Annotated in this window: 42 protein-coding genes and 1 riboswitch; of the genes, 22 read left to right on the top strand and 20 right to left on the bottom strand. The window is 68.4% G+C overall.

Features of this window, described 5'->3' with window-relative positions:
- Positions 1–59 precede the first annotated feature (59 nt).
- The 10 genes from H7U20_RS07805 to H7U20_RS07850 all read right to left on the bottom strand — a co-directional run bounded on the left by H7U20_RS07805 (position 60) and on the right by H7U20_RS07850 (position 10,299).
- Positions 60–260, bottom strand: a complete 201-nt coding sequence (locus H7U20_RS07805; protein WP_199519031.1) for a hypothetical protein — start codon at positions 258–260, stop codon at positions 60–62.
- 13 nt (positions 261–273) lie between these two features.
- Entirely contained in the window at positions 274–1,614 is a 1,341-nt protein-coding gene (gene hslU / locus H7U20_RS07810) for an ATP-dependent protease ATPase subunit HslU (RefSeq protein WP_199519032.1), read from the bottom strand.
- Between the two features lie 44 nt (positions 1,615–1,658).
- Entirely contained in the window at positions 1,659–2,195 is a 537-nt protein-coding gene (gene hslV, locus H7U20_RS07815) for an ATP-dependent protease subunit HslV (protein ID WP_199519033.1), read from the bottom strand.
- A 98-nt stretch (positions 2,196–2,293) separates the two neighbouring features.
- Complete coding sequence (locus tag H7U20_RS07820) at positions 2,294–3,616, bottom strand: STAS domain-containing protein (protein ID WP_199519034.1); 1,323 nt, start codon at positions 3,614–3,616, stop codon at positions 2,294–2,296.
- A gap of 143 nt (positions 3,617–3,759) precedes the next feature.
- Positions 3,760–4,209, bottom strand: a complete 450-nt coding sequence (gene dksA, locus H7U20_RS07825) for an RNA polymerase-binding protein DksA (RefSeq protein ID WP_199519035.1) — start codon at positions 4,207–4,209, stop codon at positions 3,760–3,762.
- Between the two features lie 425 nt (positions 4,210–4,634).
- The gene (locus tag H7U20_RS07830; protein ID WP_199519036.1) at positions 4,635–5,723 is read right to left on the bottom strand and encodes a CobW family GTP-binding protein; all 1,089 of its coding nucleotides are present in this window, start codon (positions 5,721–5,723) and stop codon (positions 4,635–4,637) included.
- A gap of 132 nt (positions 5,724–5,855) precedes the next feature.
- A complete protein-coding gene (locus tag H7U20_RS07835) occupies positions 5,856–6,809 on the bottom strand; it encodes a tyrosine recombinase XerC (RefSeq protein WP_199519037.1) in 954 nt (317 codons plus the stop codon).
- A gap of 15 nt (positions 6,810–6,824) precedes the next feature.
- Entirely contained in the window at positions 6,825–7,496 is a 672-nt protein-coding gene (locus H7U20_RS07840; protein WP_199519038.1) for a DUF484 family protein, read from the bottom strand.
- Between the two features lie 167 nt (positions 7,497–7,663).
- Positions 7,664–8,959, bottom strand: coding sequence for a porin (locus H7U20_RS07845; protein ID WP_199519039.1), 1,296 nt, complete (start codon positions 8,957–8,959; stop codon positions 7,664–7,666).
- 269 nt (positions 8,960–9,228) lie between these two features.
- On the bottom strand, positions 9,229–10,299 hold the full coding sequence (locus tag H7U20_RS07850; RefSeq protein WP_199519040.1) for a porin: 1,071 nt from the start codon (positions 10,297–10,299) through the stop codon (positions 9,229–9,231).
- A gap of 470 nt (positions 10,300–10,769) precedes the next feature.
- Between H7U20_RS07850 and H7U20_RS07855 the strand changes: the two genes are divergently transcribed.
- On the top strand, positions 10,770–12,341 hold the full coding sequence (locus H7U20_RS07855) for an SEL1-like repeat protein (protein ID WP_199519041.1): 1,572 nt from the start codon (positions 10,770–10,772) through the stop codon (positions 12,339–12,341).
- A 69-nt stretch (positions 12,342–12,410) separates the two neighbouring features.
- On the opposite strand, the gene dapF is transcribed toward H7U20_RS07855, so the two are convergent.
- From dapF to H7U20_RS07870, 3 genes are read right to left on the bottom strand one after another with little or no spacing between them, the layout of a single operon-like run.
- Complete coding sequence (gene dapF, locus H7U20_RS07860; protein WP_199519042.1) at positions 12,411–13,274, bottom strand: diaminopimelate epimerase; 864 nt, start codon at positions 13,272–13,274, stop codon at positions 12,411–12,413.
- A 38-nt stretch (positions 13,275–13,312) separates the two neighbouring features.
- Positions 13,313–14,194, bottom strand: a complete 882-nt coding sequence (locus H7U20_RS07865) for an LpxL/LpxP family acyltransferase (RefSeq protein WP_199519043.1) — start codon at positions 14,192–14,194, stop codon at positions 13,313–13,315.
- A complete protein-coding gene (locus tag H7U20_RS07870) occupies positions 14,191–15,099 on the bottom strand; it encodes a lysophospholipid acyltransferase family protein (protein WP_199519044.1) in 909 nt (302 codons plus the stop codon). Before H7U20_RS07870 ends, H7U20_RS07865 begins: the two co-directional genes overlap by 4 nt.
- 199 nt (positions 15,100–15,298) lie before the next feature.
- Between H7U20_RS07870 and metK the strand changes: the two genes are divergently transcribed.
- The 4 genes from metK to metF all read left to right on the top strand — a co-directional run bounded on the left by metK (position 15,299) and on the right by metF (position 19,431).
- Entirely contained in the window at positions 15,299–16,465 is a 1,167-nt protein-coding gene (gene metK, locus H7U20_RS07875; protein WP_199519045.1) for a methionine adenosyltransferase, read from the top strand.
- Between the two features lie 186 nt (positions 16,466–16,651).
- Positions 16,652–16,722, top strand: a riboswitch (S-adenosyl-L-homocysteine riboswitch).
- Positions 16,723–16,748: 26 nt separating this feature from the next.
- Positions 16,749–18,176, top strand: coding sequence for an adenosylhomocysteinase (ahcY, locus tag H7U20_RS07880; protein WP_199519046.1), 1,428 nt, complete (start codon positions 16,749–16,751; stop codon positions 18,174–18,176).
- Positions 18,177–18,260: 84 nt separating this feature from the next.
- Entirely contained in the window at positions 18,261–18,617 is a 357-nt protein-coding gene (locus H7U20_RS07885; protein WP_199519047.1) for a phage holin family protein, read from the top strand.
- The gene (metF, locus tag H7U20_RS07890) at positions 18,604–19,431 is read left to right on the top strand and encodes a methylenetetrahydrofolate reductase [NAD(P)H] (protein ID WP_199519048.1); all 828 of its coding nucleotides are present in this window, start codon (positions 18,604–18,606) and stop codon (positions 19,429–19,431) included. Before H7U20_RS07885 ends, metF begins: the two co-directional genes overlap by 14 nt.
- Before the next feature lie 345 nt (positions 19,432–19,776).
- Here metF and H7U20_RS07895 read toward each other — a convergent pair whose 3' ends face one another.
- A complete protein-coding gene (locus H7U20_RS07895) occupies positions 19,777–20,475 on the bottom strand; it encodes a 5-formyltetrahydrofolate cyclo-ligase (protein ID WP_199519049.1) in 699 nt (232 codons plus the stop codon).
- A gap of 34 nt (positions 20,476–20,509) precedes the next feature.
- Here H7U20_RS07895 and H7U20_RS07900 point away from each other — a divergent pair, with 34 nt between their 5' ends.
- The 5 genes from H7U20_RS07900 (at position 20,510) to H7U20_RS07920 (ending at position 26,439) form a co-directional block, all read left to right on the top strand.
- The gene (locus H7U20_RS07900; RefSeq protein ID WP_233410574.1) at positions 20,510–22,489 is read left to right on the top strand and encodes a lytic transglycosylase domain-containing protein; all 1,980 of its coding nucleotides are present in this window, start codon (positions 20,510–20,512) and stop codon (positions 22,487–22,489) included.
- A gap of 37 nt (positions 22,490–22,526) precedes the next feature.
- Entirely contained in the window at positions 22,527–23,492 is a 966-nt protein-coding gene (locus tag H7U20_RS07905) for a complex I NDUFA9 subunit family protein (protein WP_199519051.1), read from the top strand.
- A 91-nt stretch (positions 23,493–23,583) separates the two neighbouring features.
- On the top strand, positions 23,584–24,300 hold the full coding sequence (locus H7U20_RS07910; protein WP_199519052.1) for a glutathione S-transferase family protein: 717 nt from the start codon (positions 23,584–23,586) through the stop codon (positions 24,298–24,300).
- 8 nt (positions 24,301–24,308) lie between these two features.
- On the top strand, positions 24,309–25,637 hold the full coding sequence (locus tag H7U20_RS07915; protein ID WP_199758872.1) for a multifunctional CCA addition/repair protein: 1,329 nt from the start codon (positions 24,309–24,311) through the stop codon (positions 25,635–25,637).
- Positions 25,638–25,764: 127 nt separating this feature from the next.
- Complete coding sequence (locus H7U20_RS07920) at positions 25,765–26,439, top strand: GNAT family N-acetyltransferase (RefSeq protein ID WP_199519053.1); 675 nt, start codon at positions 25,765–25,767, stop codon at positions 26,437–26,439.
- A gap of 18 nt (positions 26,440–26,457) precedes the next feature.
- On the opposite strand, the gene H7U20_RS07925 is transcribed toward H7U20_RS07920, so the two are convergent.
- The gene (locus H7U20_RS07925) at positions 26,458–26,979 is read right to left on the bottom strand and encodes an Lrp/AsnC family transcriptional regulator (RefSeq protein WP_199519054.1); all 522 of its coding nucleotides are present in this window, start codon (positions 26,977–26,979) and stop codon (positions 26,458–26,460) included.
- A 138-nt stretch (positions 26,980–27,117) separates the two neighbouring features.
- Here H7U20_RS07925 and hppD point away from each other — a divergent pair, with 138 nt between their 5' ends.
- The 9 genes from hppD to H7U20_RS07970 all read left to right on the top strand — a co-directional run bounded on the left by hppD (position 27,118) and on the right by H7U20_RS07970 (position 41,666).
- A complete protein-coding gene (gene hppD / locus H7U20_RS07930) occupies positions 27,118–28,257 on the top strand; it encodes a 4-hydroxyphenylpyruvate dioxygenase (RefSeq protein WP_199519055.1) in 1,140 nt (379 codons plus the stop codon).
- A gap of 296 nt (positions 28,258–28,553) precedes the next feature.
- Complete coding sequence (locus H7U20_RS07935; protein ID WP_199519056.1) at positions 28,554–32,132, top strand: indolepyruvate ferredoxin oxidoreductase family protein; 3,579 nt, start codon at positions 28,554–28,556, stop codon at positions 32,130–32,132.
- A 296-nt stretch (positions 32,133–32,428) separates the two neighbouring features.
- Positions 32,429–35,143, top strand: a complete 2,715-nt coding sequence (locus H7U20_RS07940) for a TonB-dependent receptor domain-containing protein (RefSeq protein WP_233410575.1) — start codon at positions 32,429–32,431, stop codon at positions 35,141–35,143.
- A gap of 103 nt (positions 35,144–35,246) precedes the next feature.
- A complete protein-coding gene (locus tag H7U20_RS07945) occupies positions 35,247–36,776 on the top strand; it encodes a S41 family peptidase (RefSeq protein WP_199519058.1) in 1,530 nt (509 codons plus the stop codon).
- 74 nt (positions 36,777–36,850) lie between these two features.
- Positions 36,851–38,611 (top strand): M14 family metallopeptidase, encoded by a 1,761-nt coding sequence (locus H7U20_RS07950; protein WP_199519059.1) that lies wholly within the window; start codon positions 36,851–36,853, stop codon positions 38,609–38,611.
- Between the two features lie 109 nt (positions 38,612–38,720).
- Positions 38,721–39,926 carry an MGDG synthase family glycosyltransferase gene (locus tag H7U20_RS07955; protein ID WP_199519060.1) on the top strand — a complete coding sequence of 402 codons (1,206 nt, stop codon included), beginning with the start codon at positions 38,721–38,723 and terminating at the stop codon, positions 39,924–39,926.
- A complete protein-coding gene (locus H7U20_RS07960) occupies positions 39,926–40,405 on the top strand; it encodes a hypothetical protein (protein WP_199519061.1) in 480 nt (159 codons plus the stop codon). Before H7U20_RS07955 ends, H7U20_RS07960 begins: the two co-directional genes overlap by 1 nt.
- On the top strand, positions 40,402–41,019 hold the full coding sequence (locus H7U20_RS07965; RefSeq protein WP_233410576.1) for a tyrosine-protein phosphatase: 618 nt from the start codon (positions 40,402–40,404) through the stop codon (positions 41,017–41,019). The genes H7U20_RS07960 and H7U20_RS07965 overlap by 4 nt, the downstream gene beginning before the upstream one ends.
- Positions 41,020–41,030: 11 nt before the next feature.
- Positions 41,031–41,666: an SRPBCC family protein gene (locus tag H7U20_RS07970; protein WP_233410577.1), complete on the top strand. Its 636-nt coding sequence runs from the start codon at positions 41,031–41,033 to the stop codon at positions 41,664–41,666.
- Between the two features lie 206 nt (positions 41,667–41,872).
- Here H7U20_RS07970 and ttcA read toward each other — a convergent pair whose 3' ends face one another.
- The 3 genes from ttcA to H7U20_RS07985 all read right to left on the bottom strand — a co-directional run bounded on the left by ttcA (position 41,873) and on the right by H7U20_RS07985 (position 44,080).
- The gene (gene ttcA, locus H7U20_RS07975; RefSeq protein WP_199519062.1) at positions 41,873–42,817 is read right to left on the bottom strand and encodes a tRNA 2-thiocytidine(32) synthetase TtcA; all 945 of its coding nucleotides are present in this window, start codon (positions 42,815–42,817) and stop codon (positions 41,873–41,875) included.
- A complete protein-coding gene (locus H7U20_RS07980) occupies positions 42,814–43,212 on the bottom strand; it encodes a dihydroneopterin aldolase (RefSeq protein WP_199519063.1) in 399 nt (132 codons plus the stop codon). The genes ttcA and H7U20_RS07980 overlap by 4 nt, the downstream gene beginning before the upstream one ends.
- Positions 43,213–43,273: 61 nt before the next feature.
- On the bottom strand, positions 43,274–44,080 hold the full coding sequence (locus tag H7U20_RS07985; RefSeq protein ID WP_199519064.1) for an SDR family oxidoreductase: 807 nt from the start codon (positions 44,078–44,080) through the stop codon (positions 43,274–43,276).
- A 73-nt stretch (positions 44,081–44,153) separates the two neighbouring features.
- On the opposite strand from H7U20_RS07985, the gene H7U20_RS07990 reads away from it, so the two are divergent.
- The gene (locus H7U20_RS07990) at positions 44,154–45,305 is read left to right on the top strand and encodes a class I SAM-dependent methyltransferase (RefSeq protein ID WP_199519065.1); all 1,152 of its coding nucleotides are present in this window, start codon (positions 44,154–44,156) and stop codon (positions 45,303–45,305) included.
- A gap of 117 nt (positions 45,306–45,422) precedes the next feature.
- Positions 45,423–46,421: a J domain-containing protein gene (locus tag H7U20_RS07995; protein WP_199519066.1), complete on the top strand. Its 999-nt coding sequence runs from the start codon at positions 45,423–45,425 to the stop codon at positions 46,419–46,421.
- Positions 46,422–46,593: 172 nt separating this feature from the next.
- Here H7U20_RS07995 and H7U20_RS08000 read toward each other — a convergent pair whose 3' ends face one another.
- The gene (locus H7U20_RS08000) at positions 46,594–48,360 is read right to left on the bottom strand and encodes a methyl-accepting chemotaxis protein (protein ID WP_199519067.1); all 1,767 of its coding nucleotides are present in this window, start codon (positions 48,358–48,360) and stop codon (positions 46,594–46,596) included.
- 40 nt (positions 48,361–48,400) lie between these two features.
- Entirely contained in the window at positions 48,401–48,904 is a 504-nt protein-coding gene (locus H7U20_RS08005; RefSeq protein ID WP_199519068.1) for a chemotaxis protein CheW, read from the bottom strand.
- Positions 48,905–49,222: 318 nt separating this feature from the next.
- Between H7U20_RS08005 and H7U20_RS08010 the strand changes: the two genes are divergently transcribed.
- Entirely contained in the window at positions 49,223–50,803 is a 1,581-nt protein-coding gene (locus tag H7U20_RS08010) for a DUF3369 domain-containing protein (RefSeq protein ID WP_199519069.1), read from the top strand.
- The last annotated feature ends 156 nt before the right edge of the window (positions 50,804–50,959 follow it).

Genomic DNA, 50,959 nt, shown 5'->3' on the forward strand with positions numbered 1-50,959 from the left:
TCCGACCCCAGGTTCACGCCCCTGGGTTTTCCGGGCCGAACGGCGCTGCGGCGCCGGCGCTAGGCCTCGTCCTCCGTTTTCAGGCTGGCCTTGGCCAGCGCCCGCTTGGCGGCCTGGCGCTGGCCGGTCGGCGGCTTAGCGTGCGGCCCGGCGCCGCCGGCGCGCGCCTTGGCGGCGACGGCCACCGGATTGCGCGGTTTTTGCGAGGGTTCTATGCGGAACTGCATCTTCTGCCGCGTCGCCAGTGCCTTGTTGGCCATGCCGTGCCCTCCCTTACAGCACGTAGCGCGACAGGTCTTCGTTGACCGCCAGCGCGTCGAGCCGCTCGTTGACATAGGCGGCGTCGATGCTGACCACCTTGCCGCCGGTCTCGCTGGCGGCGAAGGAGACTTCCTCGAGCAGCTTCTCCATCACCGTATAGAGCCGGCGCGCGCCGATGTTCTCGGTGCGCTCGTTGACCGAAAAGGCGATCTCGGCGAGCCGGGTGATGCCCTCCGGGGTGAACGCCACCTTGACGTCCTCGGTGGCCAGCAGGGCTTCGTACTGCTTGGTCAGGCAGGCGTCGGTGCTGGTCAAAATGCGCTCGAAGTCGGCGATCGACAGCGATTCGAGTTCGACGCGGATGGGGAAGCGGCCCTGCAGCTCGGGGATCAGGTCGGACGGCTTGGCCAGGTGGAAGGCGCCGGAGGCGATGAACAGGATGTGGTCGGTGCGGATCATGCCGTACTTGGTGTTGACGGTGGTGCCCTCGACCAGCGGCAGCAGGTCGCGCTGCACGCCGGCGCGCGAGACGTCGGCGCCGCCCACCTCGGAGCGCGAGGCGATCTTGTCGATCTCGTCGAGGAAGACGATGCCGTTCTGCTCGACGTTCTGGATCGCCTTCTGCTTCATCTCGTCCTCGTTGATCAGCTTGGCCGCCTCCTCCTCGACGAGGAACTTCATGGCCTCCTTGATCTTGAGCTTGCGCGACTTCTTGCGGCCGCCGCCGATGCCGGAGAACATGCTCTTGATCTGTTCGGTCATCTCCTCCATGCCGGGCGGCGCCATGATCTCCATCTGCGGGCCGGCGTCGGCCAGTTCGAGCTCGATCTCCTTGTCGTCCAGCTCGCCCTGGCGCAGCCGCTTGCGGAAGGTTTGCCGGGTCGCCTCGCCGGGCGCCGGCTCGCCGGCCGGGCCGGCGGTGTTGAAGCCGAAGTCGCGCGCCGGCGGCAGCAGGATGTCGATGACGCGGTCCTCGGCGGCGTCCTCGGCGCGGGCGCGCACCTTGGCCAGCTCGGCCGAGCGGGTCTGCTTGACGCCGATGTCGATCAGGTCGCGGATGATGGTGTCGACGTCGCGGCCGACATAGCCGACCTCGGTGAACTTGGTCGCCTCGATCTTGATGAAGGGGGCGTCGGCCAGCTTGGCCAGGCGGCGCGCGATCTCGGTCTTGCCGACCCCGGTCGGGCCGATCATCAGGATGTTCTTCGGCGTGATCTCGTGGCGCAGCGGCTCGGCCACCTGCTGGCGGCGCCAGCGGTTGCGCAGGGCGATGGCGACGGCGCGTTTGGCCTTGGCCTGGCCGACCACGTGTTTGTCGAGTTCGGCGACGATTTCCAGCGGTGTCATGTTCATGGGGCTGCCTGCAAAATGGGTGGTGGTCGGGGCCGCGCGGGCGCTCAGTCCAGGGTTTCGATGATGTGCGACAGATTCGTGTAGATGCACAGCTGGCCGGCGATGGTCAGCGCTTTTTTGACGATCTCGGCCGGCGCCAGTTCGGTGTTCTGCGCCAGCGCGATGGCGGCCGACTGGGCGTAGCTGCCGCCCGAGCCGATGGCGCCGACGCCGTCCTCCGGTTCGAGCACGTCGCCGTTGCCGGTGATGACCAGGGTCGACTCGCTGTCGGCCACCAGCAGCATCGCCTCGAGGCGGCGCAGCACGCGGTCGGTGCGCCAGTCCTTGGCCAGCTCGACCGAGGCGCGCAGCAGGTTGCCCTGGTGCTTCTCCAGCTTGCCCTCGAAGCGGTCGAGCAGGGTGAAGGCGTCGGCCGTGCCGCCGGCGAAGCCGACCAGCACCTTGCCCTGGTACAGCTTGCGCACCTTGCGCGCCGTGCCCTTCATGACGATGTTGCCCAGCGTCACCTGGCCGTCGCCGCCCAGCGCGACCTGCTTGCCGCGCCGCACGCAGAGGATGGTGGTGCCGTGAAATTGTTCCATGCTTGCCTCTCAGAGAAAACGGATTGCCGCCGATCAGACGGATTTGGGGTTGCCGGCGGCAATTGCAAGGCGTGCGCGGCCGCCGCGATATCAATTCGTTAATAACGGTGCGGGTAGATCTTGGCGATGTCGGCGCAGCCCAGCAGGCGCAGCAGCGCCGCCACCGGATGGTTCAGGTCGCGCAATTCCAGTTTTTTCCCGTCCGCCGCCAGCGCCTGCAGCGCGGCCACCAGCTGGTGGGCGGCGCCGAACTCGATGCGCGCCAGGCGCGAGCAGTCGAACACCAGGCCGCCGCGCCCGGCGGCGTGGTCGCGCACCGCCCGCAGCAGCGCGGCGGCGTCGCCGTCGACCAGGGCCGGCAGCACGAAGCGCTGGGCGGCGGCGGCGCTCGGCTGCGGCGCGGCGGTGGCCACCTTGGGCGCCGCCACGTAGGACGGCGGCGACACCTCGAAGGTGACGCAGTAATCCATGGCGCACTCCTCGAAGTCCTTTTCACGGCCCAGCAGTTGCAGCAGTTCGAGCAGCAGCAGCCAGGCCGCCGCGCCGTCGTCGCGGCGGCCGACCTGCAGCGCGGCGCGGATGCGGCCGGCCAGCTCGGCGGCGCCGGTGACCACCAGCTCGCGGCCGCCGGCCTGCAAGGCGTGCAGGGCGGGCAGCAGCAGGGCGCAGCCGGCCGGCGCCACGGCGTCCAGCCCGCCCAGTTCGAGCCGCAGCGGGCCGCCGCCCCGGGCCAGCGCGGCCAGCCGCTCCAGCTGGGGCGCGAGGCGCGCGTCGAGCGGGCCGCCCAGCACGGCGCCGGGCGCCACCCCGGCCCAGGCGGCGGCCGCGCCGGCGGCGCCGGCCCGCCAGCTCGGCGGCGAGGTTTCGAACACGCTGGCGTAGTCGATCGACAGGTCGTCGAAACGCTCCTGCTGGCCGCTCAGCTGGTACAGGTCGAACAGCAGCCACCAGACGGTGCGGTCGCGCCGGCCCGGCTCGGCGCCGGCCTGCTCGGCCAGGCTGGCCCGCAGCATCTGCTCGGCCAGCGCGGCCTGGCCGTTGGCGTACAGGATGGCGCTTTCCTCGACCACCGGCGCGCTGTGCGGCGGCGTCGCCGGCAGTTCGGCCTCGCCCAGCAGCTCGGTGCTGTGCTGGCCGAGCAGGGGCAGGGTGGCGCCGTCGCCGACGACGCTGGCGCCGGCCTGGCGCGGCCGGCCGCGCCAGGCCGGCTCGGCGTCGGCGAAAATGTCCAGCTCCATGGCCGATTCGATGGCGTCGATCTTCATCGCGGTGGCGCGGGCGATGTCGCGCTGCAGCGCCTGGCTGTTCTGCCGCAGCGTCTCGCCGGCGGCGGCCGGGCGGGCCCCGGCGTCGGCGTCGGCGCCGTTGCCGGGGGCGGCCGGCGGCCGGGGATTTTTCTTGAAGAGCGAGAACAGTCCCACGTCTTTCCTCGTCGTTGCGCGGGCGGGAGCGCCGCCTGTCCAGTGTAGCCGAACGGCGCTTTTTCCCGCACGAAAAAAAAGCACGCGGACCGGGGTCGCGTGCTTCTTCGTCCGGCCGGGGCCGGGGGGCGGGACGGCGCCGCTTAGTCGCCGTACAGCTTTTGTTTCAGTTCGCGGCGCTGCTGCGCCTCCAGCGACAAGGTCGCGGTGGGGCGGGCGATCAGGCGCGGGATGCCGATCGGCTCGCCGGTCTCTTCGCACCAGCCGTAGTCGTTGGCGTCGATCGCGGCGATCGATTGCTGCACCTTTTTCAACAGTTTGCGTTCACGGTCGCGGGTGCGCAGTTCCAGTGCGTGCTCTTCCTCGATCGTGGCGCGGTCGGCCGGGTCCGGCACCAGCACGGTTTCGCGCAGATGCTCGGTGGTCTCGCCGGCGTTCTTCAACAATTCTTTTTCAAGGGTTTGCAGCTTCGCCTTGAAGAAAGCCATTTGCGCCGGATTCATGTAGTCCTTCTCATCCATCTTGAGAATTTCTTCTTCGGTCAGGGCATGGTCTGTGCCGGCGGCGGGGGTCGATTTATTAGTTTTAGTCATCACTTCGCTTACCTTCGATACGACAGAGTTTTCAAATTGATCAGCGGCGCGGCGCTGTGCCGTCCACTGTACCGGTATCCGCTTTGGCACTGCCGAGCTTGCCGGATGTTCCTGCACTTACTTCTTTGGCAACTTTTTTCGTTTCGTCCTAGCCGGCGCCATCGGCGCCCGCTCGTGCTGGCTGACAAGGGGGACCGGCCGCTGCCGGCCTCGGTTGGCGCTTGCGCGCGTCGCGGTCGTTGCCGCCGGGCGGCCGGATCAGGCAGGGCGTCGGCCGCCGATGGGCGCGCCGCTTGCTTGGCTGATTTTGGCACGCTTTGCCGCATATTGCCATCTCGATTTGTTGTCGCGCTGGAAATACACGGCGACAAGCTCAGCGATCCTGCCTGTGCGAACGGGACTGGCCCCCGCAAAACCCGGATAGTTTATACCAAACACTGTTCCAAACCGCGAATAAAGATGTCTTTCGGTAGATTTTTACCAATAAACACCATTTTGCTGCCGCGCTCCTCGGTTTCGCCCCATTTGGCGCCCAGGTCGCTGCCCATCAACTGGTGCACGCCCTGGAACACCACCTTGCGCTCGGCGCCCTGCATCAGCAGCACGCCCTTGTAACGCAGCATGCGCGGACCGTAGACCTGGACCAGGCCGCCGAGGAACTCGTCGAGGCGGGCGCTGTCGAACGGCCGGCTGCTCTTGAAGACGAAGGCGGCGATCTCGTCGCTGTGGCCGGCGTGGTGGTGGTTGTGGCTGGGGTGGTCGCAATGCTCGCCGTGCACGTGGTCGTGCTCGTGCTCCTGGCCGTGCGCGTGCTGCTCCTGCCGCGGGTGCTCGTGGTCGTGCACTTGGCCGCCCTCGGTGGCGAGGAAGTCCGGGTCCAGCTCCAGTTTCTCGTTCAGGTTGAAGCCGCGCAGGTCGAGCACCTCGTCGAGCGGGGTGCGGCCGAAGTCGGCCTGGCCGATCGGCGCGCGCGGATTGATGCGCTTCAGGCGGCGGGTCAGCGCGGCCAGGCTGTCGGCGTCGACCAGGTCGGTCTTCGACAGCAGCAGGCGGTCGGCGAAACCGACCTGGCGCTGCGCCTCCTCGTGTTCGTCGAGCTGGGCCATGGCGTGGCGGGCGTCGACCACGGTGAGCACGGCGTCGAGCATGTAGTGCGAACCGACTTCCTCGTCGACGAAGAAGGTCTGCGCCACCGGGCCGGGGTTGGCCAGGCCGGTGGTTTCGATGACGACGCGGTCGAACTGCAGCTCGCCGGCGGCGCGGCGGCGCGCCAGCCCGGTCAGGGCGACGATCAGGTCGCCGCGCACGGTGCAGCAGATGCAGCCGTTGTTCATCTCGACGATCTGTTCCGTGCCGTCCTGCAGCAATATCTCGTTGTCGATGTTTTCCTGGCCGAACTCGTTCTCGATGACGGCGATGCGCATGCCGTGCGGCTCCTGCAGGATGCGGTTGAGCAGGGTGGTCTTGCCGGCGCCGAGGAAGCCGGTCAGGATGGTGGTGGGGATCAGTGCCATGTGCTTGCCGATACAGGTGGGTGGGAGGCGGCCGCCGCTGGCGCGCGCCGAGGTCGAATCCGCTCGATTATGCCGGAATTTCGCAAATGCTTGCAAATCGCCCGTTTGAGCCGCGTCAAGCGGCGCCGCCGTCTATTTGATCTTGGCGCGCGGATGGGCCCGGTCGTAGACCTGGGCCAGGTGCTGGAAGTCGAGCGCCGTGTAGACCTGGGTCGAGCTGATGCTGGCGTGGCCCAGCATCTCCTGCACGGCGCGCAGGTCGCCCGACGATTGCAGCACATGCGAGGCGAAGGAGTGGCGCAGCATGTGCGGGTGGACGTGCACCGGCGCGCCGCTGGCCACGGCATGGGCCTGCAGGCGCAGTTGCACCACGCGCGGCGAGACGCGCCGGCCGCGCTGGTTGAGGAACAGCGCGGCCGAGCCGTCGGCCGGCGCCGGCCGCACGGCGATCCAGGCGGCCAGCGCGGCCAGCGCGGCGGCGCCGACCGGCACGCTGCGCATCTTGTTGCCCTTGCCGGTGACCAGCACCTCGCCGCCCTCCCGGTCCAGCCAGCCCAGCGAGGCCGGGCCGGCGGCGTCGGCCTTGCGGTGCCGCAGGTCCAGGCCGCACAGCTCGGCGACCCGCAGGCCGCTCGAATACAGCAGCTCGAACATGGCGTGGTCGCACAGCGCGGCCGGCTCGGCGGCGGCGCCGGCGCGCGGCCGGGCCGGCGCCGCCACCAGTTGCACCGCGTCGTCGACCGACAGCGCGCGCGGCAGCGTCTTGGCGCGCTTGGGCGCGCGCACGCCGTCGACCGGGTTGGCGGCCAGTTCGGTGTGGCGTCCCAGCCAGTCGAAGAAGCCGCGCCAGCTCGACAGCTTGCGGGCGATCGAGCGCGGTTCCAGCTCGCGCGAATGGAGTTTGGCGGCCAGCCGGCGGACCTCGGCCTGGCCCAGCGCGGCCCAGGCCGTCTCGGCCGAGAGGGCGGCCAGCTCGCGCAGGTCGCGGCCGTAGGCGGCCAGGGTGTGTGTCGACAGCTTGCGCTGGGTCGCCAGCTGCAGCAGGTAAGCGTCTATCGATTCGAGCTTGCTGCGCGCGGCGTCCATGGCGGCGGGGCGGGCTCAGGCCAGCAGCGGCGCCAGCGCGGTGCTGCTGGTCTGGCCGATGTGGACCAGGAAATCGGTCGCCATCAGCGCGGTGAAGCGGGCCGGGTCGGCCGAGCCGAGCACCAGCAGGCCGAAGGCGGCGCCCTTGCTGCCCGGCTTGCGCAGCGGGATCATCACGGTCGAGCTGACGGCGGCCGGTTCGGCCAGCCAGCGCACCGCCTCGAAATCGTTGTTGTTGCCGCAGTAGGGCGCCTGCAGGCCGCCGGCGAACAGGCGGGCGTCGGCGGAGACGCCGCCGACGAACCACTCGTCGGCATACAGCGCGTCGGCGTTCCACAGGCGCAGGGTGGCCTGCGGCACGTCGAAGCTGGTCTTCAGGCCGTCGACCACGGCGTGCGGCAGCGAGCCGACGTCCTCGGCCTCGAGCAGGATGCGGGTCCACAGGTGGAACTTGTTGGCGATCGCCTCGTTCTCGGTGGCCAGGCGGCGCAGGTCGGCCATGCGCAGTTCGAGCGCCTTGTACTTCTCGCGCATCACTTCCATCTGCCGCTCCTGCAGCGACAGGGCGCGGCCCGTCAGCGGACTGGACAGTCTAATGTCGCCCAGCAGGCCGGCATGCTCCTCGAAAAATTGCGGATGGTCGGTCAGGTATTGGGCGACGATGTGGGAGTCCAGTGGAGCGGTCATTGAGCGTGTCGTGTGAAAAAATGCGAATGGGGGAAAGCCGGCAACAGGCATTTTACCTGAGCCCGGCCGAACTGCTCACTGCGCGCGCCCCGCCGCTGAAATAAAAACGACGCCCGCGGGCGTCGCATGGGCGGCCGGCGCGCCGGCGCCGGCCCGCTGGCCGCCGCTTAGAAGCGGTGGCGCATGCCGATCTGCACGCCCTTGCTCGACATGCCCGGGGTGGCGGTGAAGCCGCCCGAGGCGCTGGCGGCGCCGATCGCGTACTGGCCGTCGTTCTGGTTCTTGATGTAGGCGACGATCGAGTAGATGTCGGTGCGCTTCGACAGGTTGTAGTCGTAGCCCAGGCCGTACTGGGTGGCGTCGCTGTTGGAGGCGGTCTTGTCGTTCTGCCGCACCATCGAGGCCATCACGCGGCCGGCGCCGACGCGGTAGTGGAAGCCCAGCTGGTAGCTGGCCGCGTCGAGGTAGAAGGTGCGCCGCAGCGCGGTGTTGAGCTGGCCGGCCAGCACCGGGCCGAGCGCCGGGCCGAAGGCGGCGAAGGTCGGCGCCAGGCTGTCGGCGGCGAAGCGGATGATCACCGAGTTCTCGTTCTTCTGCTGGTGGTAGCCGGCGAACAGCTTCCAGTTGTCGACCGCGTAGGAGCCGCCGATGGTGGTGGTCACCAGGCCGCGCGCGCCGACCTGGTCGGTGCCGTAGTTGTGCGCCACGCCCAGGTCCCAGCCGTTGCCGCGGTAGCGCAGGTTGGCGCCCCAGGAGCGCTTGTCCATGCCGACATAGCCGGACTTTTCGGTGCCGTACATCAGCGAGACGCCGACGCCGTTGGGCATCTCGGCGCGGTATTGCAGCGCCTTGTCGGAGCGGATCGCGATGCCGGCCGTCAGCAGGCCGCCGGTGCCGCCGACGATGCCGCCCCAGCCGGCCGCCGTGCCCGACTCGAACACGTCGGCGTTGTTGAACACCTCGTAGCCCGGCGTGTACATGCGGCCCAGCAGCACGGCGCCGACCGGGGTGACCAGGCCGACCATCGAGGTGCGGTCGAACAGGGCGCCGTTGATGTTGACGTTGGGATTCGGTTGCAGCGCCGCCTGCACGCCGGCCAGCAGCTTGGCGGCCGTGGCGGCGCCGCCGGCGGCGGCCGGCACGGTGAAGGCCAGGCCCTTGGTCAGCGCGTAGCCCTGGTTGGTCGACAGGTTGCCGGCCTGCTGCTTGCCGTTGTCGAGCTCGACCCGCGCCTCCAGGTTGAAGATGGCCTTGTAGCCGCCGCCGATATCCTCGGTGCCCTTGAAGCCCAGGCGCGAACCGTCGGCGATGCCGCTGACCAGCTTGGTGCGGGCGTCGTTGCCGCCGTTGTTGACATACATCAAGCCCGCATCGGCGATGCCGTAGATCACCACGCTCGACTGCGCGAAGGCCGGGACGGCGAAACACGCCGCGATGACACCTGCGAGGATTTTTGTTTTCATGCTGTCTCCTGTTTTATCTGTTTTTTGTGAAAAACGAACGTCCGTACTAATTCGGCGCTTAACGAATATGACATCGTTCCCCCGCCTTGTACAGAACGCTAAACGCCTGGCGGCGGCGGGGTTGCGGAAAAAACACACATAAACAAATTCAAACAAAGTGCCGTTTATCCGACCACGGCGGCGGCCGGGGCGCCAGCGGCGGCGAAAAAAAAAGCGGACCTGGTCGCCCAAGTCCGCTCGTCGTCATGCCATGCCGTGGCCGATCCCGGTTAGAAGTTGTGGTGGATGCCGAGGCCGTAGAAATTGACCGAGGTGTCCACCGTGGCCGAGCCGACGGCCGGCTGCTTGCGGTTCGACGCTTCGACGTAGAGATAGCTGCGGGCCGACAGGTTGTATTCGTAGCCGAGCGAGATTTCCTTGGTCTTGATCACGCCGTCCGGGGTCTTCTGGCCGTAGCCGGCGAGGATCTTGCCGGGGCCGGTGGTGTAGTTGGCGCCGATGATCCAGGACTTGGTTTCGCCGTTGACCGGCTTGGTGTGTTCCTGATCCTGTTTCTGATAGGAGGCCATCAGTTTCAGGCCGGTCACCGGCACCACCGAGGCGGCCACCGACCACAGCTTGGTTTCCACCGCGTTGCGCTCATAGGCGGCCATGGCGGCGAACGGACCGTTGTTGAAGGTGCCCGACAGCGAGTATGGATTGGCGCTGGCATCGGCGCCGATCGGGTACTGGGCCGGCGTGCCGACCGCGTTGCGGCCCTGCAGGGCGGTGGCGCTGCCGCCGTTTTCCTTGCTGCCGACGGTGGCGTTGAGCTGGAAGCCGTTGAACACCGGGGTGTTATAGAACAGCGCGTTGGACAGGCGGTTGCCCGAGTTGCCGGCGGGGCCGAGCGGATCGCTGCCCGAGCCGAAGGCGGTGGCGTAGCCGGCCACCTGCAGGTCGGTCTGGAAGCCGGCCACGCTCGGCAGGCCGCTCCATGGTTCGAAGGCGGTGATCGATTCCTGGAAGGCGGTCAGGCCGCGGCCCAGGCGCACGGTGCCGAAGCCGCCCTGCAGGCCGACCCGGCTCTGGCCCTGGAACAGGGGACGGGTGCCGCTTTCCAGCGTGCCGGTGTCCGGCTCGTAGCGGATTTCCAGTTGGAACAGGGCCTTCAGGCCGCTGCCCAGGTCTTCCACGCCCTTGAAGCCGAGCTTGTTGTTGTCGCGCTTGCCGATGGCGGCGGTGGTGCCGGTGCGTTTGGTCACGCCGGCGTCGACGGTACCGTAGATCGTCACGGACGATTGTGCCTGCGCACCGGCGAATGCGCCCAGGAGTGCCAGAGCCACTAAAGATTTTTTCATTTGTTATTCCTTTAAAAGTGAATCGTACAAACATCCCAACTAGCCTTCGAGCGGGAAAGCCGCGCCACTCGGATGAGCTGAACCTTAATGTCTGGCCGCGCCAATCACGCCGGATTGGTCGATTATGAGTACTTGTCTTGGTCGAAAGCGGGGCAAAGCGGGCTTCCTGTTGTATTTTCGAAACGCTTAACAGGCTGGCCATCAGGGTGTTTTTAACATTGTTGCCACCACACATGGTGGTCAAAACGCCACGATGGCGCGGCCCGGTCCCTGGGCAATTGTTTGTGTAAGATCAAACACTTAGCGCTTTGTAAGTCTGGCGGCAGCTTGCCCCCCTACACTGGACTTCTAGTTTATCTGGCAGCCTCATCTTGTTTCGTGGCAAGATAAATAAGCACATCGGCCGTCCCACCCTGCGCAGACAGCGCGGACGCACCGCCCGCTTCATGAATCGGATTCATAGTGAGACGATGGCAAATCGAGAAGAGTTAGGGATCATCCGTGGCGCCCGCGCCGGAGACGCGGGTAGCCAACTGGCGCTGGGCAAGCTGTATTTGTTCGGCGGCGCCAGCTTGCCGCGTAGCATGCCGACGGCCTTGCACTGGCTCAACCGCGCCGCCCAGCAGCAGCAGGACGAGGCCTGGCGCCTGATCGGCCACCACATCCCCTTCGAACACGCGCGCCACTGCCTGCCCGCCGCGCTGGGTTGGTACGACCGCGCCTATCAAGAGGGCATCGCGGCGGCCGGGCTGGTGTTGGCCCAACTGGTGCTCAGCCAGGGCGGCCAGCAGGCCGATGCACCGCTGCGCGAGCGCGCCCGGCAGGCGCTCGAGGCCGCCGCGCGGTCCGGCTCGGCCGAGGCGCAGTGGTTGTTGGCCAGCCAGCCCGGCCCGGCGGCGGCGGCCGTCGCCGGGCCGGTCGTGGCCGCCGCCATGCCGGCGCCGGCCGGCGCCGACGGCCAGCAATGGTTGACCCGGGCCGCCGACAACGGCGTGCCGGCGGCGCAGTACGCCGTGCTGCAACAGGCATGGGAGGAAGAGGACCGCCGCGCCTTCCTGGAGCGCGCGCTGCCGCTGGCGCGCGGCTTGCTGGAGCAGGCCCCGGCCGACGCCGAGGCGGCCCGCGCCAGCGGCTGGCAGCTGGAGGCGCAGCAGGTGGCGCTGCTGGCCCGTTGTGCCCGCGCGCTCAACGACGTCGCCGCCCCCGACCCCTTCAGCGAGGGCGAGCTGCAGCGTTGCCGCGAGCTGGCCGCCCACGGCGGCGACCGCCGCTCGCAGCTCGAACTGGGCCTGTGGTTCGCCCGCATGCGCGGCGACGGCGCCCGCCTCAGTTCCGGCATCGCCGCCGTCAACTTCAAGCGCGCCATCCGCTGGCTGACCCAGGCCGGCGAGCAGGGCCTGGCCGAAGCCTGGTTCGCCCTGTCGCGCATCTATATCAAGCCGGAGTTTTCCCAGCGCAGCGTGGTCGAGGCGCAGACCTACCTGGAGCGCGCCGCCGACATGGGCCACAGCGCGGCCCAGCTCGAATGCGGCATCCACGCCTGGCGCACCCGCCGCGGCGACGAGAACAGCGACGTGCGCGCCGCCTACTGGCTGCAGAAGGCCGCCGCCCAGGGTTGCGACGAGGCCGAGGCCGCGCTGGCGCGCATCGCCGCGCCGCAGCACGGCGCCGGCTGGGCCGCCGAGGTGGTGCCGCTGCTGACGCGCGAGCTGGTCGACTGCCAGCCTTTGCTGGCCGGCCGCATCGAGCTGGCCGCCCTGTTCGGCCTGACCCGCGCCGAGGCCTTGTTGTTGGATATGAAATCGGCCGACCAGGGCCATTGCCTGGTGGTCGACATCCGCGCCGCCTACGGCCGCAGCAAGCGCCGCCTGATCCTGCTGCGCACCCTGCAGCAGCGCCAGATGCTCGACCGCGTGGTGCGCCTGTTCGAGCGCATCGACTGCGGCCCGAACGGGCCGGAGGGCAACTACCGGCAACGCCTGTACCGGCTCAAGACCTGGTTGCCGCAGGCGCCGTCGGACGGCGGCCTGCAGCCGGCCTGAGCGCGCCGGGCGCGGCGGCGGACCGGCGGCGGCCGTGCGATGCGGCGCGATACGCGCGCGCCATGCCGCCTACAGCGTGATCTCGCCCTCGAACACGGTCACCGCCGGGCCGCTCAAGCAGACCGGCTCGCCCTCGCCGGCCCAGGCGATGCTCAGCTGGCCGCCCCGGGCGTCGACCCGCACCGGCGAGTCGAGCAGGCCGCGGCGGATGCCGGCCACCACGGCGGCGCAGGCGCCGGTGCCGCAGGCCAGCGTTTCGCCGGCGCCGCGCTCGTAGACGCGCAACTTGATGTGGCGGCGGCCGAGCACCTGCATGAAGCCGGCGTTGACGCGGCGCGGGAAGCGCGGGTGATGCTCGATCAGCGGGCCGCTCAGGTCGACCGGCGCGCTGTCGACGTCGTCGACCACTTGGACGGCGTGCGGATTGCCCATCGACAGAACCGACACCAGCACCGTCTCGCGCGCGCCGCCCAGCTCCAGCACCAGCGGCCACAGCGTGTCGCGGCCGGCGGCCACGCCGGCCAGGCCGTCGGCGTCGAACGGCACCTGGGCCGGCGCCAGCTGCGGCGCGCCCATGTCGACGGTGATGCTGCCGTCGGCCTCCAGGCGCGGCGCGATGACGCCGGCCTTGGTCTCGACGCGGATGCTGCTCAGCCCGGTCAAGCCCTTCTCGGCGACGAACTTGACGAAGGCGCGCGCGCCGTTGCCGCACTGCTCGACCTCGCCGCCGTCGTTGTTGAAGATGCGGTAGCGGAAGTCGCAGCCGGGCAGGGTGGGCCGCTCGACCACCAGGATCTGGTCGGCGCCGATGCCGAAGCGGCGGTCGGCCAGGCGCCGCCACTGCGCGGCGCTCAGCTCGACCTGCTGGTTGATCGCGTCGACGACGATGAAGTCGTTGCCGGCGCCGTGCATCTTGGTGAATTTGAGTTTCATCGGGTTAATCTGTGGCGGAAAAAGGGTGGGCCGGCCGTTCAGGGCGTCGGCTTGGCGTACAGCGAGGCCTGGCCGGCCGGCCGCGTCTTGAAGCGTTTGTGGGTCCAGAAATACTCGGCCGGCGCCTCGCGCACGCGTTCCTCGATGAACTCGTTCATGCGGCGGGTGGCGGCGAGCATGTCCTCGCCCGGGTAATTGTCCCACACCGGGTAGAACTTGACACGCCAGCCGCGGTAGTTCGGCAGGAAGGTGGCGATCACCGGCATCACCTGGGCGCCGGTGCTGGCGGCGATGCGGGCGGTGGCCGTCAGGGTGGCCGCCTCGACGCCGAAGAAGGGCACGAACTCGGCGTCCTTCTCGCCGAAGTCCATGTCCGGCAGCATGAAGTAGGGCAGCTTGTCGCGCAGCGCGCGCAGGATGGGCTTGATGCCGTCTTGGCGGGTGAACAGGCGCACCGGCTTGAAGCGCGAGCGGCCCCGCCGCAGCACCTGGTCGAAGGCGGCGTTCTTCTGCTGCACGTACATCGACGAGGCGCTGGCCTCCATGGCGATGGCGACGCCGGCCACGTCGAGGCAGACGAAATGCGGGCACAGCAGAATGGTCGGTGTCTGCGTCATCGCCGCCACCGGCACGGCGCCGGGCTCGACCGTGATCAGGCGGCGCAGGCGCGCCTCCGAGGCCCACCACAGCACGCCGCGCTCCCACACGCTGCGCGAATAGGCCTGGAAGTGCTGGCGCGCCAGGCGGACCCGCTCGGCTTCGCCGAGTTCGGGCAGGCACAGGCGCAGATTGGTCAGCGCGATGTGGCGGCGCGCGCGCAGCAAGGTAAACAGGATGGCGCCGACCAGGTCGCCGAAGCGGCCCAGCAGCGGCAGCGGCAGCCAGTGCAGCAGCCACATCAGTCCAAGCATCAGCTTCATGCCGCCTCCCCGCCGGCCTTGGCCTTGGCTGCGGTCTCGGCCTCGGCCTTGGCCCGCGCCTGGGCGCCGCTGTCGGGCGCGCTGGCGCCGGCCGGCACCTTGTAGCGGTTGTAGCTCCAATAATATTGCCCGGGACTGCGGGCGATCAGTTGCTCCATCGCGCCGTTGATGGCGCGCGCCTGTTCGGCCGCCGTGCCCTCCAGGCTGGCCTCGAACGGCACGAAACGGACCACGTAACCCCTGCCATGCGGCAGCCGCTCGGCATAGGTGACGATGATGACGGCGTCGCCCATCTGCGCCAGCTTGGCCGGCAGGGTCATGGTGTAGGCGGCGCGGCCGAAGAAGTCGGCCCACACGCCTTCGCCCTCCTGCGGCACCTGGTCGGGCAGCAGGCCGATCGGCCGGCCGCGCTTCAGCGTCTTGGCCAGGATGCGCACGCCGGACATGGTGGCCGGCGCCAGCAGCAGGTTGTTGCGCGCGCGGGCGCCTTCGATCAGCGGTTTCAGCGCCGCCTTCTTCGGCGGCCGGTACATCACGGTCAGCTCGGTGCGCAGCGCGATCTCCTGCGCGACGATCTCGAAGCAGCCCAGGTGTGGCGTCAAAAAGACGATGCCGCGGCCGGCGTCGAGGGCTTGCTGGACGACGATCCAGTTTTCGTCGCTGGCGTGGCGCGAGACGCGCTCCGGCGCGGCGCACCAGATGAAGGGCAGCTCGACGATGCTTTTGCCGGCCTCGGCGATGGCCGTCGGCAGATGGGCGGCGTAACCGGCCTGACGCATGTTGTCGCGCATGCGCCGGCGGTAGGACGGCGAGCTCAGATACACCAGCCAGCCCAGCGCGGCGCCCAGCGCATGCAGGAAGGGCAGGGGGAAGATGGAGAGGAAACGGAAAAGGAGTACCAGCATGGGTTTGATTCGTGTAAAGAAGAGGGCGTTCGGCGCGTATTGCCTAGCCAAAATTTTTTTAAGAAGCGTAAAATACCACGTATGCAGGATCCGCTGAGTTAACAGACAACTTGCGAAGCGGAATATAAATGTCGCTAAAGCGTCGCAAGCCGTATTGGTTGGCGACAAAACATCTTCACACCAATATCAGGAGCTTGCGATGTCAAACGATTACCTCTTCACCTCGGAATCCGTATCCGAAGGCCATCCGGACAAGGTCGCCGACCAGATTTCCGACGCCATCCTCGACGCCATCCTGGCGCAGGACCCGAAAGCGCGGGTCGCCGCCGAAACGCTGTGCAACACCGGTCTGGTGGTGCTGGCCGGCGAGATCACCACCTTCGCCAACGTCGATTATATTCAAGTGGCGCGCGAAACCATCAAACGCATCGGCTACGACAACACCGACTACGGCATCGACTACCGCGGCTGCGCCGTGCTGGTCGGCTACGACAAGCAGTCGCCCGACATCGCCCAGGGCGTCGACGAGGGCGCCGGCATCGACCTCGACCAGGGCGCCGGCGACCAGGGCCTGATGTTCGGCTACGCCTGCGACGAGACGGCCGAGCTGATGCCGGCCGCCATCCACTACGCCCACCGCCTGGTCGAGCGCCAGTCGCAGCTGCGCAAGGACGGCCGCCTGCCGTGGTTGCGTCCGGACGCCAAGTCGCAGGTCACCCTGCGCTACGTCAACGGCCGCCCGGTCGCCGTCGACACCGTGGTGCTGTCGACCCAGCATTCGCCGGACATCTCGCACAAGCACATCGAAGAGGCGGTGATCGAGGACATCATCAAGCAGGTCATGCCGCGCGAATGGCTGGTCGACACCCGCTACCTGGTCAACCCGACCGGCCGCTTCGTCATCGGCGGTCCGCAGGGCGACTGCGGCCTGACCGGCCGCAAGATCATCGTCGACACCTACGGCGGCGCCAGCCCGCACGGCGGCGGCGCCTTCTCCGGCAAGGACCCCACCAAGGTCGACCGCTCGGCCGCCTACGCCGCCCGCTACGTCGCCAAGAACGTGGTCGCCGCCGGCCTGGCGCGGCAGTGCCAGGTGCAGGTCAGCTACGCCATCGGCGTGGCCAAGCCGATCAACATCACCGTCTACACCGAAGGCACCGGCGTGATTCCGGACGACAAGATCGCCGCCCTGGTGATGGAGCACTTCGACCTGCGGCCGAAAGGCATCGTGCAGATGCTCGACCTGCTGCGCCCGATCTACCAGAAGACCGCCGCCTACGGCCACTTCGGCCGCGAAGAGCCGGAGTTCACCTGGGAGCGCACCGACAAGGCCGCCATCCTGCGCGACGCCGCCGGCCTCAAGTAATCAGGTAATCAAGCAATCCGAAAGCCCGCGCCGCCGCCTTCGGCGAGCGGTGCCACAGGGGCGGCGCGGCGAGTCCGCCCCGTCCCTGTGGTTTTTTTGGCGCGCCGACCGCCGCCCCGTCCGCCTTGCGCCGGGCGCGGCGGCGGTTTTTCTTGCCTTGGACTACGGCAACGGTGTTAAAATCCCTGTTCCGAGGAGCGTTGCGACGAAATTCCCCATTTCGCCAGGCTCGGAATCTGCAACCGCGCTCACGTTACTTTTTTCTAACTGAAAGGAGGGCGTGATGAACGCCGTACTCAAATCCGCACAAGACTATCTGGTCGCCGACATCTCCCTGGCCCCTTGGGGTGACAAGGAAATCAAGATCGCCGAAACCGAAATGCCCGGCCTGATGGCGATCCGCGAGGAATTCGCCGCCAGCCAGCCGCTCAAGGGCGCGCGCATCACCGGTTCGCTGCACATGACCATCCAGACCGCCGTGTTGATCCAGACGCTGGAAGCGCTGGGCGCCAAGGTGCGTTGGGCCTCGTGCAACATCTACTCGACCCAGGACCACGCCGCCGCCGCCATCGCCGCCGGCGGCACGCCGGTGTTCGCCATCAAGGGCGAAACGCTGGACGAGTACTGGGACTACACCCACCGCATCTTCGACTGGCCGGCCGACGCCGCCGGCAACGCGGTCTACTCGAACATGATCCTCGACGACGGCGGCGACGCCACGCTGCTGTTGCATCTGGGCGCGCGCGCCGAGAAGGACATCGGCGTGCTGGCCGCGCCCGGTTCGGAAGAGGAAATCTGCCTGTTCAACGCCATCAAGCTGCACCTGGCGATCGACCCGGCCTGGTACTCCAAGCGTCTGCCGCAGATCATGGGCGTGACCGAGGAAACCACCACCGGCGTGCACCGCCTGTACCAGATGCACAAGGACGGCAAGCTGGCCTTCCCGGCCATCAACGTCAACGACTCGGTCACCAAGTCGAAGTTCGACAACCTGTACGGCTGCCGCGAGTCGCTGGTCGACGGCATCAAGCGCGCCACCGACGTGATGATCGCCGGCAAGGTCGCCGTCATCGCCGGCTACGGCGACGTCGGCAAGGGCTCGGCGCAGGCCATGCGCGCCCTGTCGGCCCAGGTCTGGGTCACCGAAATCGACCCGATCTGCGCGCTGCAGGCGGCGATGGAAGGCTACCGCGTGGTGACGATGGAATACGCCGCCGAACACGGCGACATCTTCGTCACCTGCACCGGCAACTACCACATCCTCACCGAGCAGCACATGCTGGCGATGAAGGACCAGGCGATCGTCTGCAACATCGGCCACTTCGACAACGAGATCGACGTCGCCGCGCTGAAGAAGTACACCTGGGAAAACATCAAGCCGCAGGTCGACCACGTGATCTTCCCGTCGGGCAAGCGCATCATCCTGCTGGCCGAAGGCCGCCTGGTCAACCTCGGTTGCGGCACCGGCCACCCGTCCTACGTGATGAGCTCGTCGTTCGCCAACCAGACCATCGCCCAGATCGAGCTGTTCGCCAACACCGCCAACTACCCGGTCGGCGTCTACGTGCTGCCCAAGCACCTGGACGAGAAGGTCGCCCGCCTGCAATTGAAGAAACTCAACGCCCAGCTGTCCGTGCTGACCGAAGAGCAAGCCGCCTACATCGGCGTCAAGCAGCAAGGTCCGTACAAGCCTGACCACTACCGTTATTAATCTGCCTTGAGCAGCGGGGCCGGCCTTTTCACGATCGCCGGCCCCAGTTTCGTCCCGCCCCAATTTTTGCAGCGAGTCCCACCCATGCGTTTGGTCCTTACCTGGTTAATCAACGCGGCAGCCCTGCTGGCCGTTCCCTACCTGATGCATTCCGTCGATGTCACGAGCATCGGCGCGGCCCTCGTCGCGGCCCTCCTGCTGGGCCTGGTCAACACCCTGATCCGCCCCGTGCTGCTGTTGCTGACCCTGCCGGTGACGGTGGTCTCGCTCGGCCTGTTCATCTTCGTCATCAACGGCCTGATGTTTTGGCTGGTGGCCCAGCTGGTCAACGGCTTCCATGTCGACAGTTTCTGGTCGGCCATCGGCGGCGCCCTGCTGTACAGCGTGATTTCCTGGTCCCTGTCCACCCTACTTCTGAAGAACGCAGATGGAAACTCCTAATTTCAGCATCGAATTCTATCCGCCCAAGACGGCGGAAGGCGCCGAGAAGCTGCGCGCCACGCGCGCCAAGCTCTCGCTGCTGCACCCCAAGTATTTTTCCGTGACCTTCGGCGCCGGCGGCAGCACCCAGCGCGGCACGCTCGACACGGTGGTCGAAATCCTCGCCGCCGGCGAGGACGCCGCGCCCCACCTGTCCTGCGTCGGCGGCACGCGCGAGTCGATCCGCGCCATCCTGGCCGAATTCAAGTCGCACAATATCCGCCGTGTCGTCGCCCTGCGCGGCGACCTGCCGAGCGGCTACGGCGCGGCCGGCGAATTCCGCTACGCCAACGAGCTGGTCGAATTCATCCGCGCCGAGACGGGCGACTGGTTCCACATCGAAGTGGCCGCCTATCCCGAGGTGCACCCGCAAGCCCGTTCGCCGCAGGACGACCTGTTGGCCTTCGAGCGCAAGGTCAAGGCCGGCGCCAACGCCGCCATCACCCAGTACTTCTACAACGCCGACGCCTACTTCCAGTACGTCGAGCAGACCCGCAAGCTGGGCATCGAGGTGCCCATCGTGGCCGGCATCATGCCGATCACCAATTACACCCAGCTGATGCGCTTCTCCGACATGTGCGGCGCCGAGATCCCGCGCTGGGTGCGCCTCAAGCTGGCCAGCTTCGGCGACGACAGCGCCTCGATCAAGGCCTTCGGCCTGGACGTGGTGACGGCGCTGTGCCAACGCCTGCTGGCCGGCGGCGCGCCCGGCCTGCACTTCTACAGCATGAACCAGGCCGCCGCCACGACGGCCCTGTGGCAGCGCCTGGTCTGAGCGACAGCCCGGCAAGCACCAAGGCGGCCCACCCGGGCCGCTTTTTTTCGCCGGCCCATTTTTCGCGCGGGGTCAGTGCCGACATTCGGACACGAGCTGGGCCGCACCGCTTGGTTCAACCCTGACCGGGCGATGCGGGCGACCCTACAGGAGCGGGGTCAGTGCCGACATTCGGACACGAACTGAGCCTTATCGCTTGGTGTCAACCCTGTCCGGGCGATGCCGGCGACCCTAATGCTGAGCTTGTGTCTGAATGTCGGAACTGACCCCGCTGCGAGTTTCGCGGGGTCAGTTCGCGGGGTCAGTGCCGACATTCGGACACGAACTGAGCCGTATCGCTTGGTTTCAACCCGGTCCGGGCGATGCCGGCGGCCCTACTGCTGAGCTTGTGTCCGAATGTCGGCACTGACCCCGCTGGCTGACCCCGCTGGAGCCGACCCCGCTGGGAGATTCGGTGACGATGCGGTCGAGCGGGATGTCGTGGCGGTCGCTGGCGAACTCGGCCGCCAGGCAGGAGTAGGCCACGCCCAGCGTTTGCGGCCGCGGCTGGCGCGCCAGCGTGCGGTCGTAGAAGCCGCCGCCGTAGCCTAGCCGATAACCTTGCGGATTGAAGCCCAGGCAGGGCACCAGCAGCGCCGGCGGATAGGCCTCCAGGCGCAAGTCGGCCGGCACCGCCACGCCCATCTTGTCCTTGACCATCTCCTCGCCGATGTTCCAGTGGGCGAACTCCAGCGCCGCGTCCCTTCGCACCACCACCGGCAGCAGCAGGCGCACGCCCAGCCGCGCCAGCTCGGCGTAGGCGGCCTGCAGGTCGGGCTCGTCGCGCAACGGCCAGTAGACGCCCAGCGCTGCCGCGCCGCCGCCGCGCCACCAGTCGACGACGCGGGCGCCGATGGCCCTGTCCCACTGCGCCCGCGTGGCGCCGTCGAGGCCGCGGCGGGCCGCCAGCAGGCGCTGCCTTAAATCCGCCTTGGCCGCGTTGGGATTGACCGGCGGGGCTGGTGGTGGCTCTGCGGCGCGTGGTATTCTAGGGTCGCTGTTCATGTCCATTGAATTAAGATTTTGTGAGAGTCGCACATTGATTTCCGCTTCGAAATGGTTTGCCGGCGCCGCCATCCTGGCCGCGTGCGTCGTAACATCGCCGGCCCGCGCCGACGACAGCGCCAGCGATAGCCGCAAAGAGGACGACTCCTTCCTGCTGCTGCGCGACGCGGTGCGCCAGGACGACGCCGCCAAGGCCGAGTTCTACGCCGCCCGCCTGCCGAACTATTCCATTCCGTCCTACGTCGACTATTATCGGCTCAAATCGCATTTCCGTACCGCCTCGACCGAGGAGATCCGCGACTTTCTGCGCCGCTACGACGGCAGCGCCATCGCCGACCGCCTGCGCAACGACTGGCTGCTCGAACTGGGCCGCAAGCGCGACTGGGCCAACTTCGACGACCAGCTGCCGCTCTACATCATCAACGACGACACCCAGGTCAAGTGCTACGCGCTGCAGTCGCGCGCGCTCAAGGGCCAGCGCGTGGCCGACGAGGCGCGCGCCCTGCTGGTGGCGCCCAACGTCTACGGCGACGCCTGCGGCGGCCTGATCGCCACCCTGTTCCAGGGCGGCCAGTTCGACCGCAACGACGTGTTGGCGCAGCTGCGCCTGGCCGGCGAGTTCAACGCCACCGGCCAGGGCAAGCGCGCCGCCGTGCTGCTCGACGGCTCGGACAAGAAGATCGCCCAGGCCATCGACCTGCCGGCCATCGCCCTGGCCAAGGGGCCGGGCGTGGGCCACGTCGACCACGAGATCTACCTGGTGGCGGTCGGCCGCATGGCGCGCACCAGCGTCAAGCTGGCCGTGCTGGCGCTGAACAAGGCGGCGCCGCAGTTGACGGCGGCGGAGCTGGCGGTCGGCTGGGGCAACATCGCGCTGTGGTCGTCCTACACCCTGGCCGCCGAGACGGGCGAGTACTGGCGCAAGTCCAACGGCGCCCCGCTGTCGCTCGATGCGCTGCAATGGAAGACCCGCATCGCCCTGCGCGACGGCGACTGGAAGCTGGTCAAGAGCTGCATCAAGGCGATGCCGGCCTCGCTGCGCGCCGATCCGGCCTGGGTCTACTGGATGGGCCGCGCCCTGATGGCCGAGGCCGGCGGCACGGCGCCGACCGCCGAGGCGGCCCAGCTGTTCCGCGGCATCGCCGAGCAGTCCAATTTCTACGGCCAGCTGGCCTCGGAGGAGCTGGGCCGGCTGATCACCATCCCGCTGCCGGGCGCGCCGATCGGCCCGGCCGAGATCGCGCCGATCGCCGCCGACCCCGGCTTCCAGCGCGCCCTGAAGTTCTTCGCCATGCGCCTGCGCTTCGAGGGCACGCGCGAGTGGAACTGGTCGCTGCGCAAGCTGAACGAGCGCGAGCATCTGGCCGCCGCCGAGTTCGCCCGCCAGAACAACATCCTCGACCGCATGGTCAACACCTCGGAGCGCACCCGCATCCAGGTCGACTACAGCCAGCGCTTCCCCTCGCCGCACCTCGACATCATGCATCCGACCACGCAGACGCTGGGCCTGGACAAGGCCTGGGTGTACGGCCTGATCCGCCAGGAATCGCGCTTCATCATGGACGCGCAGTCCTCGGTGGGCGCCTCCGGCCTGATGCAGGTGATGCCTTCGACCGGGCGCTGGGTGGCCAAGAAGATCGGCCTGACCGACTTCGTGCAGGAGATGCTGAGCGACGCGCGCACCAACATCCTGCTCGGCGCCAATTACATGAACATGGTGCTGGGCAACATGGACGGCTCGCAGACATTGGCCACGGCCGCCTACAACGCCGGCCCGGGCCGGCTGCGTTCCTGGCGCGCCACGCTGACCAAGCCGATGGAGGGCGCGGTCTTCATCGAGGCCATCCCCTACGCCGAGACGCGCACCTATGTGAAGAACGTGATGTCGAACGCCACCTACTACGCCGCCCTGTTCGAGGGCCGGCCGCAGTCGCTGAAGGCGCGCCTGGGCACGGTGGCACCGAAGGGTTACAGCGAGCAGGAGCAGCAGGAGAGCAGTTTCGGCAACCGCTGATGGCCGCGCCTGGGGCGCCGGCGGAAAGGAGCAGGGCATGGACGACTTGAACGTGGTGGTGATCGGCGGCTCCGGTTTCATCGGCAGCCACCTGGTGGCGCAACTGGCCGGCGCCGGCGCGCGCGTGCTGGTGGCGAGCCGGCGCTACGAGGACGCCAAGCATTTGATCTTCCTGCCGCGCCTCGAAGTGCGCCAGGCCGACGTGCACGACGACGCCGCGCTGGCCCAGCTGCTGCGCGGCGCCGACGCCGTCATCAACCTGGTCGGCCTGCTGCACTCGCGCCCCGGCGCACCCTACGGCGCCGACTTCGCCCGCGCCCACGTCGCGCTGCCGCGCCGCATCGCCGCCGCCGCCGTGGCGGCCGGCGTGCCGCGCTACCTGCATATGAGCGCGCTGGGCGCCGCCGCCGACGGGCCGTCGATGTACGCGCGCTCGAAGTGGGACGGCGAGCTGGCCGCGCGGTCGCGGCCGCCGCTGGCGGCCACCATCTTCCGTCCCTCGGTGGTGTTCGGCCCGGGCGACCATTTCCTCAATCTGTTCGCCGGGATGCAGCGCCTGCTGCCGCTGGTGCCGCTGGCCGGCGCCGACGCGCGCTTCGAGCCGGTGTATGTGGGCGACGTGGCGCAAGCCTTCGTCGCCGCGCTGCGCCAGCCGCGCAGCCGCAACCAGGTGTATGAGCTGGGCGGGCCGCAGGTGTTCACCCTGGCCCAGCTGGTGCGGCTGGCCGGCGTCTACGGCGGCCACCCGCGCCCCATCGTCAAGCTGCCCGACGCGCTGGCGCGCCTGCAGGCGCGGCTGTTCGAATGCCTGCCCGGCACGCCGCTGATGAGCCGCGACAACCTCGACTCGATGCGGGTCGACAATGTGATTGCGCCGACCACGACGGCGCTGACCCTGGCCGACCTGGGCATCCGCCCGACCGCGCTGCAGGCGGCGGCGCCGCACTACCTGGGCAAGGCGGCCGACCCGCTCGACGACTACCGCCGCCGCGCCGGCCGCTAGCCGGAGACCATAACGCAGACCAACGCAGACCAACGCAAATCAGCGCAAATCAACGCAGACCACCACGACGCTCACCCTCCACGGACGATATATGCAGACCACCCAGCTCGATCCCTCCCTGACCACCACCCTGGCCGCCGCCCGCGAGCCCGGCCTGACCCTGGTCATCGGCAACAAGAACTACTCGTCCTGGTCGATGCGGCCGTGGGTGGCGATGACCGCCTTCGGCATCCCCTTCCAGGAGGTGCGCGTGCTGCTCGACCAGCCCGACACGGCCAACCTGATCGCCAACTACTCGGCCTGCGGCCGCGTGCCGGTGCTGCTGGCCGGCGAGATGACCATCTGGGACAGCCTGGCGATCTGCGAATACCTGGCCGAGCAGTTCCCCGAGCTGCACCTGTGGCCGCAGGACGTGGCGGCGCGCGCCATGGCGCGCTCGGTCTGCGCCGAGATGCATGCCGGCTTCGCCGACCTGCGCACGGCGATGTCGATGAACATCCGCGCCAGCTTGCCCGGCAAGGGCCGCAGCCACGGCGCCCAGGCCGACATCGGCCGCATCAGCGAGATCTGGGAGGAGTGCCTGTCGCGCTTCGGCCACCACCAGTTCCTGTTCGGCGAGTTCTCCATCGCCGACGCCTACTTCGCCCCGGTGGTCATGCGCTTCCGCACCTACGGCGTGTCGCTGGCGCCGGCGCTGAACGCCTACTGCGAGCGCGTGCTGGCCCAGCCGGCGGTGGCGCGCTGGGTGGCCGAGGCCATGGCCGAGGTCGAGACGGCGCCCAAGCACGACGCCGAGATGCCGGAGTAGGCGTGGCGATGCGGATCTACGTGGTGGGCGGCGCCGTGCGCGACGCCCTGCTCGGCGTGCCCTTCCAGGACCACGATTACGTGGTGGTCGGCGCCACCCCGGAGGACATGCTGCGCCAGGGTTACCGCCCGGTCGGCAAGGACTTCCCGGTGTTCCTGCACCCGCAAACGCAGGAGGAGTACGCGCTGGCGCGCACCGAGCGCAAGACCGCGCCCGGCTATCGCGGCTTCGTCTTCCACACCTCGCCCGAGGTGACCCTGGAGCAGGACCTGGTGCGGCGCGACCTGACCATCAACGCCATCGCCCGCGCCGCCGACGGCACGCTGTGCGACCCCTTCGACGGCCAGGGCGACTTGCGGCGGCGGGTCTTCCGCCACGTCTCCGAGGCTTTCGCCGAGGACCCGGTGCGCATCCTGCGTGTGGCCCGCTTCGCCGCCCGCTACCCCGACTTCACGGTGGCGCCGGAGACCAACGCGCTGATGCGCCGCATGGTCGAGCAGGGCGAGGTCGACGCCCTGGTGCCCGAGCGGGTCTGGCAAGAGCTGTCGCGCGGCCTGATGGAGCGGCGCCCCTCGCGCATGCTGGAGGTGCTGCGCGACTGCGGCGCGTTGGCGCGCATCCTGCCGGAACTCGATACACTATGGGGAATTCCGCAGCCGGAACTGTATCATCCCGAGATCGACACCGGCGCCCACATGCTGCAGGTGGTCGACTGCGCCGCCGCCGCCGGCCTGGCGCTGCCGGTGCGCTTCGCCTGCCTGATGCACGACCTGGGCAAGGGCGCCACGCCGGCCGCCAAGTGGCCGGCCCACCACGGCCACGAGGGCCTCGGCGTGCCGCTGGTGGAGCGGGTGTGCAAGCGGCTGAAGGTGCCGGGCGATTGCCGCGACCTGGCCGTGATGACGGCGCGCGAGCACGGCAACGTCGGCCGCGCGCTGGTGCTGCGGCCGGCCACCATGGTCACCCTGATGGAGCGCTGCGACGCCTTCCGCAAGCCGGCCCGCTTCCGCGACATGCTGCTGGCCACCGAGTGCGATTCGCGCGGCCGCAGCGGCGCCGGCGCCAGCTTCCGCGAGCGGCCCTTCCCGCAGTTGGCCCACCTGGAGACGGCGCTGGCGGCGGCGCGCGGCGTCGACGCCGGCGCCATCGCCCAGCGCTGCCTGGAGCAGCCGCAGCGCATTCCCGAGCAGGTGCGCCGGGCCCGCGTGGCGGCGGTGCGGCTGGCGCTGGGCGCCGCCGACGGCGACGACGACAACGGCGAGGCGGCGGACCTTGCGCCGGATGCGACGCCGAATCCGTCATCCGATCCGGCGCCAAACGGCGCGGCGGCTAAGTAGAACTACCGTGCGAAACGGCGCGCCGCTTGCGCTACAATACATCGATGTTGCGCCGCAGCATCGGCGGCCCGGCCGGCCGCGCAGCGCCGTCGCGTCACGCCGGCGTGCCGGGTTTAGGAGTAGTGAAGTGAACTCGATCGATTTGTTTCAAAATCCGCTGCCGCGCTGGTTCAAGCGCAAGTCGCGCCCCACCGTGCTGATCAAGGAACTGCGGGAGCGCGACCGCCGCCGCATGCTCAAACATTTCCTCGGCCTGGAGCGCGCCGACCGCCTGCTGCGCTTCGGTTCGGCCCTGCCCGACGAGCTGGTGGGCAGCTACGTCAACGGCATCGACTTCAGCCGCGACATGGTGTTCGGCGTCTACAACCGGGTGTTCCAGCTGGTCGCCGTGGGCCACCTGGCGTTCGCCAAGACCGACCCCGGCAAGAGCGCCGTGACGGCCAAGGAGCGGGTCGCCGAGTTCGGCGTCTCGGTCGGCCGCTCGGTGCGCGGCATGGGCGTGGGCAGCAAGCTGTTCGAGCGCGCCGCCATCCACTGCCGCAACAACGACGTCGACACCCTGTACATGCACTGCCTGTCGTCGAACCAGACCATGATGCACATCGCCCGCAAGGCCGGCATGGCGATCCAGCGCGACTACGGCGAGGCCGACGCCTACCTGAAGCTGGCGCCGCCGAATCCCGGCAGCATGCTGCAGGAGGCCGTCGAGGAGCAGTTCGCCACCCTCGATTACACCCTCAAGGCCAACACCCGCGCCGCCGTCAAATGGCTGGACCGGCTGCCCGGCCGCAAGCGCCGCTAGGCCGGCGCGGCTTTCCACTCACACCAGCGGCAGCGCCGTGGTGTCCTTGATGCGCTGCAGGGCGAAGCTGGACTTGACGTCCAGCACCGCCGGGTGGCGCAGCAAGGTCGCCATCATGAAGCGCGAGAAGTGGTCCATGTCCTCGACGTGCACGCGCAGCAGATAATCCATCTCCCCGGTCATGGCGTAGCAGGCCACCACCTCGGGCCACTGCTCGACCGAGACGGCGAAGTCGGCCCGTGGCGAGGCCGACGCCGGCGCCGCGCCCAGCGCGCGGGCGTTGCTGTGCGCCGCCGCCTCGCTGTGCTTCTCCAGCCGCACGTTGACGTAGGCCAGCAGGCCCAGGCCGATCTTGTCCGGGTCGAGCAGGGCGACGTACTGGCGGATCACGCCGGCCTCCTCGAGCCGCTTGATGCGGCGCAGGCAGGGCGACGGCGACAGGCTGACCAGCTCGGCCACGTCCTGGTTGGACAGGCGGCCGTCGGCCTGCAGGATGGCCAGAATCTTGCGGTCCGTTTTATCCAGCGCGATCTTGGTCATGAACACCTCAAAAATTCGATTTCAAGGCAATATTATTGCGCAAAAAGCGGCCCGGCGGGAATTGTTTGCAATTTTCTGCCGGCGCGCCGGGTCTATACTGTGCGCATAATAAAACCTGGTAAATCCAAGGAGACCGGCATGCAATTCCAGCCATGGGACAACCCGATGGGCACCGACGGCTTCGAGTTCGTCGAATACGCCGCGCCCGATCCGAAGGCGCTCGGCGCGCTGTTCGAGCGCATGGGCTTTTGCGCCATCGCGCGCCACCGCCACAAGGACGTCACCCTGTACCGCCAGGGCGAGATCAACTTCATCATCAACGCCGAGCGGGACTCGTTCGCCCAGCGCTTCGCCCGCCAGCACGGGCCGTCGGTGTGCGCCATCGCCATCCGCGTCGCCGACGCCGCCTTCACCTACCGCCGCGCGCTCGAGCTGGGCGCCTGGGGCTTCGACAACCAGACCGGGCCGATGGAGCTGAACATCCCGGCCATCAAGGGCGTCGGCGACTCGCTGCTCTACTTCGTCGACCGCTGGCGCGGCAAGGGCGCCGGCGCGGCCGGCGCCGCCGCGCCGCTGCCGGGCGCGATCGGCGACATCAGCATCTACGACGTCGATTTCGTCGCCATTCCCGGCGCCGTCGCCAACCCGCTCGGCAACGGCCTGACCTATATCGACCACCTGACCCACAACGTCCACCGTGGCCGCATGAAGGAGTGGGCCGGCTTCTACGAGAGCCTGTTCAACTTCCGCGAGGTGCGCTACTTCGACATCGAGGGCAAGCTGACCGGCCTGAAGTCGAAGGCGATGACTTCGCCCTGCGGCAAGATCCGCATCCCCATCAACGAGTCGTCCGACGACAAGTCGCAGATCGCCGAATACCTCGACCAGTACCACGGCGAGGGCATCCAGCACATCGCCCTGGGCAGCGACGACGTCTACGCCTCGGTGCAAAAGCTGCGCGACGGCGGCATCGTCTTCCAGGACACCATCGAGACCTACTACGAGCTGGTCGAGCGGCGTCTGCCGCACCACGGCGAGAACCTGGCCGAAATGCGCCGCCTGCGCATCCTGCTCGACGGCCACAGCTCGGAGCACGAGCGCGAGTTGCTGCTGCAGATCTTCACGCAGAACGTGATCGGCCCGATTTTCTTCGAGATCATCCAGCGCAAGGGCGACCAGGGCTTCGGCGAGGGCAACTTCCGCGCCCTGTTCGAGTCCATCGAGCTCGACCAGATCAAGCGCGGCGTGCTGCGGGACCCGGCCAACACGCCGGCCTGAGCACGCCAAGGGGCCGGTGACGCGGACCAACCCCAGCGGCGTGAAGCCGGGGTCGGACCCCGCGGGTCCGACCCCGGGTTCGCGCCCCGGGGTTGGGCCTGCAGCAACGGCGCACGGGGTTCGCAGCCCCAAGGTTTGAAGCCGCCAGCACCGCGCAGAACGGTGCGGCGGCCTTGTGATACCCTGTAAAAAAACACATTTTCCGCTTCGGCGCGCCCACAAGGCGCGCCGGATCGCGCGGCCGGACCGACCCGGCCCGGCCGCGTACCGCATTGAGAATAATGGAGACAACAGCAATGAACGCACCAATCAAGGGCTCGCACCTAGAGCCGGGTCCGCACGCGGACGGCATTTCCCTCGACGACAAATGGACCCTGGAGCGCGGCCGCGCCTTCATCACCGGCACCCAGGCGCTGATCCGCCTGCCGATGATGCAGCGCGAGCGCGACCTGAAGGCCGGCCTGAACACGGCCGGCTACATCACCGGCTACCGTGGCTCGCCGGTCACCAGCGTCGACATGACGGCGGTGAAGGCGAAGAAACACCTCGACGCCCACCACGTCAAGTTCCACCCCGGCATGAACGAGGACCTGGCCGCCACCGCCGTCTGGGGCACCCAGCAAACCAACCTGTTCAAGGACGCCAAGTACGACGGCGTCTTCTCCATGTGGTACGGCAAAGGCCCCGGCGTCGACCGCTGCGGCGACGTCTTCAAGCACGCCAACAACGCCGGCTCGGCCAAGCACGGCGGCGTGCTGGTGCTGGCCGGCGACGACCATGCCGCCAAGTCCTCCTCGACCGCCCACCAGTCCGACCACATCCTCAACGCCTGCGGCATCCCGGTGCTGTACCCGGCCTCGGTGCAGGAGTACATCGACTACGGCCTGCACGCCTGGGCGATGAGCCGCTACACCGGGCTGTGGGTGTCGATGAAGTGCGTCACCGACATCATCGAGTCCGGCGCCGTGGTCGACTTCGACCCCGACCGCGTGCAGATCGTCACGCCGGACGACTTCGAGCTGCCCGCCGGCGGCCTGAACATCCGCTGGCCCGACACCGTGCTCGACATGGAAGTGCGGATGAACAGCCACAAGTGGTACGCCGCGCTGGCCTACGCCCGCGCCAACAAGCTCAACAAGATCATCTGGGACAGCCCGAAGGCCAAGATCGGCATCATCACCGCCGGCAAATCCTACCTGGACACGCGGCAGGCGCTGGCCGACCTGGGCATCGACGAGCAGGCCGCCGCCGACATCGGCATCCGCCTGTACAAGATCGGCATGACCTGGCCGCTGGAGGCCGACGGCGTGCACAGCTTCGCCAAGGGCCTCGACGAGATCCTGGTGGTCGAAGAGAAGCGCCAGATCCTCGAATACGCGCTGAAGGAGGAGCTGTACAACCTGAAGGACGGCGAGCGGCCGCGCGTGGTCGGCAAGTTCGACGACACCGGCGAATGGAGCAACAAGGGCAACACCGGCCACGGCGACTGGCTGCTGCCGGCCACCTACGAGCTGAACCCGGCGCAGATCGCCCGCGCCATCGCCAGCCGCATCTCGCACTACTGCGCCGGCCACCCGGTGGCCCAGCGCGTGCAGGAGCGCATCGCCTTCCTCGAAGCCAAGGAGCTGGTGCTGAAAACCGTGCCGGCCAAGCCGAACCCGGAGACCGACCGCACGCCGTATTTCTGCTCCGGCTGCCCGCACAACAGCTCGACCAAGGTGCCCGAGGGTTCGCGCGCGCTGGCCGGCATCGGCTGCCACTACATGGTGCTGTGGATGGACCGCGAGACCTCGACCTTCACCCACATGGGCGCCGAAGGCGTCACCTGGGTCGGCCAGGCGCCGTTCACCAACGAGAAGCACGTCTTCACCAACCTGGGCGACGGCACCTACTTCCACTCCGGCATCCTGGCGATCCGCGCGGCGGTGGCGGCCAAGGTCAACATCACCTACAAGATCCTGTTCAACGACGCCGTCGCCATGACCGGCGGCCAGGAGTTCGACGGCCCGCTCGACCCCGGCATGATCTCGCGCCAGATCGCCGCCGAGGGTGTCGGCCCGATCATCGTCGTCACCGACGAGCCGGAGAAATACCCGGCCGGCTACAAATGGGCCGAGGGCGTCACCGTGCGCCACCGCAGCGAGTTGATGGACGTGCAGCGCGAGTTGCGCGACAAGCCCGGCGTGTCGGCCATGATCTACGACCAGACCTGCGCCTCCGAGAAGCGGCGCCGGCGGAAACGCAACGAGTACCCGGACCCGGCCAAGCGCGCCGTCATCAACGAGGCCGTCTGCGAAGGCTGCGGCGACTGCTCGGTGCAGTCGAACTGCCTGTCGGTCGAGCCGCTGGAGACGGAACTGGGGCGCAAGCGCCAGATCAACCAGTCGTCCTGCAACAAGGACTTCTCCTGCACCACCGGCTTCTGTCCGAGCTTCGTGACGGTCGAGGGCGGCGCGTTGAAGAAGCCGAAGAAGGCCGCCGCCGGCGACGCCGCCATGCCGGTCCTGCCGATGCCCGCCATTCCGCCGACGACGACGCCGTTCGGCATCCTCATCACCGGCATCGGCGGCACCGGCGTGGTCACCGTCGGCCAGATCCTGGCGATGGCCGCCCACGTCGAAGGCAAGGGCGCGGTGGTGCTGGACATGAGCGGGCTGGCGCAAAAAGGCGGCCCGGTGATGTCGCACGTGCGCCTGGCCGACAAGCAGGCCGACCTGCACTCGACCCGCGTCGGCACCGGCAGCGCCGACCTGGTGATCGGCTGCGACCTGATCGTCACGGCCAGCCGCGACGCCCTGTCGCGCATGGGCGAGGGGCGCACCTTCGCCGCCATCAACTCGACCGGCTCGTCGACCGCCGCCTTCGTCAAGAACCCCGACTGGCAGTTCCCCGACGCCTCCTCGCGCAGCGAGATCATCAAGGCCTGTGGCGAGAAACAGGTCGACTTCATCGACGCCGGCCAGATCGCCACCGCGCTGATGGGCGACTCGATCGCCACCAATATGTTCATGCTCGGCTACGCCTTCCAGCGCGGCCAGGTGCCGCTCAGCGAGGCGTCGATTATCAAGGCGATCGAGTTGAACAACGTCTCGGTCGGCTTCAACAAATCGGCCTTCGCCTGGGGCCGCACGGCGGCGCACGACCTGGCCTCGGTGGTCAAGCTGACCACGCCGGCCAAGGTGATCGAGTTCAAGCGCATGCAAACGCTCGACGACCTGGTCAACCGCCGCGTCGAACTGCTCACCGCCTACCAGGACGCCGCCTACGCCCAGCAATACAAGGCCTTCGTCGACCAGGTGCGCGCCGAGGAGGCCAAGCTGGGTAAGGGCAGCCGTCTGGCCGAGGCGGTGGCGCGCTACTTCTACAAGCTGATGGCCTACAAGGACGAGTATGAAGTGGCCCGCCTGTACACCGACGGCGCCTTCCAGCAGAAGATCGCCGGCATGTTCGAGGGCGACATCAAGCTCAAGTTCCACCTGGCGCCGCCGCTGCTGGCCAAGCACGACTCGAATGGGCACTTGATCAAGCAGGAGTTCGGCCCCTGGATGATGAAGGCCTTCGGCGTGCTGGCCAAGTTCAAGGGCCTGCGCGGCAGCGCCCTCGATGTGTTCGGCTACACCGCCGAGCGCAAGATGGAGCGCGCGCTGATCGGCGAGTACCGCCAGAGCGTGGCGGCGCTGCTGCCCAAGCTGACGGTGGACAACCTGACGCAGGCGGTGGCCATCGCCAGCATCCCGGAGGACATCCGCGGTTATGGCCATGTCAAGGAACGCCACCTGAAGGCGGCCAAGCAGAAGGAGGCGACGCTGATCGCCGCTTATAACGCGCCGGCGCAGGCATCGGTGCCGGCGGGTAGCCGCAGCAACGTCGCCTAAGACGCTTGCCGCGAACAAAAAGGGCGACCGACTGGTCGCCCTTTTTTGCGCGCGCCGCCGGCCAGCGAGCAAACCCAGCGGCGTAATTCTGGGGTCAGACCCGCGGGGTCTGACCCCGGCTCTCTGCCGGTGGGTGTTCCCCCCCATGATTACAACTAGCATGACGCTAGTGTTGCTTTTTTGTGCATTGTCGATTAAACGCATAAGAAAACGCGGATATATTCGTTCTCCATCTATACGAGTTTTGCTACTGTTGAGTTTTTTGAAATAGCGAAAACTCGATGAAGACGACAAACTTGAGATTGAAACCGCTGGCAGCCGGCGTTATCGCGCTGTTGTGTAGCCAGGCCGCCCAAGCGCAGGCGCCCGCCGCCGCTGCCGCCGCCGCCCCTGCCGTGGTGGTGAACGGAGCCGCCGCCGAGCCGCCGGCCGTCACCGTGACCGGCTCGCGCATCCCGCGCGCCACGCTGGAGGGACCGTCGGCCGTCACCGTCATCACCGGCGCCGAGATCACCAAACAAGGTTACAAGAACGTCTTCGACGCGCTGAGCAACCAGGCGCAGAACAGCGGCTTCACCCAGGGCGGCGACTTCGGCAACACCCATACCCCGTCGGCCAACGCCATCAGCCTGCGCGGCCTCGGTCCCAACCACACGCTGATCCTGCTCAACGGCCACCGCATCGCCGACTTCCCCATCGCCTACGAAGGGGCGGTCAACTTCACCAACCTGGCCAACATCCCGTCCAGCGTGGTTGAACGCATCGAAATCCTCAGCGGCGGCGCCTCCGCCATTTACGGCTCGGACGCCATCGCCGGCGTCGTCAACGTGATCCTGAAGAAGCAGGCCGAGGGTATCGACATCAACGTCAAGGGCGGCACCACCACCCGTGGCGGCGGCAACGAGCAGCGCGTGCAGATCACCGGCGGCGGCAGCTTCGACCGACTCAACGCCCTGTTCAGCGTGGAACTGAGCGAACGTCAGCCGCTGTGGAGCAAGGACCGCGACTTCATGGCCGTCAAGGATGGCGCGCCGACCAATGTGCTGTCGCGTAAGAGTCTGAAAACCGGCAATTATTACGACCTCGGCGACACCTGCGACACGCTGGGCGACCTGTTCGATCACAGCACCGTCAAGTACGCCACGAAGAAAGGCAGTTACTGCGCCAGCAACAAGGCCAAACCGACCTTCTGGACCACCCAGACCGAGAACAGCAGCCAGAACTTCTTCGGCAGCCTGACCTATGACCTGGCCGGCGGCACCACGCTGTTCGGCGACCTTCTGCTGTCGAGCAACAAGTCGTCCAACAGCACGCGCGGCCCGACCTGGACGTCGCTGTCGACGGCCGGCAATTACTTCCTCAACAAAAACACCAATGTCTACGAGACCTGGACCAAGCTCAGTGCGCCGGAAGAGTTCGGCGGCGTCGAGCGCTACAACCGCGACTGGAAGGATATCGCCGGCGCGCTGTCGTTCGGCGCCCGTGGCCACATCCCCGGCAGCGATTGGACCTATGAGGCCGGTTACAACGCCTCCGTCTACCAGAGCAAGAACCACGCGCCGCGCACCCGCAGCAATATCGACTCCTTCTTCCTCGGCCCCAAACTGGGCGTCGACGGCGACGGCATCGGCATTTACGCGCCGGACCCGGCACGCCTGACCAAACGCCTGACGCAGTCCGAATTCGACAGCTTCGTCGACAGTTCCAACAGCAAGGACCGCTCCTGGGTCAACAACGTCAGCGTGACCGCCAACGGCGAGCTGTTCCAGTTGCCGGCCGGCGCCGTCAAGCTGGCCGTGCTGGCCGAGGCCGGCCGCCAGGGCTTCTCCCAGACGCCGGACGCGCGCATCAACCAAGGTTACTTCAACACCCTCGTGCCGGCCGACGAAGTCGGCGGCACGCGCGGCCGTTACGCCGTCGGCGCCGAGGCCAGCATCCCCGTGCTGGCACAGCTCAACCTGAGCCTGGCCGGCCGCTACGACCGCTACAAATTCGCCGACCGCAGCGAGGGCAAGCTGACCTACAACACCGGCGTCGAATGGCGTCCCGTCAAGTCGCTGCTGGTGCGCGGCGATTACGCCACCAGCTTCCGCGCGCCGGACATGAACTACATCTTCAAGGCGCGCGACAACGGCTACTATTCGTCCAGCACCGACTACCTGCGCTGCGCGCGTGACAAGCAAAGCGTCGACAACTGCGACTACGCCAACGTCTCGCCCGGCTTTGACTACATCCAGTACGGCAGCAAGGACCTCAAGTCGGAGAAGGGCAAGTCCTTCGGCGCCGGCGTGGTCTGGTCGCCTAGCGCCGACTTCGACGTCTCGCTCGATTACTGGAACATCAAGATCGACGACCTGGTCACCAACCTGAGCGCCGACCGCCTGCTGCGCGACGAGGCCGATTGCGACAGCGGCGCCAACCCCAAGGGCTCGCCGACCTGCGTCGACGTCGCCAACCGGGTGATCCGCTACGCCGCCAATGCGCCGTACAAGCCGGGCGAGGTCAAACAGATCCTGGTCAACCCGATCAACGCCGCCTCCCAGGCCGTCAGCGGTATCGACATCGCCTTCAAGTACGCCTTGCGCACCAGCGGCTACGGAAAATTCGTCTGGACCGGCAATTTCTCGAAATCGCTGACCAAAAAATCGCGCCAGTTCCCCGGCGATCCACTCAACGACGATCTGGCCGACTTGAGCAACGTCGATTGGCCGAACAAGCTCAACACCAGCTTGAATTGGAATATCGCCGACTGGTCGAGCACCGTGTTCGTCACCCGCTACGGCCGGGTGCCAAACTCGGCCGGCACGGCGCTGCTGAACTCGACCACCAAAGTCAACGCCAGCACTGTCTACCAGCTCAACCCGCGCACCACCGTGTCGCTGATCGTCAACAATGTCTTCGACAAGGTCAAGACCGACACCAGCTACGGTTGGCCCAACTACCCGTCGGGCAGTTTCAGCCCGGCGGGACGCCAGGTCTGGCTTGAGCTGAACTACCACTTCGGTTCCTAGCACGTCGCCGGGGGTAAGAAATTGTAAGAAAGTATATACAAGGACGGTGGGCCGCCATAGAATTGCCGCGCAGATATTTCTCTGCGCTGCGAGCCACCGCCCGATGAAATCAAACACTCTCTTACTCCTGGCCGCGGCCGTCCTGTTCAACCTGGCCGGCTGCGGCGGCGACGCCGTCGCGCCGGCCGACACGACGGCGCCGACACCGCCCGCGCCGCCGCCCGAACCGCCGCTGCCGCCGGTGCCCCCGATCCCGTCCTCGCTGCCGCTGTACGGCCACTGCGAGAAGCCGCGCACCGGCCTGACCCCCAACGGCCTGCCGTACATGGACATCCAGGGCAGCCTGGACGACGAGCTCAACTGGGTGCGCGCGATGATCGACGAGTCCTATCTGTGGTACGCCGAGGTGCCCGCCAAGCTGAAGGCGGCCGACTTCCGCAACCCGGTCGATTTCTTCAACGCGCTCAAGACGCCCGCGCTGACCGCCTCCGGCCGGCCGCGCGACCGCTTCCACTTCACCTATCCGAGCGCCGTGTGGGACGCCATGTCGAACGACGGCGTCGAGCTGGGCTATGGCCTGACCTGGCTGCGCAACAGCGATCCGGCGCAGCCGCGCCAGTGGCTGGTCACCCTGGTCGAGCCGGGCTCGCCGGCCGACCTGGCCGGCCTGCGCCGTGGCGACCGCCTGCTGTCGGTCGACGGCGCCCTGATCGCCGACTACGCCGATGCCGCCGTCGCCGCCCGCGTCAGCGCCGGCCTGTTCCCGGCCGTGGCCGGCGCCAGCCACCGCCTGCTGCTGCAGCGCCGCGATGGCGCCAGCCTCGACGTCACGCTCGGCGCCGTCAAGCTGAGCATGGCGCCGGTGCGCAACACCAAGGTGCTCGACACGCCGGCCGGCAAGGTCGGCTACCTGACGTTCAAGGAACACAATGCCGTCGCCGAGTTCCAGCTGGCGCGCGCCATCGGCGAGCTCAAAGCGGCCGGCGTGAACGAGCTGGTGCTCGACATGCGCTACAACGGCGGCGGCACGCTGACCATCGCCAGCGAACTGGCGTACATGATCGCCGGCCCGGCGGCGACCAAGGGCAAGGTGTTCGAACAGCTGAAAACCAATGACAAGAGCCAGCCGCGGCCGCCGCAGATGTTCCTCGCCAAGGCGCTCGGCTTCGCGGTGCCGCAGCCGCTGGCCAGCGGCGCCGAGCTGCCCTACCTGGGCCTCAAGCGCGTCACCGTGCTGGCCACCGGCGCCACCTGCTCGGCCAGCGAATCGGTGATCAACAGCCTGCGCGGGATCGACATCGAGGTCAACCTGATCGGCGCGCCGACCTGCGGCAAGCCTTACGCCTTCGTCCCGGCGGCCAACTGCGGCACCACCTATTTCGCCATCCAGTACCAGGGTGTCAACCACAAAGGCTTTGGCGACTACGCCGACGGCTTCCAGCCGACCTGCAACGTCGCCGACGACCTCGGCCACGCGCTGGGCGACCCGGCGGAGGGCCTGCTGGCCGCCGCGCTCAGCTTCCAGCGCGACGGCGTCTGTCCCGTCGCGCCGCGCGCCGCCGCGCCGGCCGCCGCCATGCAGCTGGTCCGCCCGCCGGTCAAGGAAATCTCGATCTACACGCCGCCCCGCTAGCGGCCGCGCGGGCGCCGCCGCCGCTGCCGCCGCCCGCCGCCGCATTCCTCCCACCCACCGTTGGAAGCCTGCCCATGAACCGTTCCACCCTGCTGTTCGCCCTTGCCTGCGCCGCCCCGCTGGCCCACGCCGCCCCCGACCTGAGCACCGTCGCCGAACGCTCCGGCTTCCAGCACACCGGCCGCTACGCCGAGGTGGAGCAGTTGTGCGCGCGCTTCCAGCAAGCCTATCCCAAGGCGGTGCGCTGCTTCGAGTTCGGCCGCACGCCGGAGGGCCGGCCCATGCTGGCGCTGGCCGTCTCGCGCACCGGCGCGCTGACGCCGGCCCAGGCCAAGGCGCGCGGCCTGCCGGTGCTGCTGGTGCAGGGCGGCATCCACGCCGGCGAGATCGACGGCAAGGACGCCGGCTTCCTGGCGCTGCGCCAGGCGCTGGACGGCCAGGCCGCGCCGGGCGCGCTGGATAAGCAGGTGCTGCTGTTCGTCCCGGTCTTCAACATCGACGGCCACGAGCGCTTCGGCCAGTGGAACCGCCCCAACCAGCGCGGCCCGGTGGCCATGGGCTGGCGCACCACGGCGCAGAACTACAATTTGAACCGCGACTACGTCAAGGCCGACGCGCCCGAGATGCGCGCCATGCTGGCCCTGGTCAACGCCTGGGACCCGCTGGCCTATATCGACCTGCACGTCACCGACGGCGCCAAGTTCCAGCCCGACGTGTCGATCCAGGTCGAGCCGGTGCACGGCGGCGACGCCGAGTTGATGCGCTCCGGCGTGGCGCTGCGCGACGCCGTGATGGCCGACCTGAAGCGCGCCGGCTCCGATCCGAAACCGTTCTACATCTCCTTCGCCGTCAACGACGAGCCGCAGTCCGGCTTCGAGGACAGCATGGCCGCGCCGCGCTTCTCGACCGGCTACTTCCCGCTGCGTAACCGCTTCGCCATGCTGGTCGAAACCCACTCGTGGAAGGATTACCCGACCCGCGTCGGCGTCACCCGCAACACCATCGTCGCGCTGCTGTCGCAGGTCGCCCTGCACGGCCGCGCGTGGCAGGCGCAGACCCGCGCCGCCGACCTGCGCGCCGCCGCGCTGGCCGGCAGCGCCGTGCCGCTCAGCTACCAGACCACCGGCCGCACCACGATGATCGACTTCCCCGGCTACGCCTACACCCGCAGCCAGTCCGAGGTGTCCGGCGGCCTGATGACCCACTACGACGAGAACACGCCGCAGACCTGGCACGTGCCGCTGCGCGACGAGGTGGTGCCCAAGCTGCTGGCGACGGCGCCGCGCGGCGGCTACCTGGTGCCGGCCGCGCTGGCCGAGCGCGTCGCCGCCCGCCTGCGCGTGCACGGCGTCGAGTTCAAGCTGCTGGCGCAGGCGCCCGGCCCAATCGAGGTCGAGACCTTTCGCGCCGACCAGGCCAAGTTCGGCGCCCTGTCCTTCGAGGGCCGCCAGGCGCTGGCGCTGGAGGGCGAGTGGAGGAGCGAGCGGCGCGAAGTGGCGCGGGGCGCGCTGTTCGTTCCCATCGCCCAGCCCAAGGCGCGCCTGGTGATGGCCCTGTTCGAGCCGCGCGGCGCCGACTCGCTGCTGGCCTGGGGCGAGTTCAACACCGCCTTCGAGCGCAAGGAGTACATGGAGGAGTACGTCGCCGAGGACGTCGCCCGCGAGCAGTTGGCGGCCGACCCGGCGCTGGCCGCCGCCTTCCAGCAAAAGCTGGCCAGCGACCCGGCCTTCGCCGCCAGCCAGGAGGCCCGGCTGGAATTCTTCGCCCGCCGCCACGCCTCGTGGGACGAACGCTTCAATCTGTATCCGGTGATGCGCAGCGCCAAGGTGCTGTAACGGCGCGGGGGAGGGCGGGCACTGCAGGCGGCGGGCCGGCCCCCGCCGGCGCAAACAATGTTATTCTTTGCGCCATATTTCACCACCGGGACGCCGCTCCCCGCCTGCCATGACCCAGAAAAAAATCCTCCTGCTCAGCGTATCGGCCGGTGCCGGCCACATGCGCGCGGCCCAGGCCATCGAGGCGCACAGCAAGCTGGCCGGCGGCGCCGCCGTCGCCACCCACCTCGACGTGATGAACTACGTCACCGCCGGCTTCCGCAAGCTCTACACCGACTTCTACATCAAGCTGGTCAACAAGGCGCCGGCGCTGTGGGGCTACCTCTATCACATCACCAACGAGGCCCAGGCCGACAGTTCGATGCAGCGGCTGCGCCGCGGTGTCGAGCGGCTCAACACCCGCGCGCTGCTGCGCGAGGTCGAAGCCTTCAAGCCCGACGCCATCATCTGCACCCACTTCCTGCCGGCCGAGATCCTCTCGCGCGCGCTGCGCCAGGGCCAGTTGTCCTGCCCGGTGTGGGTCCAGGTCACCGACTTCGACCTGCACCGCATGTGGGTGCATGAGCACATGAGCGGCTATTTCGCCGCCAACGACGAGGTGGCGTTCCGCATGCGCGACCAGGGCATCGACCAGGCCCGCATCCACGTCACCGGCATCCCCATCATGCCGGCCTTCGCCCAGGCGCCGCCGCGCGAGCAGGCGGCGGCCGCCTTCGGCCTCGACCCGCGCCGCACCACCATCCTGCTGATGGGCGGCGGCGCCGGCCTGGGCAGCCTGGACACCGTCGCCGCCCGCCTGCTGGCGCTGGACGGCGACTTCCAGTTGATCGTCCTGGCCGGCAAGAACGCCGCCGCCCTGGCCGCCCTGCAGCAGCTGGCCGCGCGCCACCCCGGCCGCCTGCTGGCGCAGGGCTTCACCAACGAGGTCGAACGGCTGATGGCCTGCGCCGACCTGGTCATCACCAAGCCGGGCGGCCTGACCACCTCCGAATGCCTGGCCATGGGCCTGCCGATGATCGTCAACTCGCCGATCCCCGGCCAGGAGGAGCGCAACGCCGACTACCTGCTCGAACAGGGCGTCGCGCTGAAGGCCTTCGACGGCGTCACGCTGGAATACCGTGTGCGCCACCTGCTGGCCCATCCCGCCAAGTTGGCCGAGATGCGCGCCAAGGCCGTCGCCCTGGGGCGCGCCGGCGCCGCCGACGCCGTGCTGGCGCACGTGCTGGCCGGCGCCAACGCGGCGACCGATGCCGTGCCGGCCGGCGGCCTTGGCCCGGCGCCCGGCGCCGCCGTCGGCGTGGCGGCCGCCGCCTGATGGTGGCGGCCAACAAGCCCTGGCAGATCGCGCTGACCGTCGCCTGGGTCGCGCTGCTCGGCCTGTTCTTTGCCCAGGTCGAGATCCAGATCGAGGGCGCGGCCGGCTGGGCCGCCAATCTGCCGACCTGGCGCATCGAGCACCACTGGCTGCTGGATATTTTCTGGGGTGGCCGGCCGATGACCGGCTACCACGCCTGGGTGTTCCCCTTCGTCGCGCTGTTCTTCCACTTCCCGCTGCTGTTCATGCAACAGTGGTCGCTGCGGCTGGAGGCGCGCGTGTTGGGCAGTATCATGCTGTTCTGGATCATCGAGGACTACCTGTGGTTTGTCCTCAACCCGGCCTACGGCGTGGCCCGCTTCGACCCCGCATCGATTGAATGGCACAAGCACTGGTTGTGGTGCGCGCCGACCGACTACTGGGTTTCGCTGTGCCTTGGTGGTCTGCTATTGTGGTTTTCATACCGGAGAAAGACATGAAACGATTGATCCCGCCGCTGCTGTTTGCGTTGGCGACCCAACTGGCGCCGAGCGGCGCGCTGGCCATGGCCCCGGCCGCCGAGCCGGCCGCCTCGGCGTCGGGCGCCGAGCTGGCCCCGGCCAGCCGTCCGGCCGACTGGGCCACGCCGGTCGACCGCGCCGTCAACCTGTACCGCGTCACGCCCAGCCTGTACCGCAGCGCCGCCTTGAGCGGCAAGGACCTGGCGCAGATCCGCGCCCTCGGCGTGCGCACCGTGGTCAGCCTGCGCGCCTTCCACGCCGACACGGCGCTGCTCGAACACAGCGGCATCCGCGCCGTGCGCGTGCCCGTCAACACCTGGGAGATCGGCGACCGCCACGTTGTCGCCGCGCTGCGCGCCATCCGCGCCGCCGAGCGCGACGGCCCGGTGCTGCTGCACTGCCAGCACGGCGCCGACCGCACCGGCCTGATGGTGGCGATGTACCGCATGCTGTACCAGGACTGGAGCCGCGAGCGCGCGCTGGCCGAATTGAAGGAGGGCGGCTACGGCTACCATCCGATGTGGAAAAATATTGAACGCTATCTGGCGCGCGTCGACGTCGAAGAGATCCGCCGCCGCGTCGAAGCGCCATAAGAAAGGCAAGCATGAGAATCACCGCGAATATGCAGACGATGACGATGACGATGACGGCGGCCGCGCTGTTGCTGCCGGCCGCGCTGGCGCGGGCCGCGCCGCCCGCCCCGCCGGACCTGGGGCCGCTGGCCGCCAACAAGGTGGCGCTGCTCGACGTCAGCAAGAGCGGCGTGCCGGGCAAGACCTTCGCCGCCGGCACCGTCATCGCCGCGCCGCTGGCCACCTTGTGCGCGGCGATCCAGGACTTCGCCGACTACCCCAACTTCATGCCCAATGTCGACAAGGTCAAGGTCGGCGCCGGCGCCGGCGACAGCTCGCTGCTCGACCTGACGCTCAAGCTGCCGATGGGGAAGGTCAAAAAATATCGACTGAAGATGGAGCCGAAGGTCGGCGCGCAAAGCTGCCAGCTGGCGTGGAAGATGGTGCCCAGCGAGGGCCTGAAGCCCGACGAGACCATCGCCGACACCAGCGGCTACTGGCAGTTGACGCCGCTGGCGGCCGATCGCGGCAAGACCGAGGTGCGCTACCTGGTCTACACCGACCCCGGCCCGGTGCCGATGGGTTTCGGCTGGATCGTCGACAGCATGAGCAAGGACAGCATCCCCAAGATGCTCGAAGCGCTGCGCGCCCGCGTCGCCGCGCATTAGGCGGTGGCAGAACCCGGCGGGGTCAGAACCCGGCGGGGTCAGTGCCGACATTCGGACACGAGCTCGACGGGAAACCGACGATTCCACTTGGCGGAGGTCTTGGTCTTTGACCGGGAAACGAGGGCTTGTGGTTGAGGCCGTGTCCGAATGTCGGCACTGACCCCGGGGTTTTTGCCCCCGGGGTTTTGCGTTTGCCGTCGCCGGTGTTACAGCGGCTGCAACGGGATCATGCCCGGCAGCGTGGTCGGCGTCGCGCAGGGCTCTTCGTCGAAGGCGATGTCGCCCAGCGGGTTGGCCACGCCGTCGGCCTTGATGTCGGCGAAGCCGAACAGGTCGCGGTCCATCAAATGGCTCGGCACCACCGTCGACAGCGCCGAGAAGATGCTTTCGACGCGGCCGGGGAACTTCTTCTCCCAGTCGCGCATCAGACCCTTGATCTGCTTGCGCTGCAGGTTCTCCTGCGAGCCGCACAGGTCGCACGGGATGATCGGGAAGCCCTTGACGGCGGCGTAGCGCTCGCTGTCCTCCTCCTTCACATAGGCCAGCGGCCGGATCACCACGTGCTTGCCGTCGTCCGACACCAGCTTGGCCGGCATGCCTTTGAGCTTGCCGCCGAAGAACATGTTGAGGAAGAAGGTTTCGAGGATGTCGTCGCGGTGGTGGCCCAGCGCGATCTTGGTGGCGCCCAGCTCGTCGGCGACGCGGTACAAAATGCCACGGCGCAGGCGCGAGCACAGCGAGCAGGTGGTCTTGCCCTCGGGGATCAGGCGCTTGACGATGCTGTAGGTGTCCTGGTTTTCGATGTGGAAGGCGACGCCCAGCTCGGTCAGATAGGCCGGCAGGATGTGGTCGGGGAAGTTCGGCTGCTTCTGGTCCAGGTTGACGGCGATGATCTCGAAGTCGATCGGCGCGCGCTCGCGCAAGGTCATCAAAATGTCGAGCAGGGCGTAGCTGTCCTTGCCGCCGGACAGGCAGACCATCACCTTGTCGCCGTCCTCGATCATGTTGAAATCGCCGATCGCCTGGCCGACCAGGCGGCACAGCCGCTTGTGCAGCTTGTTGTTCTCCAGCGCGGTCTTCTCCATCGACTTGACGCTGGCGACCGGCGCGGCCGGCGCGCCGTCGTTCAGGTTCTCGATGACGGCGTTCATACGTTGTCCTTGATCTGGAACACCTCGACGCCGACGCCTTCGCAGTCGGGATACACGTCCGGCTTCATCGTCGAGACGCGGGCGGCGCGCACGCGCGGGTGGGCCAGCATGGCGCGCACCACGTCGTCGCACAGGCTTTCCTGCAGTTGCACGTGGCCCTGGGCCATGCGCTTGGCGATGGTCTCGCGCATGAAGTCGTAGTCGACCACCTCGTCGAGCTGGTCGTCCTTCGGCGTCGACACGGCCAGCGGGATGTACAGGTCGACGTTGATCAGGACGCGCTGCTCGCCCTTTTTCTCGAAGTCGTGCACGCCGATGTTGATCAGCACTTCGTAGTTGCGCAGGAACAGGCGGCGGCAGTCGGACAGGCGGGGGTGGTAGAGGGCGGACAACATGGTTTTACCTTTTTTCGGGGATACGGATACGGTTGGATTCGGTGCGGTCGTTTGCTGCGGCTCAAGTCAAAAACATCACGTCGCGGCTCAGCGGCGTCAGGTGCTGGCCGCCGTCGACCAGCAGGGTGGTGCCGGTCAGCGCGCGGGCGCCGGCCACGTAGACCACGCTGGCGGCGATGTCCTCCGGCGTGCTGGAGCGGCCCAGCGGGGTGCGCCGGTGCGCCGCCGCGAACTGTGCCTCGCTTTGCTCGCCGGACACCAGGCTGATGCCCGGCGCGATGCCGACCACCCGCACGGTCGGCGCCAGCGCCTGGGCCAGCAGGGTGGTGGCGGTGTGCAGCGCGGCCTTGGACAGCGTGTACGACAAAAAATCAGGATTGAGATTGTACAGTTTTTGGTCGAGCAGGTTGACCACCACGGCTTGCTGGCCGGCTGGCGTGGCCGCGTGCAGGGCCTGCGCCAGCAGGATGGGCGCGCTGAGGTTGGCGCGCATGTGCAGGTCCAGCCGGGCCGGGGTGAAGTCGGCCGCGCTGTCGTAGTCGAACAGCGAGGCGTTGTTGACCACGCAGCTGACCCGGCCCAGCGCGGCGGCGGCGCGCGGCAGCAACTGGCGCACGGCGTCCTCGTCGGCCAGCTCGCATTGCAGGGCGACGGCTTGCCGGCCCAGCGCGGCGATGGCGGCGACCAGCTCGGCCGCCTCGGCCTCGGCGTTGCGGTAGTGCACCGCCACGTCCCAGCCGGCGTGCGCCAGGGCCAGCGCGATGGCGCGGCCGATGCGCCGGCCGGCGCCGGTCACCAGCGCCACCGGCGCCACCGGCGTCGCTGCGGCCGGCGCGGCCGGGGTGGATTGTTGTGTTGCTGTCGTCATGTACTTTGGTCTTTTCCTGGTTGGCCGGCGGCGGCGCTGGCGGTCGGCGGCGCCGATTGGCTACAATGCCGGTATGTCCCTACCCGCACCCACCCCCGACGCGCTGGCCGCGTCCCACGCCCTGCAGCAGTTGATCGCCGCCGAGATCGAGCGGCACGCCGGTGCCATTTCCTTCGCCCGCTTCATGGAGCTGGCCCTGTACGCGCCCGACCTGGGCTACTACAGCGGCGGTGCCGCGAAACTGGGTAAAGATGGCGATTTTACAACCGCGCCCGAGATGAGCACCCTGTTCGGGGCCGCGCTGGCGCATGTCGCAGCCGCTATTATGGCGCAAAGCGCGCCACGGATTCTCGAATTCGGCGCCGGCACCGGCAAGCTGGCGCTCGACATCCTGACCGAACTGGCCGCCGCCGGCGTCGCCGTCGAGCAGTACGCCATCGTCGAACTGTCCGGCGAACTGCGCGCCCGCCAGCAGCAGGCGCTGGGCGATTTCCCCCAAGTGGTCTGGCTGGACGACTTCCCGCCGTCCTTCTCCGGCGCGGTGCTGGGCAACGAGGTGCTCGACGCCATGCCGGTGCAGCTGGTCAGCAAGCATCCGGACGGTTGGCGCGAGTTGCAGGTGACGGTGCGCGACGGCGCCTTCGGCTGGCTCGAGGCGGCGGCCGACGCCGCGCTGCTGGCGCAGATCGAACGGCAGATCCCGGAACACCAGGCGCTGCCGGTCGGCTACGTGACCGAAGTGCACGGCCTGGCCTGCGGCTTCATGGCCTCGCTGGCGCGCATGCTGGGCGCCGGCGGGGGCGGCGCCGCGCTGCTGTTCGACTACGGCTTCCCGGCGCACGAGTATTACCTGGGCCAGCGCGCCGCCGGCACGCTGATGTGCCACTACCGCCACCACGCCCACGCCGATCCGTTTTACCTGCCCGGCCTGCAAGACATCACCGCCCACGTCGACTTCACGGCGATGGCGCTGGCGGCGCAGGACGCCGGGCTGGACGTGCTGGCCTATATGAACCAGGCCGGCTTCCTGGTCGGCGCCGGCATCGGCGAGCTGCTGCTGCGCACCGACCCGGCCGACGCGCGGCGTTATCTGCCGCAGGCCAACGCGCTGCAAAAGCTGGTGTCGCCGGCCGAGATGGGCGAGTTGTTCAAGGTGCTGGCGGTGGGCAAGGGCGTCGAGCTGCCGGCCGCGTTGCTGGTGGCCGACCGCAGCCATCGACTGTGATTGAAAAGCATGGTTGGCAAAACCGCCATGACATGGCGCATGTCGACTTTGCGTTTTGCCGGCCGGGATCGGCTATGATGGTCGGATCGCGGCGCGCTCGTTAAACTAAATGGACCGATGGGAAAGATACACACTCACTATGACAACCTGAAGGTGTCGCGCATGGCGCCGCAGGAAGTCATACGTGCCGCCTACAAGGCGCTCAGCCAAAAATACCATCCGGACAAAAATCCGGGGGATGAGAAGGCTGCGCGCATCATGGCCATCCTCAACAGCGCCTACGGCACCCTGTCCGACCAGCAGCGCCGCAAGGAGCACGACGAGTGGATCGCCGCCGAGGAGTGGGAGATCGAGTGGCTTGAGAGCACCCGCCACGAGGAGGGGCGCCAGCGCGGCGACGCACCGGCGCAGGCCTGGAGCGACGGCGACGACGAGGCGCGCATGCCGCGGCCACGGCGGCGCAACTGGCCGTGGTGGGTCGGCCTGGGCTTGTGCCTGGGCCTGGGCTGGACCGGCGGCGCGCTGATGGTGGCCGAGCCGCGCCAGGTGGCCACCCTGCTGGTCTCGGCCTGGGACGGCAAGGGGGAGTTGGCCGGCGGCGCCCGCGCCGAGAGCCGCGGCGCGGCGCCGACGCGCGCCGAGCTGCGCGTCGAGCCGAAAGCCGAGGCGCCGCCCGACGGCTGGGCCGTGGGCCGGCCGTACTCCAGCGAGGCCGGCATGGCCAAGATGGCGCCGATCAAGGTGGTGGCGCTGTCGCAGGTGGTGCTGCCGGGCGCGGCGGCCGACTGCGAGGCGCCCAGCCAGACGCTGATGTCGCCCAACGGCGAACCCTGGCCGACCCGCTCCGGCTACATCGACGGTTTTCCGGTCGGTAACAAGGGGGAGGACATGCAACTGACCTTGGACAACGCCAGCAACGCCTCGGCCGTCTTCATCAAGGTCTACGACATGGAGCGCCACGCCAATGTTCGCTACGCCTTCGTGCAGGCGCACGACAAGTTGCTGGTCGACCAGCTGTCCAGCGGCAAGTACGAGATCCGCTACCAGAACCTCGACATCGGCGCCGAACAGACCGGCTGCGAGGGCCAGCGCAAGACCGCCACCGCCAGCAACTGAGATGCGGCTTGGTGCCCCGCCTTGGTGCCCCGCCTTGGCGCCCCGCCTCTGCTCGCTACGCTAGCTTAAGCAAACCCGACGGCGCAAATCTAGGATCGGACCCGCCGGGTCCGACCCTGGCCTTACGCCGTCGGGTTCGCTCAACTCAGCGGTATCCAACTCTTTTCCCGGGTTAGAACTCCTCCCACTCCGACTCGGCGCTGGCCTTGGGCTTGAGCTTCGGTTTGGCCGCCGTCGCGGCGGCTGTGGCTGTGGCTGCGGGCGTTGCCGCCGGCCTGGCCTTGGCCGGCGCCGGACGGGGCGCCGCCGCCGCCGTCACCACGCTCAGCGGCGCCTGCGCCGGCGCCGCGCGGGCCACCTGCGCCGGCGCGCCCTGGTTCTGGCCCTGGCCCTGGCCGTCGGCCAGCTTGAAAATGCTGACCGAACGCGACAGCGTGCCGGCCTCGTCGAGCATGCTCTGCGCGGCGGCGGCGGCCTGTTCCACCAACGCCGCGTTCTGCTGGGTCATCTCGTCCATCTGCGCGATGGCCTCGTTGACCTGTTCGATGCCCAGGCTTTGCTCCTGGCTGGCCGAGGTGATCTCGGCCATGATGTCGGCCACCTGCTTGACCGAGGTGACGATCAGGCCCATGGTCTGGCCGGCCTCGTCGACCAGGGCGCTGCCGCCGTCGACCTTGGCCACCGAGTCGTCGATCAGCCCCTTGATCTCCTTGGCCGCCGTGGCCGAGCGCTGCGCCAGGCCGCGCACCTCGGCGGCGACGACGGCGAAGCCACGGCCCTGCTCGCCGGCGCGGGCCGCCTCGACGGCGGCGTTGAGCGCCAAAATATTCGTCTGGAAGGCGATGCCGTCGATGACGCCGATGATGTCGGCGATCTTGCGCGAGCTGTCCTTGATCGAGCCCATGGTCTGCACCACCTGGGCCACCACCTCGCCGCCGCGCAGCGCCACCGACGAGGCCGAAATCACCAGTTGGTTGGCCTGGCGCGCGTTGTCGGCGTTCTGCTTGACGGTGCCGGTCAGCTGCTCCATCGAGCTGGCGGTCTGCTCCAGCGAGCTGGCCTGCGACTCGGTGCGGCCCGACAGGTCCAGGTTGCCCGAGGCGATCTGGCCGGAGGCGGTGGCGATGGTGGCCGTGCTCTGGCGCACCTCGCCGACGGTGCGCGCCAGGCTGGCGTTCATGTCGCGCAGGGCGCCCAGCAGCAGGCCGGTCTCGTCGCGCGAGCGCGTCTCGATGCGGGTGGTCAGGTCGCCGGCGGCGACCGACTGGGCGATCGCCACCGCCTCGTTGAGCGGGCCGGTGATCGAGGCGGTGATCCAATAGGCCAGCGCGGCCGACACCAGCAGCGCCGCCACGCCCATGGCGATCATCATCAGGCGCGAGAAGTCGATGTCGCCGGTGGCCTGGCGGCCGCCGTCCTCGATGTCGGTCTTCTGCTGCGCCACCATGGCCTGGGTCAGCTCGAGCAGGCCGTCGAGCGCCGGGAAGGTCTCGCTGTTCATCAGCGCCGCCGCCTTCTCCTTGTCGTCGGCCTCGACCAGGTCGGCCACCTTCAGGAAGGAGGTGGTGTAGGCGGCGCGCGCGGCGCCGATCTTGCCCAGCAGCGTACGCTCGCCCGGCGAGTCGGTCAGCTTGTCGAGCGTGGCCAGGGCGGCGTCGATGGCCTTCTTGTCCTGGTCGATCCGCTCGTAGCTCTTGGCGCGCAGGGCCTTGTCGCTGATGAACAGCGCCAGGGTGCGGCGCGCGTCCTCGCGCGCCGCCGAGTCGATGGTCTCGGCGGCCGAGGCGCTGGGCCAGTCGCGCTCGACGATGGCCTTGGTGCTGCCGCTGATCGAGCCGAAGCGGCCGATGCTGGTGGCGTTGGTGACCAACATCATCAACACCAGCAGGCCGAAGCCGGCGGCCAGCCGGGTCTTGATCTTCATTTGGGCGAGGTGCATGGCGGTTCCCGGGGTGGCGGTGGCGCGGGCGGGCGGGCCGTCAGGCGGCCTGGGCGTCGATCAGGCCCATCTCGGCGCTCGACATCAGGCGGTCGATGTCGACCAGGATCAGCATGCGCTCGTCGATGGTGCCCAGGCCGATCAGGTAGTCGGTGCTGAAGGCGCTGCCCATCTCCGGCGCCGGCTTGACCTGCTCGGGCGTCAGGGTGGTCACGTCGGACACCGAGTCGACCACCATGCCGACGATGCGGCCGCCGATGTTGAGGATGATGACCACGGTGAACTGGTCGTACACCGGTTCGCCCAGGTTGAACTTGATGCGCATGTCGACCACCGGGATGATGATGCCGCGCAGGTTGATGACGCCCTTGATGAAGGCCGGCGCGTTGGCGATGCGGGTGACCGCCTCGTAGCCGCGGATCTCCTGCACCTTGAGGATGTCGATGCCGTACTCCTCGGAGCCGAGGGTGAAGGCGAGGTATTCGTGGCCGGCGATCTCATTGCCGGAGACGTGGGTGCTGGTGTGGCTGGTGGATTCTTGCATGGTATGGTCCTTGTTAAAAAGACACCGCCGGGCGGGTGCCCCGGCACGCGGCCCGGGCGCTTGGGCGGCGGTGGTAGTTCGGTGAGTCGGGCGGCGACTCGCAACCATGACACTGTGTCGTCAAAGAGTAGCAGAGTCGGCGCCCGATGACGAGCGCGGCCGACGGGCTTTTTGCATTTTGTCGCCGCCGCCGCCGGCGCGGCCCGGCGCACGGCCGCGAAGGGGGTTGTCACGCTGGGCGAATCTGATTATGCTAGGCTCAGGACGGTCGCAGGCAGCCGCCGGGCGAGAGCCGAGTTCGCACCCCCAGGAGACCGTATGACCGATTCCACCGCTGACGACAACTGGCTGATCGACGAGGACGAGGAGGAGGCCAAGCCGGCCGGCCTGCCGGCGCCCGACCAGCGGTTGTGGCGCGTGCTGATCGTCGACGACGACGTCGACGTCCACGCCGTCACCCGGCTGGCGCTGCGCAACGTCAGCTTCAAGGGGCGCGAGCTGGAGTTGTTCTCGGCCCACAGCGGGCGCGAGGCCTTCGACATCCTGCGCGACACGCCCGACATCGCCCTGGTGCTGCTCGACGTGGTGATGGAGACCGACGACGCCGGCCTGATCCTGGCGCGCCGCATCCGCGAGGAGCTGCACAACGCCATCGTCCGCGTCGTGCTGCGCACCGGCCAGCCGGGCCAGGCGCCGGAGCAGCGCGTCATCATCGAATACGACATCAACGACTACAAGGCCAAGACCGAGCTGACCACGCAGAAGCTGTTCACCACGGTGATCTCGGCGCTGCGCGCCTACGAGAGCCTGAACATGCTCGAGCGCAGCCGCATCGGCCTGGGCAAGATCCTCGCCGGCGCCACCAATCTGTACCAGATCCATTCGCTGCGCGAGTTCGCCTCCGGCGTGCTGAACCAGGTGTCGGCGATCCTCGACGTCGGCTCCGACGGCGTGCTCTGCCTGATGCAGGGCGACACCGGGGTGACCACCGTGGTGGCCGCCACCGGCGGCTATTCCTCGCTCAACGACGCCGAGCTGATGCCGGCCGGGCACCCGCTGTGGCCGACCATCGCCAAGGCCTTCGCCGAGAAGAAGAGCCAGTTCGAGCATCCGGCCAACGTGTTGTTCATCCACACCCAGGAGAACCGCGAGGTGGCCATCTCGGTCACGCCGCCCTGGCCGCTGGCGCAGATCCAGCGCGACCTGCTCGAGGTGTTCTGCCAGCGCATCGCCGCCGCCTTCGACAACCTGTACATGTTCGGCCAGTTGCGCAAGGCGCAGGAGGCCACCGTGGTGGCGCTGGCCGACCTGGCCGAGTTCCGCGACAGCGGCACCGGCGGCCACGTGCGCCGCGTCCAGCAGCTGTCGGCCGCACTGGCGCAGCGCATGAAGGCGCGCGGCGCCTACGAGGAGCAGATCACCCCGCAACTGCTCGACATGATCGGCCTGGCCAGCATCCTGCACGACGTCGGCAAGGTCGCCACGCCGGACCACATCCTGCTCAAGCCGGGCATCCACACGCCGGAGGAGCGGGTGCAGATGCAGACCCACGCGGCGGTGGGCCGCTCGATCCTCGAACGGGCCGCCAACATGGTCGACGGCGTCAGCTACCTGACCTACGGCGCCGAGATCGCCGGCGGCCACCACGAGCACTTCGACGGCGCCGGCTACCCCAACGCCCTGGCCGGCCAGAACATCCCGATCTCGGCCCGCATCGTCGCCGTGGTCGACGTGTTCGACTCGCTGCTGCACGAGCGCCCCTACAAGGAGCCGTGGCCGCACCCCGAGGTGATGAGCTACATCGGCGAGCGCGCCGGCAAGCAGTTCGACCCCGAGGTGGTGGCGGCCCTGCTCGACCTGATCGAGCGCGACCCGAGCATCGGCCACACGCCCGACTAGCGCCGGCCGGCCCGGCCGGCCGGCGGACCGCCGCGCCGGCTGTGCACTTGGGCGGCGAAAACTCACCAAATCCCACCTTGCGGCGCGCCGTCCCGGCGCCGCCGTAATATACTTTGTGGAAGCCGGCCGCGTGCCGGCCGCGGGGGGGGGGGGGGG

This window comes from Rugamonas violacea, from assembly GCF_016461825.1.
GTDB lineage: Bacteria > Pseudomonadota > Gammaproteobacteria > Burkholderiales > Burkholderiaceae_D > Rugamonas.

Bases quoted from the DNA above. Each gene is read 5' to 3' on its own strand.
- H7U20_RS07805 (WP_199519031.1), bottom strand. From the start codon at position 260: ATGGCCAACAAGGCACTGGCGACGCGGCAGAAGATGCAGTTCCGCATA.
- hslU (WP_199519032.1), bottom strand. From the start codon at position 1,614: ATGAACATGACACCGCTGGAAATCGTCGCCGAACTCGACAAACACGTG.
- hslV (WP_199519033.1), bottom strand. From the start codon at position 2,195: ATGGAACAATTTCACGGCACCACCATCCTCTGCGTGCGGCGCGGCAAG.
- dksA (WP_199519035.1), bottom strand. From the start codon at position 4,209: ATGACTAAAACTAATAAATCGACCCCCGCCGCCGGCACAGACCATGCC.
- H7U20_RS07830 (WP_199519036.1), bottom strand. From the start codon at position 5,723: ATGGCACTGATCCCCACCACCATCCTGACCGGCTTCCTCGGCGCCGGC.
- H7U20_RS07835 (WP_199519037.1), bottom strand. From the start codon at position 6,809: ATGGACGCCGCGCGCAGCAAGCTCGAATCGATAGACGCTTACCTGCTG.
- H7U20_RS07840 (WP_199519038.1), bottom strand. From the start codon at position 7,496: ATGACCGCTCCACTGGACTCCCACATCGTCGCCCAATACCTGACCGAC.
- H7U20_RS07845 (WP_199519039.1), bottom strand. From the start codon at position 8,959: ATGAAAACAAAAATCCTCGCAGGTGTCATCGCGGCGTGTTTCGCCGTC.
- H7U20_RS07850 (WP_199519040.1), bottom strand. From the start codon at position 10,299: ATGAAAAAATCTTTAGTGGCTCTGGCACTCCTGGGCGCATTCGCCGGT.
- H7U20_RS07855 (WP_199519041.1), top strand. From the start codon at position 10,770: ATGGCAAATCGAGAAGAGTTAGGGATCATCCGTGGCGCCCGCGCCGGA.
- dapF (WP_199519042.1), bottom strand. From the start codon at position 13,274: ATGAAACTCAAATTCACCAAGATGCACGGCGCCGGCAACGACTTCATC.
- H7U20_RS07865 (WP_199519043.1), bottom strand. From the start codon at position 14,194: ATGAAGCTGATGCTTGGACTGATGTGGCTGCTGCACTGGCTGCCGCTG.
- H7U20_RS07870 (WP_199519044.1), bottom strand. From the start codon at position 15,099: ATGCTGGTACTCCTTTTCCGTTTCCTCTCCATCTTCCCCCTGCCCTTC.
- metK (WP_199519045.1), top strand. From the start codon at position 15,299: ATGTCAAACGATTACCTCTTCACCTCGGAATCCGTATCCGAAGGCCAT.
- ahcY (WP_199519046.1), top strand. From the start codon at position 16,749: ATGAACGCCGTACTCAAATCCGCACAAGACTATCTGGTCGCCGACATC.
- H7U20_RS07885 (WP_199519047.1), top strand. From the start codon at position 18,261: ATGCGTTTGGTCCTTACCTGGTTAATCAACGCGGCAGCCCTGCTGGCC.
- metF (WP_199519048.1), top strand. From the start codon at position 18,604: ATGGAAACTCCTAATTTCAGCATCGAATTCTATCCGCCCAAGACGGCG.
- H7U20_RS07895 (WP_199519049.1), bottom strand. From the start codon at position 20,475: ATGAACAGCGACCCTAGAATACCACGCGCCGCAGAGCCACCACCAGCC.
- H7U20_RS07905 (WP_199519051.1), top strand. From the start codon at position 22,527: ATGGACGACTTGAACGTGGTGGTGATCGGCGGCTCCGGTTTCATCGGC.
- H7U20_RS07910 (WP_199519052.1), top strand. From the start codon at position 23,584: ATGCAGACCACCCAGCTCGATCCCTCCCTGACCACCACCCTGGCCGCC.
- H7U20_RS07915 (WP_199758872.1), top strand. From the start codon at position 24,309: ATGCGGATCTACGTGGTGGGCGGCGCCGTGCGCGACGCCCTGCTCGGC.
- H7U20_RS07925 (WP_199519054.1), bottom strand. From the start codon at position 26,979: ATGACCAAGATCGCGCTGGATAAAACGGACCGCAAGATTCTGGCCATC.
- hppD (WP_199519055.1), top strand. From the start codon at position 27,118: ATGCAATTCCAGCCATGGGACAACCCGATGGGCACCGACGGCTTCGAG.
- H7U20_RS07935 (WP_199519056.1), top strand. From the start codon at position 28,554: ATGAACGCACCAATCAAGGGCTCGCACCTAGAGCCGGGTCCGCACGCG.
- H7U20_RS07945 (WP_199519058.1), top strand. From the start codon at position 35,247: ATGAAATCAAACACTCTCTTACTCCTGGCCGCGGCCGTCCTGTTCAAC.
- H7U20_RS07950 (WP_199519059.1), top strand. From the start codon at position 36,851: ATGAACCGTTCCACCCTGCTGTTCGCCCTTGCCTGCGCCGCCCCGCTG.
- H7U20_RS07955 (WP_199519060.1), top strand. From the start codon at position 38,721: ATGACCCAGAAAAAAATCCTCCTGCTCAGCGTATCGGCCGGTGCCGGC.
- H7U20_RS07960 (WP_199519061.1), top strand. From the start codon at position 39,926: ATGGTGGCGGCCAACAAGCCCTGGCAGATCGCGCTGACCGTCGCCTGG.
- H7U20_RS07965 (WP_233410576.1), top strand. From the start codon at position 40,402: ATGAAACGATTGATCCCGCCGCTGCTGTTTGCGTTGGCGACCCAACTG.
- H7U20_RS07970 (WP_233410577.1), top strand. From the start codon at position 41,031: ATGAGAATCACCGCGAATATGCAGACGATGACGATGACGATGACGGCG.
- ttcA (WP_199519062.1), bottom strand. From the start codon at position 42,817: ATGAACGCCGTCATCGAGAACCTGAACGACGGCGCGCCGGCCGCGCCG.
- H7U20_RS07980 (WP_199519063.1), bottom strand. From the start codon at position 43,212: ATGTTGTCCGCCCTCTACCACCCCCGCCTGTCCGACTGCCGCCGCCTG.
- H7U20_RS07985 (WP_199519064.1), bottom strand. From the start codon at position 44,080: ATGACGACAGCAACACAACAATCCACCCCGGCCGCGCCGGCCGCAGCG.
- H7U20_RS07990 (WP_199519065.1), top strand. From the start codon at position 44,154: ATGTCCCTACCCGCACCCACCCCCGACGCGCTGGCCGCGTCCCACGCC.
- H7U20_RS07995 (WP_199519066.1), top strand. From the start codon at position 45,423: ATGGGAAAGATACACACTCACTATGACAACCTGAAGGTGTCGCGCATG.
- H7U20_RS08000 (WP_199519067.1), bottom strand. From the start codon at position 48,360: ATGCACCTCGCCCAAATGAAGATCAAGACCCGGCTGGCCGCCGGCTTC.
- H7U20_RS08005 (WP_199519068.1), bottom strand. From the start codon at position 48,904: ATGCAAGAATCCACCAGCCACACCAGCACCCACGTCTCCGGCAATGAG.
- H7U20_RS08010 (WP_199519069.1), top strand. From the start codon at position 49,223: ATGACCGATTCCACCGCTGACGACAACTGGCTGATCGACGAGGACGAG.